The organism is Acidianus infernus (assembly GCF_009729545.1).
Taxonomy (GTDB): domain Archaea; phylum Thermoproteota; class Thermoprotei_A; order Sulfolobales; family Sulfolobaceae; genus Acidianus; species Acidianus infernus.
The window spans coordinates 57,672-114,331 of record NZ_WFIY01000004.1 but is presented as its reverse complement, the minus strand read 5'-3'; the positions used below and the strand labels follow the sequence as shown (position 1 = coordinate 114,331).

The window sequence follows — 56,660 nt, the reverse complement described above, 5'->3', positions numbered from 1 at the left end:
GGCGTATGATGTGATAAAGAAGCCAATATTTGTTAGATTAGTAGGAACTAATGAGGAAGAAGGTTGGAAAATCCTTAAGGAACATGGAATTAATTTTTATGAAAATCCAATAGATGCAGTGAGGGATGCACTACGCTGATAAATAAGAACACTAAGGTTCTTGTTCAAGGAATTACTGGAAAAGAAGGATCATTCCATACGAAATTAATGCTTGAATATGGTACTAAGATAGTTGCTGGTGTTACTCCAGGTAAAGGAGGCTCTCAAGTTTACGGTGTCCCTGTTTATGATACAGTAAAAGAGGCTATGCAAGAGCATGAAATAGACGCTAGCATAATTTTTGTTCCTGCAAAATTCGCTGTAGATGCCATTTATGAAGCAATAGACGGTGGTATTCCGTTAATAGTAGTAATTACTGAGCATATTCCAGTTTTAGATATGGCAAAGGTTGTGCATTATGCCGAGAAGAAGGGAGTCAAGATAATAGGTCCTAATTGTCCTGGAATAATAGTTCCTGGGGAGTCATTACTTGGCATAATGCCTTCACGAGCTTTTAAAAAAGGTAAGATTGGAATAGTTTCTCGTTCTGGTACGCTTACTTATGAAGTTGCCGAAATTTTGAAAGATTTTGGTCAGTCCACTGTGATTGGAATAGGAGGAGATCCTATAATAGGAACTAAAATGCAGGATATAGTGAAAATGTTTGATGAGGATAAAGATACTGAGGAGATTGTGATAATAGGTGAAATAGGAGGTACAATGGAGGAAGAAGTAGCTAAAATGAAGAAAGAAGGAAAGATATCTAAAAATATAGTAGCTTATATTGCTGGTTTAACTGCACCTAAGGAAAAAAGGATGGGGCATGCAGGCGCTGTAGTATACATGGGATTAGGCACTTATGAGAGCAAGGTAAATGCATTTAAGGAAGCAGGTATTAAAGTGGCTAAAACTCCATTTGAAATAAAAGATTTAATTTTTTCCTAATTTTTATTGCCCTCTGGGTTTTATTGTTATAGTTCCGTTGTCCTCATCTACTTCCAGCAAGTATTTTGTACCGAATTTCTCTACCATGGACTTTGGTATGTATAGATTTAGTGGTAGTGTATAGTATTCATATTCGTAGACTTTGCCCCTAACTAGTTTTTTGCCAACTAATCTTTTTGCTTCAACTTCTCTCTCTTTCATAAGATAGAATCTTTTCTTACTCTTTTTAAAACTTTTGCATATCATCTTTTTAAATCTTTCATTAAATTTAAATTTCTTTAAATCAGTTTAAATTTTTGACGTAGCTCATAAAAAACTATTTCGTTAATAAAGTTTAATAGATCGACCTTAAAAAGTGATGGTTGTATATCTGTTTCTGTTATTCTTATTTTTAAATAGTATAGCTCATTAAAAAAGTTAAATAAAGCAATATATACGCAATCATTATATTCGCAATCTGGACCATGATCTAATCTAATTTTTTCATTATTTACACTGCTTACTATCTTTTGCGTTCCCCAATCCATTATAGTGCATACACTAATTCCGCCTAGATAATCTTGGTTAATTATTATTCCAATTTTATCATATCTAGTATTTCTTTTAATCATATCCACCTTATACATTCTTGTAGAATTTAGAATTTCTATGAGATCAAAATAACTAATATTCATTAAAAGATCCTTATCTTCTATGTATATATAAAGCTCGTCGGAAATAAATGGAGAAATATGTATTCTACCAATATCTATAGCGCTCTCTACATCATTAAAGAATCCTTTATTGTCCCTTTTGGCAAATTTGATCATTACTAATTATATTGTCTTAACCGATAATTAAATATACTATTCCTACTTTCTTTCATTATGCCAGTTCATATCTTGGCAAATAAAGGGGATGTCGCAGAAAGAGTTTTAATAGTTGGAGATCCAGGAAGAGCGAAATTACTTTCTTCGCTTCTACAAAATCCTAAATTAGTTAACGAGAATAGAAGTTTTTTAGTATACACTGGTAAGTATAACGGAGTAGATATAAGCATAGCTACTCACGGAATAGGAGGGCCGTCTGCAGCTATAGTACTTGAAGAGTTGATAATGCTAGGCGGAAGAACCTTTATTAGATATGGAACTACTGGAGCATTAGTTCCAGATATTAATTTAGGTGAATATATTATAGTTGCAGGGGCATCGTATAATCACGGTGGAGTTATTTATCAGTATTTAAGAGAAGATAGCTGCATTGCAGCTACGCCCGATTTTTACATTCTTAATAGCCTCGTCCAGAATTTTCAGAAAGAAGGTTTAAAATTTCATATAGGGAACGTATTTAGTAGTGATGCTTTTTACGCTGAGGATGAGGAATTCGTGAAGAGATGGTCTTCTAGGGGCAATATAGCTGTGGAAATGGAGTGTGCAACAATTTTTGCTATAGGAAGAATGAAAGGAGTAAGAACTGGAGCAGTTCTAGTGGTTAGCGATAATTTAGCGAAGGGAGGAGTATGGATAAGTAAAGAAGAACTAGAAAATAGTGTCATGAAAGGTGCAAAAGCAATTTTAGATACTTTGAGTAAGTTATAAAAATGAAGCTAATAAGGGATCCAATACACGGATATATAGAAATCTCTGATAAGTTGAATAAAATTATTTCTGACCCATATTTTCAGAGGCTGAGGTATATTAAACAAACTGCAATGGCTTACATGGTTTATCCTAGTATGTTACATTCGAGATTTGAACATAGCTTGGGTGTAATGCATTTAGCTAGGGAATTTGCTAGATACGTAATTTCTAACAGCGGATTAAAAGATGAAGAAGGACTTATACAGATGATAGCTTTAACGGGATTACTTCATGACATAGGTCATGTAGCCTTTTCTCACACTTTTGAGAATTTTCTATTATTAGCTAATCAAGTTTACGGATTAAAAGTCAAAGAAGAAGGTAAGAAAACACACGTAAATTATGGCATATACTTAATAGAGAACGTATTAGGAAGCATAATCGATAAAGAATTCGCTGAATTTTATCCAGATCCTGTAAAATTCATTATAGACGTATTAAAGGAGAATCCTAGAACTTATGAAGAAAAATTGGCTTTATCGCTAATTTCAAATTATGTTGATGCTGATAGGAGTGATTATTTATTAAGAGATTCGTATTATGCTGGAGTAAGTTACGGTAGGTTTGATATAGAAAGACTAAAGAGATTTCTAGTTTTTATAGATGGAAAACTTGCAATTTATAGCAAAGCCACTCCAATAGTCGAGCAATTTTTACTTTCTAGAATGTACATGTTCGAGAATGTATATTTTCATAGCGTTACTGGAGTATATAACGCTATATTATCTCACGCAATGGTGGAAATGCTTGAAAAGAATATTATTAGCCTTCCTACAGAGCCTAAGGACTTCTTACAACTTTTGGATATAGAAATTTACTCTAATTTAGATAAAGTAAAGGAAGAATTTAAGAACGCAATAATGTTTAGACAAGGATATAGAAGGATAAAATACGACATAACTGGTAAATGCTTAGAGAAATTTAACGAAATTAAAGACGAGATTTATGAAGATATGAAGAAGAGCCAAGGGCTTTTTCTATATCACGAGTTTAACGATGTACCATATGAAGAGAAAGAAGAAGCTGTTTATATCTTTGATGGGGAGAGAGTTGAAAAATTAACATCTGTTTCGCCAATAATTAGGTCATTGAGCGAAATAAAGAAGGCGATAATTGCGTATAGCAGCAAGGCTGAAAAAATTGCTGAAAAATATGAAAATGTGATTCAAGAATGTAAAACCTTGGGTCCTTGACCTGGTGAAGTTATTATATATTTTAAGTTAAGACTTTGGAGGAAGTTTATTACTTCTTTCATGTGTTTCTTTGTAGTAAAAATATGGGGGTTAGGTCCGGCATCGAATGTGTAACCTGCGTGTCCAAAATCTTGCACCCATCTCATTATCTTAAACGACATATCGTTAAGATAGAAAAAGGAAGGCCAAGAATCTAAAATTACTGCATGCATACTATTACTATGTCTCATAGTTAACTCGAAAAATTTCTCTTCATCTTTTTTCCTTATGCTTTCTATAACATCATTAAATGTTTCTTTTATAAAATCTAATCTACATTTCATTAAATAAGAGGATCTAGTAGTAACTTCCATGCCCTCCCTAGATGATACTTCTTTCTTTTCATCACTAACTATTGCTATAATATCAACAAGGTCTTCCCAGTAGTTATGGGGGAAAATTTGATAACAAAAAGAATCTTCACCATCTTCTCTTTCTCCTTTTTCCCATACGACAAATCCTCCTTCCGTGCTTCTACATGCACTTCCGGAACCTATTCTAGCTATTTTGGAAAGTTCTTTTTGAGTTAAGCCTAAACCTAAGGCTTCATTACTAGCGTAAACTAATGCTGCAATACCTGCCGCCGACGACGCTAAACCAGAAGATGGAGGAAAATTTGTTGTTGAAATAACTTTAGCGAACAAGTTCTTGCCATAAATTTTCCTGAAAATATTAAGAACCCTTCCTGCGTAATTTAAAGTCTCTTTTTCGCTCAGTTTTTTTCCGTTAATTATTACTTCATCTTTAGAGAATTCTTCACTAAATATAACCTTTGTTCTTGCGTACAAATTATCGAGGCTTATCGAAATTGAAGAGTTCAATGGAAGATTGAGTTCAGTATTCCTTTTTCCCCAGTATTTAACTATTGCAATATTTGAAGGTGCTATAGCTTCTCCTTCAAGTTTCATTTAGACCCTCATCTTCTTTGATTTCAATTAATTTTAATCCTTTTTCCTTCCATTTTTTCCTCACTTCATCCAAATTTTCCCCAAGTGCAAATATTACATCCCCTCCACCTGCCCCTGGCAATAAAGATATGTAAGCACCGTTATCTTCAGCAATTTTTATTAGTTCCTTATCCTCTTTGCTCTGCAATTTAACGCCAATAACATCTTCTGCTAGAACATTTAGTAAATCTCTAGCTAATTTCGCATGCTGAGAGGCTTCATCTACTTTGCCTAGCTTAAGTAGTCTTATTGCTGTATCGTTCTCGATGTTAATTTCTCGTAAAAATTCGATAAACTTTTCGTCATCTTTCTTTTCAATAAACATTTTAACTAAATTTACGGTCTCTGAGCTTCTTCCACTGAATCCTAAAAGCATGTCATATTTATTTCCTAGTCTTAACCTTTCTATTTTCCAATCACGCTTATTAAGGTCAGTAAACCTCCTATAAATTATGCTTCCATATACTGCGGCAGCTATATCAAATCCGCTTCCTATTCCCTTTTGTCTAATGAAATTTGCCTCCTGAGCCAATAAATGAATTTCATCAATATCTATCCTTCCTTTAATTTGTTTATATAAGCACGCTGTAAGTGCTACTGTGGCTGCAGATGAACTTCCTAAACCTGTTTTTTTACCGTTTATCTGAAAATCTTCATCATTAAATAGTCTTATTTTAAGCTTCGGAACATCTCCAAGGTGATTCCTTATTACATTCACTACACTTTCTATAAGCTCATTTCCCTTATCATAAAACGTTCCGTAAGTAGTCTCAAATATTAGTTTATCAGAAGGTGTTGCCTCACATCTGACTCTCTTATTTATTGCAATTACGTGAGATAACCCTCCAAATACTACTGCATAACTTCCTATCCAAAGTACTTTTCCTGGAGCAGATATCATCGGATTTATTATTCTGCTGTAGTAGAAATATGTGATGGACTTTCTAGATAAGAAAAAAAGGTTAGTATTAATTGCGATAGCACAAAAGGGAACATCAGGATTAACTTATGATGAGTTATTATCAACTTTCCTAATTTTCATGACAAGGAATACACTACAAAGTATAATTGAGGATCTCTACTTTTCAGGCTACATTAACATATTGAGGGACGATAAGGAAGTTAGACTAATAGCTAGCAGGAAAGTAAGAAGTAGTTTGGTTGCTTTGGATTTCCAGAGATACAAATTATTAAAATTTCTTGAGGAAGTTAAGAAAAAATCAGAGGAAATTTCAAAACTGCAGGACAAGAATTCTCAGCTTGAAGAAATTAAAAAAATAGGTAAGGAAGGATTAGAGCTAATCTCCTCAGGGCTTTTGACATTATATAAAGAGTTTCCAGAGTTTACAATTCCAGAATATATTGAAATAGTGGAAGTAATAAATAATGAGGTCTTAGCTAAGTTGTCTCCCTTAATAACTCAACAAATGACAGAAGAAGATTTAAAACAATTTTTGAATTTAACATCAAAGTATTTAGGAGAAAAGGAAGCTGAGGTTCTAAGTGAAGCTCTAAAGAGAATTTAAAGGAAACGTTTATATAGAATAAGCGTTACCCTATAACATATGAAGAGTAAGAGAGACCAACTTGAAATTATAATGGATGTAATGGAAGTAATTAATGATGGTTACGGTAGTAAGTCGTCTATAATGAAGTATGCTAATTTGAGTAATACACTCTTAGAGAAATACATTAACATATTGACAAGTAAAGGTCTCATAAAATACGAGGATGGTCATTATAAAATGACTGAAAAAGGTATAGCGTTACTAGAAAAATTAAGGAAAATTAGAAAGCTACATTTAGAACTGTCTGAGCTTATTAACTCTGTTTCAGAAGAATTATATTGATGTTAGAATCTTATACACTAATAGTAAATTTACTATATGTTAGTTTACTTTTAGAGACTTCTTTGCTTTTCTATTTTGTATCAAGAAAACTGGAAAATCTTCCTTATTTATGGAAGGATGTTAGATCATTATATTTATTAAGAATTTTTAGCGAGGTATTAGATTTACTCTCTTCTACGGATTTGTTAGATGATGGAATAATTGGAGCAAATTTTAATATAAAATCAGAAGCCTTACAGAAATTTCTAGAGAAGGAAGTTAAAGGCGTAGGGTCCAAAATAAAAATAATCAATACTTATATTTCGTCTATGGAAAAGATTGATGCATACATAAGCGGAATTTCAAGCAATATAAAAGAAATATTTTACTTAATTTTAGCTTCTATAATTTCCTTTGCATTATACTTTATACCCGGTTTTTCTCTTGACGGTTTATTTTTGGGTTTTTCTCTTGGCTTAAATATAATTTCGATGTATTACACAATTTATTCTTATTTGGTTTATAGAGATATAATGAAAAAAATTATGGAAATAAGAAATAGTAAATCATGAAGCCGCCGATAATATTTTCTTTGCGCACTGTTTTAGATCTTCACTTATTTTTCCCCAAATATTATTTATAACAGAGTAAACAAATTTTGGTCTACCTATCTTTTTCTCTTCTATTTTTATTCTATTTACTAAACCTACGTCCATTAACCTCTTTAAACTAGTTTCTGCAGTTGTTTTACTAAAGCCCATTATTTGAGCTAATTCGATTGATGTTATTGGCTTATTTAATTCAATAAGCTTAAATAAACATTCTACATCAGTTTCAGACAATCTATAGCAGCATTTTATGCTCTCCTTTTTATTCTTCAAGTCCTCTTCCATAATTAATTTTTTGGATAAACATATTAAAAACTTTATCTATTTTTCTTTCACTTATTTTGCATAAGCTTATTATACTCTTTATACATGCATCTATCTTGTATTACAATAATTCCTTCTTTTTCTGCCAATTTAGCAGCGTCATCATTTCTTATTCCTTCTTGAAGCCATAATACTTTTACATCTCCTTTTTCTCTTTTTCTCTTTATTACTTCCTCGACTATTTTTGGAACTTCTGATGATGGTCTAAATACTTCTACTACGTCAATTCTATCCGGTATTTCCAAGATTGAAGAGTAACTCTTCTTTCCTAGAATCTCTTTTGCTGTAGGATTTACTGGTATTACATTATAGCCATGCTCCATTAAAAATTTAGGCACATAATGAGATGGCTTTGAAGGATCTTTAGAAAAACCTATGGTAGCAATATTTTTATAATTTTCAAGAATAAATTTTATTAAATTTTCTTCACTTTCCATACTTTTACTATACAAACAAGGGTTAAAATTCGTTTTTAATTTCATTTCGCAATATTCCTATTCCAGGTACTTCTACTTCCACAACATCTCCTGGCTTTAAATATTCTTTATTTCCAAATTCTGCAACTCCTGCTGGAGTACCAGTAGTTATTATATCCCCTGGCTCTAAGGTAATTCCATTACTTAAATAAGAAATTAGTTCCTCTATAGAAAATATCATATCTTCCGTAGACCCTTTTTGTACAATCTTTCCGTTAACCCTTGTTATTATTTCTAATGGAAAAGTTATTTCGTCCTTACTTACAACCCAAGGACCTAGAGGTAAGCTAGTATCTAAAGATTTTCCCATAACCCAATTTAATCCATAAGGGTGAATTTCTGGAAATTGATAATCCCTAAAGCTTACGTCATTAATAATCGTGAATCCAAATACATAATCCATTGCTTCTTCCTTTTTTATATATTTACCTCTTTTACCTATTATAATCCCAATTTCTCCCTCATAATCAACTTTTCTAACCCCTTTAGGTATGATTATTGAATCTCCGTGAGCTATTATAGAATTATTCCCTTTCATAAAGAAGTAAGGCTGTTTAGGTGGATCAATTGAAGACTCCTTGGAATGAGATCTAAAATTAACTGCAGGCAAAAATACTTTACCTGGGAATATCGCAGGCAAAAATTTAGATAACTCAACTTTTCTATAACTTTTAACATTTTTAAATAGATCAAAGGCTTTTACTACATTTTTTGAATCTTCAAGAACGCACTCAATTCCCTCAAAATCTGGAACATAAAATTCGTTATTTATTACAAAAACTGTTGTCTTTTTTCCATTCACTAAACCTTGTGTAAATCTCATAGAACCTCAAATGTAGAAAATCCTAAAAAGATTATGGTTAATAGAGATATTGCCACATTTATTGGTTTGTCAAATTTTCTAGGAATCATGTTTAATGAACTTAATGCAAATATTGAGAATGTAGACGAAAGGATAAATATCCCCACTATAGCTGTAGAATAAATTATATTATCCAAAGATATAGCAAGAACTACTGTAATTATCTTAGAAGGCGTGACTGCTAATGAACCTTGAAGAAGTCCCATTTCTTTTGGTTCTATCTCAAATTCTTTCCCTAATATCGCAGAAGCAAGTAGAATTAAGGCTACACTTATTCCTATTAAATTGCCTATAATATTTAGATAAACAGAATTAATGGAAGTTATAATTAGTATTACAGTCAAAGGTATGGCTAATATTGCAAATCCTAAAGAATGAAATATGGAGAACTTTAGAACTTTAACAGAATTTTTCAAAATTCTTGCAGTAGCTATATGGTCTGGATCTAGTCCATGAGTTAATCCTAAGAGGGCCACTATTAATGCGTCTTGAAGGAACATCATAAGTAATATAAAGTATACATATAAAAATTACTAATTGACACTATAAAAATTAATAATTGACACCATGAGAATTACTACCAAGAAAAAAAGATTTTAACTTTCTCTAAACGCTTTTCCAGTAGCTTCTAATAATGCCTTCATCATACCTAAGGCATAGGAGGCATCCTTATCAGATGCCATTCTTAATAATCCCATAGTGCCTACGGGCTTAACGTTTGGCAATTCGCTTACCCATATATTAAGTGCTTTACTCATTTTCTCCATTATTAAGACAAGGTTATCTACTAATTTAGGATCACTGAAGACGTCAATTAATTTTACCATCTTATCTAATACTCCGTTCTTTTGTAATTCTGCTAATTTGCCCATCATATTAACCATGGAATCGATGTCTATTTGAGTAAGCGTCTTTACAGTCCTCTCGTCAGTTAACTTCTTTAATATAGGCAATGATGCTTCTATTGCAGTAAGTAAACTTTCTACGTCTAGTTGTTGCACTAATTTTATTGCTCTCTCGCTAGTGAGTTTTTGCATCATTGGAGTTAGAGCTTCAAGGGCCGCCAATGTAGAATCTACGTCAAATTTCTGTATTAATGAAATAGCCCTAGGAGAAGTCAGTTTTTGCATCATTGGTGTTAATGCCTCTATAGCAGACAGAGTTGCGTCAACGTCAATCTTTTGCAATAATGCTAGAGCTCTATCGCTTGTTAGTTTTTCTATTATTGGCCATATTGCTTGTATTTTTGGTAGTTGTTCCATTCCGAAGGATATGAGTGTATTAATTAAGTCTGCCTTCTGTACCGCGTCAAGAAGGGCGACTCCTTGCTCCATCATATTTATAAGTTCATCTATTTGACCTTTCTTTTGCATCTCTGCCATAGTCTTTGCAATCTTATTTAATGTAGGAGTTAATTCTACTGTAGCTTCTAATAATGTATCAACATCAAGGCTTTCCAGTACTTTAAGTGCCTTATCGCTGGTCAATTTTTGAAGTATAGGAGTAAGCTTTCCTGTGGAATCAAGTAGTGCATCATAATTTATGCTTTCCAGTACTTTAAGTGCCTTATCGCTGGTCAAGGCTTTCATTATTGGTGTTAATTTTTCTATAGCTGTTAACGTAGCGTCTATATCTATCTGCTTTAACAACGAGATTGCCTTGTCGCTTGTAAGCTTTTGCATCATTGGTGTTAATGCCTCTATAGCGTTTAATGTGGCGTCTAGATTTATTTGTTGTAGCAAGCTTAATGTCTTATCGCTTGTTAGTTTTTCTATTATTGGCCATATTGCTTGTATTTTTGGTAGTTGTTCCATTCCGAAGGATATGAGTGTATTAATTAAGTCTGCCTTCTGTACCGCGTCAAGAAGTGAAAGAGTTTGGTCTGTTAAGTTTAATAGAAAGTCTAATTGACCCTTTTTATTCATTTCATTAAGTTTATCTGTAAGTTTTTCTATTGTTGGTAATGAGTCTGCTAATTTGCTTAATTTTTCAAGGTTCTCAGGTTTTAATAATGTTTCTAAAGGATCTTGTCCTTCAGACATATTTATCTATAATCTATTTACGCAATTAGTTTAATAATTTTATGAGTAATGAAATGAAGGTTTTAGCTTACATAATATTTTTCAGGATTTCTCGTTACTATTTAACATGTTTTTATATACTTTCGTAGCATTTTTTATTATATTTAAGAATCTAAATTATCTTTCCTTTTTACTTTTATTCATTGAGTCATGAACTGAAAGCTTTCAGATTTTCTTGCTAAAAATCTTTATATAATAAGTAATCATTAAACCATTGATGGGTTCTCCTTCAGATCATTTAGCCAATGAGAGAACTTTTCTGGCATGGGTTAGAACAGGAATAGCATTAATAGGCTTCGGTTTTGTAATAGCAAAATTCGCTTTATTCATATCTATCCTCAAAGGTGCTAAAACCTTATCCTCTAGCTCTGTAACTTATGGTGAAGTAATGATTATTCTGGGTGGAATTGTAATATTCTACGGTTTATATTCTTATCTAGAAAATGAAAAAGATATATCTAGAAATCAATATAGACCGAGGGTCTTACCTAATATGATATTTGTAGGGATAATTTTGGCTATTACAGTAATCCTAGCACTCTTCATAATATGAGGTCAAGATAAATGATAATAAAATACAAGGCTATGAGAAGTACAGACTCATACTTAGTCACCTTACCATCAAGAAGTACGGCTATACCTACTACATTGGCTATAACTGCAGATATGAGTTCCGGTAAAGAATTATAAAAGCTATAAGACGAGAAGAATCCAATTAATCCCAGTAATAAAGTAGAATTCTCTATTTTACTTCCTACAAAACTAACTATTGCCAAAGACCCTCCATTCAAATTTCTCATTGCCAATCTAATGCCAGATAATTTTTCCTCAAGTTCTGCTGCTATTGGAGTTATTAATAGCGAAGTCCAGGCTATAGGCAAATTAAATTCTTTAGATATTGCAACAACGCATTTAACAAACAGATCCGAAAAAGCTAATATCAAAATTGCTCCTATTGCTAGCTCTATAACACTCTTAGATAAGTTGGTAATTTTATCGTTTTCTTTTTCATCTTTACTCTTTTTAATTCTATAAAAAATATAAAGAATGTATATTGATGATAATATTATTGCTGTAAAAATATTAAATCTGCCATAAAAAACTATTATAGCTAGAATAATAGTATTCAGGATTAAGAAATTATTTTCAACATTATAATCATAATTCATTGTCAGGGATCTATTCCAGGAAAATGAATAAATTAAACCAACCAAACCTATGCCCAAAGTAAATAATATTACATTGCCACCAATTGCGGAGCCAATGGCAACTTCATATTCTCTATTAAGTAACGCGTATACAGTAATTACTGTTTCCGGTAATGCTGTTAAAAAACCTAAAATTACTCCTCCAGCAATTCCTTGCCCGAACTTTCTTTCCACATTTTCTGTACCCCTGGCAAGAAGCTCTGCAGCAATAATCAGGATTGTTAAAACTCCTATGAATCTGATCAGATCCACCATTTACTTTCATTTTGGTTTTTACAACATAACTAGTTATTAACCTCTTTCATTTACTTAAATTAGATGGACGAGCTAGACAAGAAAATATTACTTTATCTATTTCGTGACGGCAGAATATCTATTCGTAGCTTAGCGTCTCTGTTAAATCTAACTCCCCCTACAGTTCTTTATAGAATAAAAAACTTGGAAAAAGAGGAAATATTAGAGGGTTTTCAACTTTTAGTTAATCCTAACTTTTACGGTAAATATTATTCTTTTATTTCATTCAAAAATTTAATGGATATGGATGATAAATGGGTATTTCTAAAATTTAAATGTGTTGAATGGCTAAATGTATACGGAATAGTTGGTGAGAGTACAGCTGAAATTGAAGATAGAATATCCTTTATGAGGAAGACTCTTGGAGAGCCAGTAATGCAGTATACTCCCCCTCAACAACCTTTGCCACCTAAGGAACTCGACATAAAAATAGTTAAAGCATTGCAAGAAGATCCTAGAGCGTCAACTGCAGATATTTCCAAGGAATTAGGAATAGATAGTAAAATAGTAATAAAAAGACTAAAAATTATGAAAAATAGAGGATATATATCTGTGATACCTAAAATAAATATACCAAAAAGCGGAATGTCAGTATTTTCTATGTTCTCTAAAAGGATTCCAGAAATAAGGGACATTCTTTCTCATTGCAGAGTCTTGGAGATAGTAGATAAGTATAACGTAGGTATAGAAGTTTGTCTAACTGAAAACATTGAAAATGTGAGGAATTATGTAAGAGCGGTTAGAGAAAAAGATAAGGAAGCTGACGTGATGATTATATATGATATAATTACAAAGGGTATCGTGGAATAGTGTCAGCAAGAATAAAATATATAATTTCCTATAATTCGTATGGAAAAGATTTCTCCTTATAGCGGAGATCTTTATGAAGGTCCGATTTGGCACCCAACAGAAAACGTACTTTACTGGGTTAATATCTTAGCAGGGACAATTCATAGGCTAGATTTAAAGAAATCAACTTATCTTGAAATAAAACTTAAAGATTACGTAAGTTCAATTTCACCTAGAGTAACAGGAGGATTAATTGCAACTTCTGATCAAGGCTTTTATGCGGTAAACCTTGATGGTGATGTTAAAGAAATTTATAAAGTAAAAGACTGGGATCTAAGAAATAGGTTTAATGACGGAAAATGCGATGCTGTTGGGAGATATTGGGTAGGTACGATGAATTTGGAAGAAAAATATCCTACAGCAGGCTTTTATGTTTTAGATACTAATCTTTCGTTTAGGAAGGTCCTAGATAACGTGACAATTTCAAATGGTCTAGCCTGGAGCTCTGATAATAAAACTCTATATTATATTGATACGCCTACTAAGAAAATTTTTGAGTTTGATTTTGATTTAGAGAAAGGTAGAATAAGCAATAAGAGAACTCTTATAGATTTATCGTCAGTTCAAGGAAGTCCTGACGGAATGACTATAGATTCTAAGGATAATTTGTGGGTAGCTTTATTTGGAGGAGGTAAAGTTATAAAAATTGATACAAAAACTAAAGAAATTATTGATGAAATTCCAGTTCCTACCCCTAATGTTACTTCCGTAACTTTTGGCGGTGAAAATCTTTCAACACTTTACATTACGACTGCTAAAATTCATTTAGCATCTCCAGACGAAAATGCAGGTTATGTTTACGCCGAAAAGGTGTCTGCAACTGGTACTAAAATTAATTTTTGCGGAATTTAGTATCTAACATATGATATTAGTAACAACCTTTGGCTTTGACGAGAAATTTCAGATAAGGGCAGTGCTCAATTACGGTAAAAGTATAGAAAAAGTGATAATAGTAACGTCTATTACAGACAGCGATAAAGTTAAAAAAGCGCTCTCGTCTTTTACAACATTTCTCGATAATTTGTCAATAAGTTACGAAATAGTCAAAGTAGATCCTATAAATTTTATAAATTCTGTCGCGTTAATAGCATATTATTTACCAACAGATAAGAAAATTATTGCAAATCTAAGTGGAGGTATGAGAGCCATAATAATGGAGACGCTTACAGCTTTGGCATTAAAAGGAGTAGACGCTGATGTAGAAATAGAAACAGAAGATTTTCAAGGTAAAATCTCTTTTAAAGTATCTGATCTTACCAGGGGGGATATAAATACTGATCATCTTCTTATACTAAGGGAAATATGGAGGGGAAACAGAAGTATTTATAGGTTAGCAAAAGCTACTGGAATGTCAACTTCAGCTGTAAGTAGAAAGCTTTCAAAACTATTAAAATACGGATATATTAGGAGGGAAGACACTAGTTATATTTTAAATAATAAAGGGATGATAATGGCACTAATGATGGAAATGAGTGACGAAAACGTCTAGCTTACTGATTTAAGCTTTTCAATTATCTTCCTTATTCTATCCTTTTCCTCAGAATTTAGCGAATCCCAATTATCTAAGATATAGTCTACTAATGATTCAAGCTCCGTTATCGCGTTATCTATTCTTCTCTCTTTAGGAAATCCACCTAGTAATTCTTTACCTTTATTAGTTAAACCGTAGTATTTTTTAGTTCCTTCTGTTTTCACAACCTCTATTAATCCTTCAGCTTCTAATTCTCTTATCATAGGGTAAACAGATCCTGGAGAAGGTCTCCACATTCCCATACTACTTTCCTCCACTTTTTCCATAATTTCTGCTCCAGTTAATGGCCCATTGGTATAAAGTAAGTAAAGTATTATGTGTCTAAGTCCTCTACCTCTATGGAAATGCACGTAATAAGTTCTTAATTCAAACTTAATATTGTTTTGCATTTTACTTTCGGCGAACTTATCGTTGTTAAATAATTTTTTATAATACACGTCATATTCTGGTTAATGTTTATTATACTAGGTTAAATTTACTTTTAATGTTAACTCATATACGAGAAAAATATGTATATTGTTAAACAATTATATATCAATGATAAGATATTAAATCCTTCTATACATAGAGATTATCCTTAGTCATCGTTCCCTTACCTAAAATTGATAAATTATCTATATAGAGAATCTGAAAAAGTATTCATTATTATTACGAGGAATAATAAATATATTTAGTTAGATCTGTTATAAGTTTAAAATAAGTATACGAGCTATCGTCTATAATTTACATTAATGTTTAGACCAATTAATGTTAATAATTTTTATAAGCTTCTCACTTACTAAACTTTTCTTAGATCACAAATGGCAAAGAAAGGAAAGAAGGCACAAGGACAGCAGCAACAAGGCGGAGAAAAGAAACAATAAATTAGTAGGGGGTATATACTCGGTAATATTTTAAGTCAATATCTTTTTTAAACTTATCTTTTTTGATGAGTTGTATAATGCTGGAAATTTCTTAGATCCTTTAACTTATCTAATTAGGATAAATTCTTCTAAATTTACTGACTGATTAAAGGTAACTTAAATGTTATTTATGAAATAAACTACAAAGAGTTTTTTGCTAGGCGGTAGAGCTAATTTTATATGAAAAACGCCGAAGTTAGAATTATGGATATTGCAGTATTATTAGCTTCACTAGGAATAAGCATTTTAGAATTGTCAGAAGCAGGTGCTGTAGCTGTAATATTTAATGGAATATACAAAAACGGAAAGCCGTATATTTACGGGCTGGCAGGAGTACTTACAGTTTTAATTCCAGTTTTTACCTTAGGTCGGTACATAGTACTTCTTCCCCTGGAGTACGTGCTTATAGTAGCTGGAGTAATCCTATTCTATTTTGGATATAAATTAATAAGAAGTGCTAGAAGATATTTCAAAGGAATAAAAATAGTGCACAAAGAAGAAGGCGAAGAAACTTTAACTACAGTTTACGTAGTAGGCTTTACAGAGGCACTCGAAGCAGGTCTTGTAATACTAGCATTAATCCCCCAATCTTATATTTCCGCATTGACTGGAACTTTATTAGCTTCAATCCTAGTTGTGGCACTATTATTCGTACTAAAAGCACAGATAATGAAGATTAGAGTACCTCAATTAAAGTACGTACTTTCAGCACTATTATTTAGCCTAGGAACTTTATTCTTTGGAGAAGCTTTCTTTGACATTGACGAACTATATCTAGGATTATTCTTTGTAATATACCTAGGACTAAACTATGTGGTAATAAAAATGTGAGAAGAACATGCATATTAGTGAAGACAAATTGATTGATTGAATAAAAGAATAAAATAAAAGTTAATATCTTTTTAATTATTTATTTACTTCTATCTATCTACTTCTTTCTTCAACTTTCTGCTTTTCCTTTTCTACTGGCTTACCTAGTACAGAGTACGGGAATTGGCTATATATTATTCCAGCTATAAGCAGAAGGATTACAGCTATTATTCCCACAGCCGCTACTTGTGATGCTGTTAACGGTGTAGTTGTTGCATTGCCTGTCACTATAATTGCTACAACGAATTCTAAGATTAAACCTATTATGAATATTACCTTAAAGATTTTGTCCATTTCTTCTAATTCTTTCTCATTTACTGCCATTTTTATCACCTCTTCTTGTAAACGTAATGTGCAGTTATTAGCATAGAAGCGAATACTGCAGCAGTGAATTCCAATCCGCTTAATGCCATTTCTAGGTCACCACTTAATATGTGCCCAGACGCACAACCATCAGCCATTCTTGCACCAAATAGCATTAAGTATGCACCACCAAATGATCCTAAGAACCTCTTTGCAGGGTTAGTTCCAAACCTTTCAGCCCAGCTAGGTGGTATTATATCTCTAAATGCAGTAAATCTCCTAGTTAAGAATACTGCACTGAAGAACGCGCCCATTAATGTTCCAATGTCGCTATAAGGCTCCCAACCAATTCCTTTGAATACTATCTGCGAATACTTGAAAGTTGGCATAAACAAGTGTCCAGCAATCCAAGAGTCAGTAGTAGATTCGCCGAATATTTGGTGTAAGAACATCTCTGCAACCACTGTTAACGCTACAATTCCTGCAACTGAAACCATGAACCACCTAGTTACGTTGTCTTCAACAGCGTAATACTCATTTAACTTCTTTGCTAAGCTATTTTCACTATAAGGTAATCCACCTTCAGTTAAGAATCTTGCAGTCTCCTGATGCATTTGAATTTCTTGTGGTGTTAGTCTTCTTTCTATATTTGCTCTTAAGCAGCTTCTAACTCCTCCTTTATACCTTGGTAAATAATAAGCTAGTAAGAACATTCCTATTGCGTAGATTATTGAGATTCCGAATAAGTCTAAAGGCGTTAATCCATCCCAAGGTATTAAGTACTCTTTTCCTGAAGGATGGGTAGCTCCTATTATCAGGCTACCAAAGTTTCCTACAGTGGTTAACCATTGTCCTGCTGGGGTTTGATATAAAGCAGTCCAAGTGGCTGCACCTAATATTGCACCAAATACTGCATATATTGCGTCTCTCCTTCCTTCTCCCAAAGCCATCCATATTGAGCCAGGGAAGTATCCTGAAAGTGCTAGTCCCGCTCCAAAGAATAAACCTCCTATAAGTACTCCTATTACATAAAACGGCTTAGGACCCCAATGAAAACCAACGCCTGCAGCGTATAAACCGAAGAGTACTGGTGTCCCAATAGCAAATCCTAATGCAATACAAGTGACGAATAATCTATCTTCCCACTTTGCCAGTCTAATTAAAGTCTCAGGATTTGATATTCCCCATATTTCAGCAGCTGCACCAATTATGAAACCTATAATCAGTCCAACCCACATTGGGGCTGTATATGTTATCATTTTACTTTATCACCAAAAGTAACTTTCTTTTCCCAAGATTAAATAAACATCTTATAAAAAATATGGGAAATTGACTTTAACAGAGTTAATACATTACTGAATATAAATTCTTTAAACTTTTTAAAATATATCCGTTTAAAACTTATTACTTGAATATAGTCAGCCATTATATAATGATAAACTATAGTTCTACAGAAGCACGTAAAGTGTTAAAAAGATTTAAACTATTCCTTAAATTTTACCTAAAGCATGATACCCTATGTATAGGTGTTGTGATAAAGAATTTCAAGATGAAAAGTCATTTAAAAAGCATATAAAGAGTGCCAAGCATCATCATTTAACGTCTTCTGATTCTTTCAAGATATCTTTACCTAAGGATTACATATCGTCAATTATAGACAATAAAGAGAGCGCAATAAGGCTACTTGGATTCTTACCTTATGAGGATAAGGTCATAATTCCCTTACGTTTATCTAGAAATGTGATAGGAAGAGTTTTAAAAAGGTCTTTAATAGCAAAGGTTGAAGGTCCCTATTATGATTCAGGATTAATAAATTACAAAATCGACGCAGGTGATATAAAATAAGTTTTAGGCAAGCGAGATTGGGAGAAAGCTTAAGGCTAACTATTATTGTAACTTTTGAGGCTGAGCTAAACTTCTTAGGCTCTATCTTACCTGGTGCAGTAATAAAGAGCTTATCGAACATCATAATGCCGGATGATGTAATAGAGAACGTAAGAAAAGCTCTGTTGATAGAAGAAGAAAAAAGAAATATTATACCTTAAGTTCGGCCAACTTTTGAGTATTATCCTCCATTAACCATTCTATTCCTTTCTTATAGTCATCAAACTCTTTTCCTTCAAATCCATAACTTGAAGCTAATTTCCACGGAGAAGTTATAGGTGAGAGAATTTCCGCATTAGTATTTCCCCAACTTTTAAGAGAATTATATCCTTGATTGTTAATTACAAGAACTTTCATTATCCCTCCATATTTTGTTGCAGACCACAAAGCTTGAAAACTATAATTAAAGCTTCCATCTCCAACTATTGCCAAGGCTTTACCTCCGGTAGAGGAGTAACCGAAAGACGCAGGAATTGCCCAACCAATAAATCCTGCTCTATTTGCAAAGAATAACCTTCTTTTATAACCAATTATTGATCTTATTATTTCCCTATAAGACGGCGCCTCATCAAATACAGCGTAATTTTCTAAATGAGGATATAATAATTTCATTATTTCCTCCACTTTCTGATTCCTTGCAGGAGAAACTTTTACTGGACTAAATACGTGAGGCTTTGCATATTTGATTGCAATCTTTAGAAAGTCCTTAGGGTTACAAACTAAAGTCTTCCAAGTTCTTCTTGACGCCTCAATCCAATCGTAAGTCACTTCAATAACCTCTTTTCCTTTCAGTACTTCGTCGTCAGGAAATAGCACATTATTTACGCTACCTCCTATGATTAGCACAGCAGGAAAATCTTCAAGTACCTTATTTATCTCACTAGACCTTCTAGGTAAATCTCCTGCAAAAAGCTTATGTGGAGTCTCAAAAGGACTTCTAGAAGCGAAAGGTTCAGCAAAAACCGGGGAGTTAATTTTCTCAGCAAATTCCCTCATTTCATCATGAGCGTTGAATACATCTATTTCATAACCTGCTACTATTGCTATTTTATCAAAGGAGTTAATTTCATTCATTATTTCCTTTACTTCGTCTTCCCTACAACAAAGCTCCACCTTGTGCATAAAACTTCTAATAGTTATGTTAACTTCCTTGTCTTCTAAATCTTCAGGAATGGAAAGGAAAGTAGGACCATAAGGAGGAGTTAAGGAAGTTTTTATTGCCCTTATAAGGAATTTTACACCTTCATCAGCATTTCTTGCTTCAAAAGACGCCTTAACTACCGGCTTAGATATTGTTGTTAAATCTCCGTAAAGTCTAGGCTCGTCTGAAAGGTGGGAGGAAGTCTGTTGGCCTCCAATTATTACCATAGGTATTCTATCCATGTAAGCAGTATAAAGGAATCCTAGGGCATTAGATAAGCCTGGAGCTGCGTGAAGATTTACTACAGCTAACTTCTCACTGCCCAAATGATATCCTTCAGCCATCCCTACCGCAATTCCGTCCTGCAGTGCTAAATAGTATTTAAAACCTGGAGGTATTTTCTTTATAAAAGATAATTCAGTTGTTCCGGGGTTCCCGTATATTCTATCAGTAAATTCCCTGAGTATTTCAAAAATCTTGTCTCCAAGCATATAAAATAAGCTTGTAATGAAGTATAAAAACTATTTGATATGTTTTAACATTAATTGTTTTATCAAATATTACAATCTAATTTTTTAAACATTTTACTCTTCCTGGAGCTAAACTGAAAGAAGTAATAACTTTACTATATTTATTTAAAAAACATTCACGGTGTAGAAACTCTCTTTGGAATTAAAGGCATTAGTATGGCAGAAAATATTGCCAATCCCAGCATTATGTAAAACGATGAAAGTATTGTGTATCTTAATCCCAGAAGTACTGTTATTAATGCGTTTCCGCCGGCACCTCCTACTGTAACTCCTATACCCCAGATATATGAATTTGCTACCGTATAGAAATTTTTAGGAAATGTTTGACTTACGTAACCTAACAATACTGGGAAAGAGCTAAACGCAGAAAACGTGAATATCGTGTAAAAAGAAAGGGATAATATCAGGTTTTCAGCAAATGCTAAAAATCCTATAAAGGTGACTATTGTCAATAAGCTACTAACTATGAATGCATATCTTCCGCCTTTTCTTTCAGTAAGCCAACCAAAAGCAGGTTGACCTAAAACAGAGCCTAAAAATCCTATAGTTAAGAATATTCCAGCCAACTCTTTAGAATGATATACGTCGTATACAAACTCTCCAACGAAAGTAGTTGTACCAGTGATGAACATACTCCTTATAAATACTATTGAACCTAATATAATTAAGAACTTATAAAACGCCTTTTCTAACTTCTCTTTACTCTTCCTAACGTCTATGGATTCTCTTTTATAGAACTTAAGACCTACAAATATTATCATAGCTGAAAGTACCATGTATGCAGAGACTGTAAGCAAACCGGTTATTTCCCCAAGGCCTAGTATAAGAAAAGTTACAATTGAAGGCATTAAAGACCTTCCTAAACTTCCTAAGGATCCATTAATTCCTAACGCTCTGCCAGCTTCCTTGCCAAAAGTCCTAGAAAGTATTGCACCGCCAATTGGGTGATAAAAAGCCTGACCTATTCCTAAAAGTGTCGAACCTAATGCTATTAACGCTATGGACGGAAACATGAAGGAAATTCCAAAAATTCCTATTGCCAAACCTTCCAAAAATATTCCTAAACTCATTAAGGCAGAATCAACGTTATGCTTATCCGCAAAGTCGCCTATTAAAGGAGATAGAAGACCAGAAAGTAAAGTATAAATTATCGACATTGATCCTAAGATTATTAGGCTTATCCTATCAACCGTAGAGTAGTACACTATAAGAAGGGGGAATATTAGGAAAGTTCCATCGTTATTAAAATGGGCTAAGGAAGTAATTATTAATATCCTTAATTTCCTTCTAACGTCCATGTTAGGTATATTTGATACCCAACAATTTAAAGCTAATTTAGAAAAATCTTATCCTGCATCACTTGAGGTAAAAATAATTATTAGCAAATGATATAGAAAAACTGATGCTGAGCACGCTCTATACTGAACCGTGATGCAGTCCACCGGCACTGAGAGTTTACTAGTGTATCGATCATTTTCTTGATAAGTATACTCTACTATATTGGGAGATGAAAACTCCTATAAGAGCCAACGATGAGCCAAATATTTGGAAAACATTGGGTATTTGGTCTAAAATTATGAAAGAAAATAGATAAGCAGACACTGGAACTAAAATGACTATACTAGATGCGGTCGTTGCACCTAATTCTTTAACACTTGAAAACCAGAATATGAAGCCTAAAGCTTGGGCTATTATTGCAACTAAAATTCCCACACCTATTCCAAGGACAGAAGGCTTAAAATAAAAATCAAAAGGCAGGATCGGTATTACAAATAATGAAGAAAAGAGGGACATGAAAGCGTTAAGCTTTACTATATCCCTATTTTTTAGGTTAGAGTAATATAAAGTTCCAACTGCCCAAAGTATTGCTGCAACTATTGCTATCAGCGACCCTGGGCTAAAATTAACGCTATCTACTGAAATGAATATACCAGTAAATGAAACTATTATTCCAACTAATTGAGGGAATGAGATTTCCTCACCTCTTAGCCTTGAGAGTAATGCTACGAATATAGGTTGCATATAAATTAGTACAGAGGCTAATGCAGGGTTTGTGGAATAGTTTATTGCTAGGTTTAAGAGTATGACAAAAATTCCCATGTTAAGTATTGCATTAATAGCCTCCTTTTTACCGTAAATTATTCCTTTTCCGTAAGCTGTTAAAATTAAACCACCTATGATAAATCTAATAAAAGTAAGTACAAAAGGAGACATAAAATAGAGGGCAATTTTTGATAAAGGGAAAGAAATTCCCCAAACTATTATTACTCCTAGTATGGTTAAATAACCCCTTACCACGTGTGAAAATGCCTTAAAAAATATTTAAAATTAAGGCAAGTAAGAGAATAAGCTTATAAAAAATTTTTAAAGTATAAAAAATATATTCAACCATGATAAAGAAAATATTATCAGGATTTATAGGAGGGCTTTTAGAAATAATCTTCTTTATAAACAATCTCAGCGTATTTTCAACGATATCTTATCACGTTCTCAGAATTGATTCCGTTATTGTAGGAATCCTACTACACCTAATTGCTGCAATCATTATAGCATTAGTTGGAATATCAATAATAGAAGTAACTAAAGTAAGATATGAAAATAGAAACTTCTTATCAACATTGATTATGGGTATTTTATTTGGTTCCGCAGTACTAAGTCTCTTTAGCCTTCCAGTTCACTTATTGGTTTTCCCAATAAAGATAACATTAACGTACGTGTTAGCTCATATTTTCTATGGTATAATAACTTACCTTGTATATTCGTTCTTCAAATGAGCGTTATTACTTCCTTTAACGGCAACTTCTCTAAATGTGTAATTCTTAGTCCATAGTGAAACTATTAACGTAAGGATCATCATTGCAAGTCCGAATAAAGCAATATAATTGAAAGCAGTAGAGGAAGGCATAAAACCTAAAACCAACGGTTGATTATCGTAAACCATTATGACAGGAGCTTGATAAGTCTGCATAAATGACGTAGCGACTACTGGACCTGCGGCTCCGCCTATGGTTCTTAGCAGTGCATTCATTCCCATCCCCGTAGTTCTGTACTGGTCTGGTAATGATAATGCTACCATGTTTACTAAAGGTATTATAACTGCTACTAATCCTATTGATGATACAAATCCATCAATGAGAACTTCTGTTGGATTGGATCTATAATATATTAACATAATATAAGCTAATGATGATAGCAGACTACCTAGAATTAAGATAGGTTTTGGGCCTATTTTTGGCAAAGCTCTACCAAACATGGGACCGAAAATCACCATTCCGAAGGCCACTGGAGACATTAATAATCCAGACTGAATTATTGATAATCCAAGTCCGTAAGGTGAAGGTAACTGAGAGTAATAAACTAGAAAGATGAAGACTGTGAACATTCCTACTCCAGAAATTATTCCTACTAAGTTAGCTACTGCAAAGTTTCTTATTTTAAATAAATCTAACCTTAACAAAGGTTCTTTTATCTTTCTTTCAGCAGCTATAAAAATTCCATATGTTAATAGCCCGGAAATGAGCAAGGATAAGTTACATACTGAAGTCCATCCTAATGTAGGTCCTTCAGTAATGTAAACTAAAACTAGGACTGTAGCTAAGCCTATTAACGTTGAACCTAAGTAGTCAACTTTTTCCTTATATCTTATTCCAGTGTGTGGAAGGTACTTTATAGAAATAATGAAAAGGATTAAAGATAATATTGCCGCTGTATGAAAAGCGTAAGGCCAACCTAGATCTTCGACTACATAAGATCCAATTAGTAATCCAAGAGCCGGGCCTATTCCTATCATAGCACTTAATATTGCTTGCGCAAAAGCGACTTTTTCCTTAGGATATAAGTCTGTTATGTAAGCTATTGCTATTGGAAACATTGAGAATCCAACACCTTGAATAGCCCTAGCACCTAATAAAACCCATATATTTGGAGAAAAACCTGCCATAGCTACCGCAATTATATAAAAACCTATTGCAGTAACGTACATCTTCTTTTTGCCGTAAGTATCTGCAAGTTTGCCCATTAACGGTGAAGTTGCTGCTGCAACTATCATATAGGCTGAAGTTACCCATCCGGCTAATGTAGCAGAAATTGAAAAGTCCCGCTCTATCGTTGGCAAAGCGGGAACAACCATTGTTTCAACGTAGTTTACAATCAGCAACATTAAAGAAAGTATAAGTAGAGTTCTAGATTTAATGTCCATGAGGGAAATTGAGAACTTCATAAATATAAGATTTTCGATATATCTATATTATGTTGGTTTGCTACCAAAATTTTTGGATAAAAACTTTTTAGCTTAGCTAGTTAGATGAGATTATGGCTTGGTTCAACAAGGATGAGGTGAAGAAATTCATAAGGAAAGACAATTCCGTGCTAGTAGTCTGGGACGTGCAAGAAGCTCTAGTAAATTCCATATTTAATAAGGAAGAATTTCTGCAAAAATTGAAAGAACTTATTTCTGTAGCCAGACAATATAACGTTCCTATTGTTTACACAAAGATAACGCCATTGCCAGAAAGATTCCAACCACCTTACATGAGGAGATCATTTAACCCTGGAGACATTGTAAAAGAGGTATATCCACTAGAAGGCGACGTTGTTTTAAACAAGAATACCACAAGCATATTCGTGGGTACTAATTTCGAGCTGATGTTGAGGAATGCGGGAATACAAACAATAGTATTCACTGGAATTGCAACTGATATAGGTGTAGAGACATCAGCAAGACACGCCCAAGCTCTAGGTTATTTACCAGTAATAGCTAGAGAAGCAGTGTCGTCTTCTGATAAAGATGCACACGAAAGGTCTCTGATAAACATGAGTAAATTAATGCTAGTCCTTGATAATAAAGAAATAATTGAAAGGTGGTCAAGCTAATAAGGGGAAGTAATTCCTATTAAATAACTCCCTTTTTATTACAATCTTCTACCTGTTCTTTAGTCAGTGTGATTGCGCAAATTACTGGAACGATCAATCTCGAGCTTGTAAGCTTCTGTTCCAAAATGTACTTATTCCAGCTCTAGCTTTCCCAACGATATTTTATGCAATAATTCAAATCTGCATTAAGCCTGGATTTAATAACGTATTCAATGTGTTCAATAGCTTCCTGTTATAAAGAACCAATCAAATTTTCTAATGTGCGTAAAATTTGCTGACCCTGTTTATATAGTTTTATCCCTTTTCTTGTTTTCTTCCTTAAGTTCAGAAATAGTTGCTTCAAACCTTTCGTCAAGTTCTGAGATCATTTTTCGAATTTTTAGTCCCTTTTCCTCTTTCATCTCCTCAATTGCTTTATCGAGATTCATAATTTGATTGGACTTCTTGTCATTTTCCTAAAATTTCTGTTGGTCTACAAGATCTTGAACTTTTTTAGCCAGCCCATCTATCTTATCGGCTATAAGATCAGCTACTTTTATCGCAAAATCTTCGTTAAACGCTCTAGCAATGACCTCTTCTGCTCATTAATTATAGCCTTAAGAGCTTTCCTTCCTCAACCTCAACGCCTCTTATTCCGTAGTATGCTAGGGTAGAAGAGAATACAGCGTTCTCGTTCTTATAAAACTTATAATACTCGCTTCTATCTTTCCTCGTGTAATAATTCACGTAATAAAGTTCTGCGGAGCCGTCAGATCTAGATATTCTTAATATAAAAACATTGAGGGCTGACTTCGTATAATCTTTCATTAAAAGGTCTATCCCTTTATCTAAGCCATTCTTTATTAGAAATTTTAAAGCAAGTTCACTATCTATTGTGGTTTGACCTTGAAAATTCAAAACTTGAGCTAATTTTTCTTTATCAACAGAACCATTGTGAGCAAAGAAGTAAAAATAGTTCTCGTCGTCTCCGTAAAAAGGATGAGCAAATCTAGCAGATACAGTAGATTTATCCGTTGCTTGTCTAGCGTGAAATATTGCGTAAAACTTACCCTCTATGGAAGGTAAAACTAAAGACTCGTTAAATATTGGATTTTTTGATTTATAAAAATAGATTCTTTCTCCATCATAAATAACGTAACCCCAGCCATCGCCGTGAACGGGATTTAAACCATACTTAGACGCAATAATATCGTTTTTGGCAGACTCCTTCAACGCCTCATAAAGTTTAGTTAACTCTTCCTTAGAATCACCTACATAAGCAAACATCCTGCACATATAAATAAAAAAGATTTTACGGATAAAAGTTCTGTAGCTTTATTCTTCCGTTTTCGTCATATACATAGACCGAACCTTCTTCCTCATCCAGGGTTCTCTTATGCGAACCATCGCAGAAAGGTTTATTTCTAGACAATCCGCACGCGCATATATAAAAAACTTGTCCATTATCTGCCTTTATCATATAAGGTCTATTACGGTCGTGTTTTACTAACCTAGCCATTGCAAAGTAAGTGTAGAAAGTAAAGTATATATACAGTACGTGAATATAGATAAAGTTGGTTACTTTGAAGAAACTTGATACAATCTGCCCTATCGTTGAAACAATTAGAATAATTGGTAGTGAGCCCAAATTGTTGGTTTTAAGGTATTTATTAGATGGAGGGAAAGGATTTAACGAATTACAAAGATTAACCAGATTAAGTTCAAAGACTCTATCTTCTACATTAAAAGATTTAGAAAATAACGATCTCATAAAGAGGATCGTGATAAGTGATAGACCCTTTAGAGTAAGATATGAACTTACAGAAAAAGGTAAAGAATTGAAAGGAGTATTTGAAGAAATACAAAAATGGGGAAATAAATACCTTAAATGACCAATATAAATTAAATTTAAAAGAAAACTTAGTAACACCATACTATGAAGAACAATCGCTTATATCGGAGTTAGGAGGCTAACGCCTAGAAGGTAGGATGTATTTTTGGCCAATAATATATGTGCTATTGTTAATCTCCTTCTCAACACGATCAATGATCCTCTTATTTTATTATCGTTACCACCTTTAGGCATTGCGGGATACTTTCTGGGATATAGACTATTAGAAAATAATGAGATAAAGTTCTTCTTCAAGAACGGTACTCTTTATTATAAATGGCCTTACAGCATAACGTTAACGTGGACTTTGCTTTATATTATAAGAGTATCTTTGGAATTTTTTGCATTAAATAGTCTTACCATAACAATAATTGACCTTCTCCTCGCATTTAACACCGGGATATTAATCTCAGCAAGTATAGTTACCTTGAGAGAAGCTAAGAAATTTCTCTATTAGCAAGAGTAAAGTTTATTTACTTAACTTTACTTAAGTTAAGTTATGAGTCAGATCCCTCCAAAAGGTTTTTCATTTTCACAAAAATTGGTAAAGGAAATAAAAATGAATGATGGATGGAAATATTCGTTATTAGAAATAAAGGTCAAAGAGCCTCATTATTTACATATCATGGATAATGGCGAGTTCTCAACTGGAGTTACTGTTGATGACAAAGGTAATGTAATAAGAATATACGCTACTAGGATAAAAGTTCTGAATGAGACAGACGATACTAAAGAAGAGGAAATTGAACAAACCGTAGTAGAATTAAAAAGTAAGAAAATTATTCATACTAGGTCAAAGGTTAGCTTAAATAAAAAAGAACAAGGATTTGTTGGAATAAAATCAATGGAGATAGTAAACCAGGAGGAATATGAGCTTTGAAGAGCGATAAAATCCTGGAATATTGCAGAACTCCCAAGTCTTTTACCGAATTGAAGGAGCTAACGGGCTTAAGCGATGCAGGACTTTACAAGGCACTAAATAAATTCCTTGAAGAAGGATTGATAAGAAAAACAGAAGAAGGAAAGTACGTTACCACCGACAAAGGAGAAAAAGCCTATAATACTCAATTAAAGAGCTTAATGGAAGAAGGCATTTGGATAGAATACTATGGTATAGGCGAAGATAAAATCAGAGAGATTCTAAAGATCTTAAAAAGCGTTAAAGGTGAGTTTTACCTTAAAGCTTCCAAGTCAGCAGATGAGAGCTTATTAGAGCAGCTTATAATTCTCCAAGAGTTGAATAGGAACGAGTAAACTAAATATAGTAAATATGGCATTATCAGAAGACGTGAAGGAGAGGCTAGTAAAACTGGTGGAGAATTACAAGCTAAGACTGGGAAGAGAGTTACACTAAATGTCAATCTGCATTATAGTTTTCCTTTATCCATTCGCTAACATAATCCTTTTGTAATAAGATGAGATCTCAAAAATATAGATTATCAAAATCGATTTTGTAATTAAACTATCATATAATATTTAACGTTAAGAACCTTGTACTGGTACTGTAGATATTTATATTAAAATAATGAACATGAATAAACTCTTAGATGCTCAAGTTATTTAATGTAGTTGAAATTTTACACTTTCTTTCTAAAAGAACATGCTCTACAGTAGTAAATCCTTATATAGGAACTACTAAGGAAGGTTAGTGTTTCTAATAAGCTCTTAGTTAAGTAAAAATACACACTCCTAGGATGGCAAATTTTCAGCTAAATCAACAAGAACTATTAGAGGCTAAAGTAGTGCTTCTTAAAAATGGACATAAGGCATCGACTTATATGCACTTTTAGACATTAATTCCTTTTTCCAACTACTAATATTCCTAGTACGGCTTCATTATTCTTTAGGTCAAGCGCTCTATTAAAAATGTAATCGTTAAAACCACCTACGGCACATATTCCCAATTTAAGGGCTGTAGCTACTAAATAAAAGTTCTCCATAACTATTCCTATATCAATAAATACAAACCTTGCACCTCTATTACCATATTTTGCTAAAGTTTTCCAATATCTTGCCGTTAAGATGATAAGTAAAGGAATTACATTAATATCTGGAATAGAACTAACAATATCAGACTTAAGAATTTCTAGCTCAATTTCAGTGTTAAGTTTCTCTAGAGAATGGGACAAGGGATTGTAATGATATATACCAACTTCCAAATCGGAAATGAAAGGTACTAAATAAACTTCAGTTTCCGCCAGACCTCCGGCTGATGGAAACATTCTATATATTACCTCGCCCTCTTTTTTCCTGACACCTACCGAATAATAGAGCAAATCAGAAATAACATTAATATCGACCTTTTCTTCTGTAAACCTCCTCACTGAAGATCTAGTAGTAATTACCTTATGAAAACTTTCTACTATCTCTCTAGGCTTAGGTAAGGGTATAATTTTAACATTATTGTATTCTTTCGGATAATTATCTGGGATTACTGTAAAAGTAAAATTTTGAGTCTTCAGATAGAACTCCTCAAATATATTCATTATAATTGCCTCAAGGAAATGGTACTGGCTCATCAGTGAATAATTCAACTTCCTCCTTAAGTCCCATTATCTTCCTAATATTATAATACCTCTCATGGCCTAGGAACGGCAAATATGGAATATGTGCAGGTGTTAAATCTGGAATTATTACCCTAATTAGCTTTCCTTTACCCACGTATTTCTCTATATTGAAATCCTTATAAATTATATCGTAGCCATGATTTAGTAATTCTTCGACAAGATCCTTGTATGTCAACGACTCTTCTCTTTCTAATTCCTCATAACTAACGGTATTTAAATTATTTAAATAATCCATTAAAAATTCCTTTTTCACATATGTATAGTAGAGTGGAACTAATCCGAAATCAACTAAAAGATCTTTATTGAGCTTTTTAGCAAGCTTAATTTCCTCATCACTTACCTTACTGAAAGATGAAATAGATTGATAAACTTCATAAATTGCTCTTCTTAATGCATCTTCAACAGTTATATCTGCAGCAGCACCGCCAACATAAAATCCGTTAACAAATCCTAGACAACCTATTACGAAAAGCCCCTTAAATTCATTAATAAACCTTAGGCAAACAACGTCCTTGTTTTCCAATACTTTAAATTTCCTTTTCAATTTTTCTGGAATTCGTATTTTTAATGGGCTTATACGTGAAATCCACGAGATATTTATTGCATCTCTCTCTAGGTACTCTAACAAACCGTGTAAGAAGGCTTTTTCGAAGTCTTCATGATAAGAAAGACCGCCAGTAGTTGCATAAGCTATTAAATCCTCGCCTGGTCTGATTAGATCTGTTAGATAAACGATTTGTGAGGGTACGTAAATTGTCTTATTATCCTTATAGGAAATTGCTTTAGTAAACGTTACAAATGCGTCATCGGAATAGTCCTTAAAAAAGAAGAACTTTCTAAGCTGCTCCTTTGAAAAGAACTTGTATCTGGTAGAAAGAACGTTAAATTGTTCTTTCAATTCTCCTACCCTTCCAAAAATTGATGTATTATCATCGAAAAAGATCGAGTAGCCGTAAAACCTTTCCAAAAACTCTCCAATAGCACCCATAAGGCTTTCCTCCTCGGTCTCTCCTTTACCTCCAGCAGGTACAACGTTTTCTAAGTATCTTAGAAGTGGTGTAAATTCAATAGGTAATTTTATGTTATACCTAGCCTTAACATATTGAGTTGATATATGGGATTCAAGCAAATCGTAATTTACGTAATTTATTAGTTTGGTGATTACCACATTATCATATTTTTCTATAGTGTAACCTAAGATAGGTCCTAAAAATTCGTTGATCAAATCTTGCATTTAGGACACCCTGGGATCTTTAACGGTGTATTTACTATTAATTCTCCATCCATCATATCTACATATATTAGCTTCCCATCATAGCGGTTACCGTTTAAGAGCATTTTAGCGAGTCCTAATAATAAAAATTCCGTGAACTCACTTAGGGTAGGAGATTTCTCTCTTACAATTTCACCATCAACTTTCACATCTAGGATTAGCCTAGAGTTCTTTAACCATAGGTATATCTCGTAAATACAAGGATTGTTCTTCGTCATGACATATATAAAAAATCTGTAAGGATCCATGACATATGCTATAAGGACTTTTTCAAACTTTGATAAGTCGATAGTGAGAAGAAAGTCTATATTACTTGAGATTATTAATGCAGTCTCGCCTTTAGGCAGTTCTTTATCCGATTCAAAGAAGTTAATCGCTTCCTGATTTAAAAGTCTTATACCATTAACTACTGCATTAATCTTCTTCTCCTTTTCTGGAATCAACATTCTAATTTCCTTTAATTCCTTCACGTCTAATGATAATAGATTGTTAAACTCATCCTCACTCAACTCTATTAAACCAGAAGCCTCTGCATACGCAATGTACTTATTGCCATTTCTATATATAGAGAAAAAAGGTGATACCTTCAGACTAGCTTGCATTTCATATCACCTTATTTTCTAGCAAACCAGCAACCAATCCAACAGCCAATCCAGCTAAAAACCACTTTATTATCTTTAGTTATCTTTATTACCTTCTTATAGGTATAGTCAATCTGCATGCAGTATTTTTGATTTTTGAATATAAAAACACATAGTAGAGTTAAATCTTTTTAACTACATTTAGTGTTGATAATACTGGTTTCTTAATACAAAAACGTGAAGAGTCTTTTTACATACTTCCTCAAACAACTAACATTAAGTGAACCTGCAGCTTATAACATGCTCTTAGGCTTTATTATCGCCCTAATTATTTGGAGAATAATTAAGCCCAACATTGCCTTAAATGTTTCCGAAATTTTAATACTCAGTATCTTGTCAGTTGGAGTAAGCTTTATATTACTTTACAACTCCTCTGCTTTACCCTTTCTAATGAGATTCGGAAACTTAAGAATAGGAATATACTTAGCATTACTTTACCTTTCGGGAGAGATAGCCGCATTATTATACACTACATTACTTATTATTTTATACTATCTCTTCTCTAATAGTATTGCTATTATTGACATGATTCCTTTTATTCTTACAGCACTTCTAGTCTTCCTATTTCTAGAATCCATTTCTATGTTTTTATCGCTTCTATTAACTAATGGGAGATTAGATTGTTATATAATCGTTATAATTTATCCAATAGTCGTTGTGCCAGCATTCATTATCTCCTTCTTAAAGAGTTCGTTTAACCCTCTTTGGATATTCGGAATGTTAATCGAAAAAACTACAATATCATCTAGCGTAATTATTCTCTCAGTAACTATATCGATTTTAGTATACTTAAACTTACGGATTATAAATAATTTGGTAAAAATTAGGGAAGTTATTCCTTAACTAATTTTTTATTCCACAAGAGCACCAACATCCATACCAACAAGCAAACATTATTGGATTAGTTCTGACTAAATCTATTGATTTCTTATTAGTACTAGTACTCTCATTTATTATAGCCTCCGTTATACACTTAAATTCAAACCGAAAATAAACCCTTTGCTAAGGTTATAAAGTTTTAACTTAATCCACTATTTTTATTATCTCTCACAAAATTTTACTCATGGAATTAGAAAAATCTATGATAAAGAGATTCGCCTTCTCTCCAACAGCAATATCTTACCTACTCGCAATGTTGATGCTAGACTCTGTAGAACTCTATTTTGCCCTAGATAGCGTTAAAAGTATAGGTTTGGGAATAATATGGTACAGTGTTGCAATAATACTACTATTAGCTAGCCTCTCAACGGGCTTCAGTATAACTCTAGTCTATCATTCTTCAGCATTAGCTTACTACTTGAGGTTCAGTAAACTTAAAATGTATAATTACGTTATGAGCTTGTTCTTGGGAGCAATAGTCTCCACCATTATATACTCTTTAGTCTTCACAATTTTTGTTGCACCGCTAGTAACTAAAGTCACACTAAATCAGATCTACCAGGTTATCAAATTGAGTAACATTGCACAATTCATAATCTCAGTATTGATTTCTAGTTTTTTCATACTTTCTCTAACGTTTACAATAACATTAACACTACTGATCAAGGTAGGTGCTAATGCGTCAAAATACGCTAACTACATTTTCTTCGGGCTACTGGTAATTTCAGAACTCTCTCCTTCAGCACCATCTCCACTGAATCCATTCTACGAGGCTGAAAATATTATCTCATACTCCCTAATCCACTACAGTATAAGCGTTTACACTATTGAAGTAGCTTTACTAGCCCTTCTGTTACTATTCTTAGGTAATTTAGCTCTAAGGAAGATTAGGGCACTGAGATTAGAGGAGGTTGTATGGTAATGTTAGAGATAAAACACTTGTCAGTCTCATTTGATGACTTTACTGTTCTAAAAGACATTAACCTAGAGTTGGACAAGGAAGTGTATATAATTTTGGGTCCCAACGGTTCAGGTAAGACTACTTTATTAAGAGCTATTTCGGGCATAATTCCATATAAGGGTTCAATAAAGATAAACGGTATGGAGGTTAGGAGCGCAAAGAGCTTGCTAGAGTACTCTACTAACCTTCAAGAGGTATATACTATAGGAAACTCAGTATTAGAAACAGCGAAAATAATCTCAGAAATAAAGGAAGGAGATTTGAAAGAATTCTTCAAAATCCTGGACTACTTAAACCTGGATAGGAGAGTAATCCATAAGCCGATTTATAAATTATCAACCGGACAAAAAGCTTTAGTATCCTTAGCCTTAGCTCTCTTCACAAGACCACAAATAGTGACTATCGACGAACCCATAGAAAACGTTGACATTAATAGGTTGGATAAGGTAATATCTTTACTACGCGAAAGGGTTAATGAGGGTATAATTGTAACTCACCAGAAGGAACTAATTAAGCGTTTGGAGAAGAATGTAAGAGTTTACAATATGGTCAACGGTGAACTGGTTGAAGATAATAAAATGCAATAGGAAGGCTAGAGGAGGAGAAGTGTATATAGCATGTTGGGCTGGATGCTGGTTCAGCTGTTGGACTACACGTCAAGTTAAAAAATCTTAACTGTGTCCTAAGTTTAAAATCGTCGTAAAGTAAAATTAAGTAATGGCGAGAAGGCTTATGAATAGGGAAATAGATATTCAAAAATCCCTAGAGATAAGTCAGACGTTATATTATAGAGTTATGTTGAACATATCAGAAACTGTATTAGACTTTATAGGGGTTGGAAGCATAATCACTTTTTTACTAGTAAGCCTTCTCCAGAACCCTCTTACCTTAAACATTAGTCTAATAGTCTTTTCCACGACGTATGTTGTTATATCTTTGAAAATGAGTAGATATATATACCCTTTTGTTAAGACCTTTGCTAGCAAACCTTCGCTAATAGCTAAAAATTTTCCCTTTCTTATTAAGTTAACCTACATACTTTCGCTTATATTGCTTAATGTTATATTTCTACTATCATTTTACGTTCACTCCTTATCTATCTTACCGGCTTTTCTAATTGGGGGGTACATATCTTTTATTGGAAGTCAGTTAATTAGTGTTATAAGGTTTCTAAAAGAGAGAACTATAGAATACTTCCTAGTCCTCTCCTACATAATTTCTGGAATATCAATAGCAATTTCACCCTTCAGTACTATTACTATCTTAATTCCATCACTTTTAGCACTTTTATACAGATTAGTGAGGAGAGCTTAAATGGAGCTAGAGAAATTAATAAAACTACTGAAGGATAATAAGGCATTGAACGTTAGCGTTAGGTTAGGAATCTTATTAGGACTTTATTATACAAGGTATGCATGGTTTAAGGAATTGTTAGAAGCAACTAGGTTAAATAAAGCTGAACTCTATCAGCATTTAAAAGTCTTACATAGGGAGGGGTATATAGATATAAAATACGTTCCTACTGTTAAGGGTAAGAGGGTAAAAGTTTTAATAACTAAAAAAGGCGAAGAAGTTGTAAAACAATACCTCGAATTATTGGGAGGATAATACGCTTACATACATTGGTCATAGTCAAATTTCGTTATAAACTAAATTTATAGAGCAGTTTACATTATATCTTTCGTCTTGTAAAATTATCTCATTTCCTAATATTTAGATATAAGTAATTAAGTAAATTTCAGCAGTAGATAAGTTAATAAAGGTAACCTTGTAGAGACTAAAGCAATATAAGTTATAGTCGTTAATTTAGGTCTATCTTTCACTTTTAGTCTTAATGAATTATCTTTTAATCTTAAAAAGTGTTAAAGGCGAGTTCTATCTCAAAGCTTCCAAATCATTGGACTTAGATCAGCTTATAATTCTCCAAGAGAGGCGAGTAAACTAAACTAGAGGTAAATGGTAGTAGATCAGAAGACGTGAAGGAGAGGCTGAGAATTACAAGAATGCTGGGAAGAGAGTTACACCTTAGATAATCATGAAGGGATTTGTAATTCGTGAAGGTTGATGAGGTAGTTTATGCAAGAAATAATTTTCTAGATATTTTATTTCTCTTAAATTTATAAACGTATATATATACTATATAGTTTATGTAGAGTAAGTTTATAAATTAAATTTCTTGATTAATTAATAGTGACATGAGTAAGAGAGGTAAAATTATCATAATCTCCTTAGCGTTAATTGCAATCGTATTGACAACTGTTGTACTAGCAAATTACGACACTCTTTACATACTCTACATTAAGTTCACAGATCCTAACGATATCAACATAGTCTTCTTCGCATATACTGGTAATAAACTAACGTTATTACAAAACGTTTCTGTAACTATATTTGCATTTTATCCTACAGCAAACGGTACTGTAATAAAGAAGATAGAGACGGCAATTAATGTAGGTTACGTTAGAATACCTTTAAATAACTTGACAGAAATAGCTGAGCATTGGATAAAACACTATGGTTATAAGATATGTCCATCATTGCTTGGATTTGCATCATATACCGTAAACAAGGCGGATGAGACGATAGTTTATGTACAACCCTTTACAGTAACAATCTCACCATATAATATAACACATGGGATAGGAAAAACAGTGGTGAAACTCTTCATTAATCCAAAGAAATTTATAGTAAAAAAGAAATTTACGCCAAATGAAACAGGTTTAACTAATACAACAGTCCCCAGTAAAGAAGGACGCCCATCTTTAATTATCTGTTTAAATAAGGTTTGGTTCTATCCGTCGAATAAAAGCCTTGGACCAATACCGCTATCAATAGCTTATATAACAGATACTAACTACAACGATTATATAGGGGAAATATTACTCAAGGAAGGCTATTCAGAAGCGTCTGGAATACAGTTCAAGTTTGGAGTCACTATATTAGGGTATCCAGTTACCGTTACAGGCTTCTCAATAACTACGTCTGCCAACAATTTAGTACTATGCAAAGCTGGATATTTCGGCGAGGAAGGGCATTCTAATTTCGTTGAAATTTATACCATTGGCCAGATAGCTATTGCAAGCTACTGCGTATATTACTATTACTGTCCGTCACTGCCTCCAGTATTTTTAGGTTATTGTAACGAGACGTTTTTAACTGGGTTAGAGGTAGTTGGTCGCGGTTCAAGTTATTTACCAGCGTTATATAATACTACAGTTTCTAATCTTCCTCCCACTTGTTACTTCTCCAATAACCTAACATTCATAGGTAGCGTAACTCCTGGTAATATTCATTTACATATGTGTGTCTCAATTGCTACTTCTAATGGTTTTGCTACCTATTCAGTTCCTATAGGTTTGATTATTAAGCTTGCCACCATTTTAGGTTTAACGATACCTTCATGGATATCAAGCCTTTTACTGGTAATCTCGCCTTATATAGGTATTGTAACATTTACAAATTCTGTCACCTACTTTGCGTCATCAATCTCAATAGTTGATTTGTCCTCAAACACTTATTACATATACCTAATGAACGATAGCGTACCCTATTGTATTGGTGGAACGAAATACTACATCCCATATTACTACTATTATATAAACTACACATCTTAACGCAATACTCTTAAAGAGATTTTATTTTTTACGTGTTTCTTTTTGATTTCGTTTGCGGATAAGTGTTTACTCACCACAAGCTAAGAAATCCTTAAAACACTATTATCCTCTCCATTATCAGAATAAACCAAGACATTAAAAAGCAAAAATATTATGTCCTTTAGGATCTTCCTTAAAGTCCGTAACTTGCCCTTGTAAGGCACAGATTTTTGATTGCTTATCTATTGATAATTAATGTCGAAAAGATAATATATAAAGAGGTAAATTTCAAGGTTTAAATTTATTCTGGAATGTTAACAGGATGCACGTCTTCTTCTCTCTAGAGTATTCGAAATGACGAGTTAAATCTGGTAATAGACGAGAATAAATGGATTATACTCCATTTTCCTCTATTTAAGCAATTATACTCCTTTAAGTCTAGATTAACGAGATGATATTCAATTAATCTTCGCCTCTTCTTTATTTATACTTCATCCATTGGAAGAAAAGCTTATGAGCATTTTCACGATAAAGAGGTAAAGCATAATGTTGAACGTCAAGTTTACTCGTTTTCTTTTCTTCCCCTCATTTTGTCGAGTTAACCGGAAGTTAACTAAACCCTGTATTATGAAGTCTATACAAAGAGAACGGGAAAAGTCTAAAATTCAGAAGAAATTGAGGTTTCTCCTATCTCCTCACGAATTGAAAGTAATACGAGCCTAAAGTATTCCACGGTAGAAACTCTTCTTGAATATAGCCTCAGAGGATCAAAGCTTGTTAGGAATAAAAATAGTAGGAAGAATAAAATCAACGACTTTATCGTTTGTGACAATGAGTAGCAGAGAGTGAAACTTAATGATAAGCGTTAGATTAGTAGTAGTAAGCGTTTCGGTGATAAAGGTGTTAGATAAAGAGGAATATGAAAGGTGGATCATCTCAGCCAAGCAAACGTTAGAAAGCGCTAGATCAGACCTTAATTCGGGATTTTATAATTGGGCTTGCTTTAAGTTACAGCAAGCAGCAGAGTTTGCAGTTTACGGTATAGGATAACCTAGAGCAGGTCATTCAATTTCGTATTTACTTTCCTTGTTAGAGGCTCCACAAGAGATAGTAAATAAAGCAAAGTACCTCGATAAGCTTTACAGAGATTGAGGTTAAGGGGATGGATAGCCCAAGATTTTAATGACGCTCCTCCCCAGCTCAAGTATGAGCAACCAGCATGAAATTCCCTCACTCTTCCAATGCTCTGAGCCGCCCGAATCGATGAACCCCTTGGGAGGGAACCCTTCCAGGAGGAAGTCAGATCCCAACAAGATACCCAGACGTATGGCCATCAGGATATCCGGGGTTCTATTATACGAAAAGTGAGGCTGAAGAGGCAATTAAATATGCAGAAGATATTATAAAATTCATAGAAGAAGAAAGGAGAATAAAGGAAAGAGGAAGAGTAATAACCGAAGCTAGAAGCTTTGCAAATTCTCTCAAAGGTCACTTCTCGCGTTTTTAATTGGTTCTTACGCTAGGGGCGACTTTAACGTTTGGAGCGACGTCGATATTTTAATAATTGGTGATTTCAAGGAGGAAAATCCTCTAAAAAGGTTAGAAAAAATAGACTTTCCTCCAGGTTTTGAGGTAATTCCTTTAACTGAGGAGGAATTTAAGAAGGCTTTAGAAAAGAACAACCCAATTATATGGGACGCCAAAAAATAGGCTTAGTTTTAAGGGATGATTTGAGATGTTCAGAAAGAGAGAATGATGGGTAAGATTAAAGGTACTATTAAAGTAAGTATTACCCCGTTTATCATTGCCCCTAATCCGTATTCATAACCTAAAACGTCCACGTAAAATCCCAAAGTAGTGTCCATAGAAGTAGCTCCTCCAACTGCAACTGCCCCCAAAGGAGTAGATCTAATTTTAAGGAAAATAGGCAAAAGAGAGAAAGTGAATTGTTCTCTTAAGAAGTTAACTAGGAACGCTGTTACGCCATAGAAGGGTCCATAATACTTTGCAACTATAGGTCCAGTATAAGAATACCATCCTGAACCCAAAGAGATTGCTAAAGCTAAATTGAAAGGTTTTATGGAGAGAAATAAAAATAGTATTACTGACGAAATTATTCCCCCAAGTATGGCTATAACTACAGAAAATATGGCAAACCTACTTATTCTCGTCATTAATTCCTTCTTTAACTCTTTACCAATGCTTATGCCTATTACGACTGCAAGGACGTATAATTCCCAATCTATTATTTCGCCAAATATGTTATTACTTATCTCGAGGGAGTGAAACCTCATTATAAGCCCAACAGAAAAGCCTATTATTAATGGCAACAAATATTTAAGTTGAGTTTTTACGTCAACTCTCTTTATCTTTCCCTCCTCTGTCCTTTCATTTATAAATGACCCTAGGAAGTAAGTAATTGTGACTATTACCAAAGAAGATATGAGGGAAACTAAAATTATACTTCCAACGTATTCTGCAGAAATTTGATTACCTCCCCAGAAGGAAATTGTGAAAATTAGGATTAGTACTATTCCATCTGAGAAAATCTGAGGAATATTAATTTTGCGTCCAAGGAGAAGAGAAACTACGTAAAGTAAGATAAAAGTAAGAGTGAAGAGCATGCAAAAACTACCTCAATTACCTTTTAAAAAGTTTATCTAGTACGGTTGATATTGTGCATTTACTGGAATTAAAATTGTTCTTCCGGAATTATCTTGTACAATGAGGCTTACAATATAGTTAGAGTAGGGAATTAAGCCTTGTACGTTGCCAAAGTTAACTGTAATTGAGTTATTACCTATGCTCAATTTATTCGGAGTAATGAAAGTGCTAGTTATTGCTGTCCCTTCAATTCTTGCGCTTATTATAGTTCCTTCAACATTAGAATATACATTTAGATAAGCATATCCATTGCCTTTTATTACTCCCAGCATTTGACTAAAGGTTTGGACAAAAGGAATTCCTTTAGAGAGAATATTATTTATAGAAGTGTAAATCAGGATAAAGGCTATAAAATCAAGAAGTCCCCCTATGCTAATCAATAAATCTATTATTCCACCTATTATTATTAATATGCCTGCAGTTTCAATTGTGGAATTATTAAGTCCTTTACCTAAATTGTAAAATCCTAAGCCTAGCATAATTCCGCCTATGAGTTCTAAGATTGCCGCTATCACCATGAAAAATATACCTACTACTAATATTACTGTGACAACTCCAACTATGAGAATTCCTAAGGAAATAAGAATTAATGTTGCACCAGTACTTCCTATACTTACATCAAGTCCAGTATTCTTAAGTAAATTAAATCCAGACCTAAGTTTTATTATGCCTATAATGCTCAGGATTGCTCCTATGATTACCACAATAACTGCTGCAAGTATTCCTATTAGCGAGGAACTAAGTTGCAAATTGCTAATAGTTGTCGTAGGCGATGATATAATATAGGCGAAAAGGAACAGAAGAAGGATTATTGCACCAATAAATGATATTATATTTGCTAAGATCTCGTATAAAGACCCTTCTTTAATCTCTTTTAAACCGTCGGCGTAAGGATTAATCATACTAATTCTAGTTTTTGCTTCAGCTATATTAATATATTTTGCAAATAATTACTCTAGTTTCTATTGTTTTCTATTATCTTAAACTAGAATTAGATTGAAAGTAAGTTTAGTACTACTTCCTTATAAAGTATCTAGTTTTTAAAAGTATTTTAACTATAAAGCTAGTATTCTAACTGTGGATTACGGAGCCCTAGGGATTTCCTTACTTCTATCTTTAGTTCTTGCGTTCATTTTAACAAAGCTTAAACTCTCTCCCATTATAGCTTACCTCATTGGAGGAATTATCGCTTCAACTTATTTGGGTGTAAATTTCAATTCTCCAGATTTCTCTCTTATCACCTCATTGGCGTTGAACCTCTTAGCATTTGAAATAGGTACAGGCTTTGATTTAACTAAAGCGAGAGAATTATTTACTAGAGCTATTTTCGTTGCTCTAGCAGAGCTAACGCTTATTCTTACTATTTCTTATTATACTGGGATTTATATCCTCCATTTAGGTTCAGTAGGCTCAATATTCCTAGTCCTAGCGTCAATAGATAGTAGTACCTCAATTATTTATAAGCTTACAGAAGGCAAAACGATAAGAGATAAGGATTTACTAATAGCAGTAGCCTCAATAGAAGATATCGAAGTATTCTTAATTTATTCTGTAATTGTTGCATTAGGTGGTAATTTCTCCTTTATAAAAATAACTACTGTAATTATTGAAGTCGTATTAGCGTCAATGATACTTTACGTAGTTGCCAGGTTTCTCTTCCAGAGAGTTTTATTTTCCCCAAGTAAAGTAGAAGACGAAAGCATAATTATTCTCTTACCCATAGCACTAGTTTTTATCTTCTCTTATATTTCGTCTATCACCGGAGTTCCAACAACTCTAACAATGATATTAGCAGGAATAGCTTTTTCCTCCGTTAGCGGTAGCGAAAAGGTGATAAAAACCATTGCACCAGTAAGAGAATTCGCATTAATTTTCTTCTTTCTAGCAGTGGGAGGACTCTTGAAAATTAATGAAGATTTGATAGGATTCTTAGCTATCTCTCTCCTTATAATCAGTATAAAGTATTTCTCCTTCAGCACAGCCTATTGGTTAACCGGAACTAACTTTGTTCAATCTTATACAAACGGAATTTACATGATTCCATTGAGCGAATTCGGAATTATAGTTACACTCGACGCATTAGAGGAAGGTGTTAACGTTTATACTATCTATCTTATTTCCATTACAGTAGTTATAGCCTCTAGCATAATTGCTGCAGTGCTGGCACAGAGAGTCCAAAAAATATCAACATTTATTAGTGAAATATATTCTAGATTAAGAATTTTACCTCAGTTAGATTCAGCCATAATTTGGCTTAACAGAACAGTTATAGGGCAAATAACTCCATTTAGCAAATCTGAAATAAGTAGGGTTTCTCTTAGATTAATAGTTATTATGCTTCTGCCTTTTGTAATATTTCCTCTCTTTCATAGGTTTTCTAGTTTTATTCCTTCAAACTTAGGCTTTCTATTCTATATGATCTTTATAGTAGAGTCCGTCATTGCTTCGTTATTTCTTTATAATTTTTCATTATCATCTATGAGGATATATTATATCATAGTGGGCGAAATATTAATAAGAATACAGAAAGTTAAAAGCAGGTCTTTTAAGGAATTTTGGAGGGGAATTTTAGATTTTGCAGGAATTGGAAGCGTATTTTTCCTTATTTTATCCTCATTATTTTATCTATTTTTAGAAATGTCGCCACTACTAGCTTACGATCCGCCAATTATAAGCCTTCCAATACAACTCGTCTCGTTAGTTATTATTATCATCTATATTAGCAGGAGAGATTTTAAGAAAATATCAAAATTTTCAATATATTCTAGGAGAAAGCCCAGTTATAAAAAAGTTATTAAGATGACAAGTATTGCAATACAAAAGTACAAAAAAGAGAGTGATAATAATAAAGAAAAAGAGAAAATATTAGGCATAATCAATATAAGAGTAAAGTAATTGGCTGAAAAATTGAACTTTTTATCAAAATATCATGGTAATAATTCCCTAGTCTGTTTCCCTGGAACTTTTAGAAAAAAATATAGCCCAAAATTTAGAGTTTCCTATTATCGTAGTAGATTTACTGGTATATCAATCAGTAAACTCTATAGGAGAACGTAAAGTTAAATTTACATTTAACTACAAGTGAAGTTTAACAGTGTTAATTTCACTTTGTAATTAATTGAATGTTACTGTCTCTATATTTTATAGTGATGTATTTAGATTATAAAAACCTTTTAAAAATATATAGTTAAAGTTTAAATATACTGCTAGAAAATTGAGCATATGGAGTACATAAGACTCGAAGGAATTATAGGGCTAATCATTGTAGTAGGAATATTATTGGCAATAGTCGCTATAGGTCCTCATTTTTCTTCAACTATACAAACTGGACCCAGTAAGTTCAAAGTAATAAGTGCAGAGCTATTATGCGTATGCAAGAATTATATTATTAAGGCTACGATAGAGGCTTCCGGTATTCCTGAAGGTAGTCACGATAACTTATATGAGGTCATACTTAATGGCACAACATATTATGCCTTTTATAAAGAAAGCAACGATGGTCAGGTTGTTTGGTACCATAACGGAACTCATACTTACGAAATATATTTATCAACTTCGAATACTACCTATTCTCCGCCAGCAAACCTGCAAAAAGGCGCCTACAAGGCTACTTTTATTTCTCAACAAGGTAAATGTACTATTACTATAAGCTTTGGAGTTGCACCTAAACCGCAGTTGAAAATTATTCAAGCTGAAATACTTAATGTTAGTGGACTTTACGTTTTAAAGACCGAAGTTAACGCGAGTATACCGGTTGGATACATCTACTTTTATGAGGCAATACTAAACGGTACTACTTATTACATATTTTATCATCCTAAGGGCTATACATTATGTCCAGTTTATTATATCCATAAGTCTGGAGTTTATAACGTTTCTCTATACATTTATCCAAAGAACTTCACCGCGCCAACCAACGTAACTCCTATTGAAATAAAGCCTGGAATTTATAAAGTAATATTTGTAACTAGCGTAGGCAATTTCAGTGTAATAGCAAAAACTGTAACCACAACTTCTACTCCTCAATTCTCTGTAGAAAATACTGCAAAAGAGAGTGTAGTAAATGGATTAACTCAACTTAACTTCACTATAACTGCCACTACTCCTCTAGGAGGTCATATTTGCGTTTATGAGATTTGCATTAACGGTCATAATTATACTGTTTACTATGAGCCTAAAGTCTCTACTTCAGCAATAGGAGTATACGTTGAACAAGGTACAAAAACTTACTGCTTTTACATAAATGGAACAGTATCTGCAGGGACTTACGCGATAAAGTTCTATTACTGTTATGAAGGAGTTTACTACGTGTATTCTGAGGAAATAACTATAATAAGTTAAAAACCACTTTTTATTCTCCTAGATATATTTTTAATTGTATAAAAGTCACAATAATTGATATTATAAACGCAGACAAAACTTGGTCAACAGTATGGGCTTTAATTTTAACTCTTGCAATACCTATAATTATTGAAAACAAGTAAAAGAAAATGAACTTTATTCCTAGAATCATTGTTAATGCCGTAGAAATTGCCGTGATTGTGGCTACGTGAATGCTTATTTTATACTTGAGCGAGATGGATAATATTACTAATGTATTGACAATGTAAGCTATGCTGAGGTAAAAGAAGATAGGTGAGGAATTGAAATAATATAGGAATGCACTACCTAGTATATAACCTACTAGCACTATAATAATTACTTTTGCCCTTTCTTCTCTTCTGCTTACAAACAAATCGGAAATCTTTCCTAGTTTCCACATAACTAGTGTTATCAAGAAAGGTAGAATTGAAAAGAAGAAAATTATATCTGCAAAAGCTAGTAAACTTCTACATCTTGCCAGAAATATAATAAGGAAGCCTAGGAATGATGAAATAGACGGATGAAATATGATGGAAATTAATCTTTCCATCATATTAGTCCGCTGGTTAATATAATAAAACCTACTGTGTAAAGTAAGCCTACCGCCACATTCTTCATTATCCTTTTAGGGAATTTTACTGAGACTATTCTGAAAGTGATTAAACTCCATATAAATCCTAGAATACCACCTATTAAAGCCCAAGTATAATCTCCAGTCATTATCCAAGAACTTACAGTAAATATATCAACTTCTATTCCTTCAGCAGTTATTCCTAGACTTGCAGTTAAAAAGGCTCCTCTAGCTTCTGGATAATCTCTGAAAAAGAACAGCGTAGCCATTCCTATTAATAGAAAACCTAAGGACATCCTTATTATGTACTCACTAGTATCCGTAATTAACACTGGGAGAAAAATGTAAGTTAAGTAAATTAGAGAGAGGACTAGGAGCACTCCAGTTAAGGTTCCTAAATTCCCCATTTTTCTATTATTTGAAGACGCAATATAGGAAAAAAGAGACATTTCAAAGCCTTCAAAACTGCAAGGTATGAAAGAAGCTAAAAAGGCAACCTCGTCCATTTTTACCTCCTTAATGCGTTCTTATACCTCTTTAACGCTAATACTGAGGATATTAGAAAGCCTATAAGAGAGGAGTAAACGAAATAGTCGGTGACGAAACTGTACATACTGTTTGTGGAATAAACGTAACCGGAAATTCCAAGACCCACTAGCAGGGAAAGCAAAGCGTAGAGCGTAAGATTTCTCTTCTTAAACGATGCGAAGAGTAATGTAAAGCCTATTAAATCCAATGGTAGGAGGATTTGAATTGCTGGTTCTGGATAAACTGACGCATAGCTAGGCAAAGGATGAACTACAGCAATGTAACCGTAATGCACAGGATATTGTAAAGGTATAGGATAAGTCCAGTTATTTGGGCAAAGTATTATTGGAGGTCTAGCTCTCGAGAAATTGAATGCACATAATAATCCTTGAACGTCACTATTTTCTACGCATTTTGTTAACCAAGGTAAATGCCAATTATAATCAATAAATCCTAACAAGGTATACCCACTTAGCGTGTAATTATCTATCCATGCCTCTTTTGCATATGGCGAAATAATCAAAAGAGGAATTCTTTGACCAAGTCCATAATAATTTATTGCGGGAGGAACTACCTGGTCAAAATATCCTCCGCCTTCATCAAATGTTATGAAAATGACGGTAGAGTTCCACTCTGGGCTTCTCATTACCTCATTGATTATCTGAGAAATTTTTACAGCTCCGGCAGTTACATTATAAGGAGGATGCATGTCGTATTCATCGTCGTATCCGTTGATTAGCATAACCCAACTAACTGCAGGTAATGAATTATTTTGCAAATATTCTTGAAATGCGTTAAGTCCGTGGAAGTGATTCATGTAATTTTGTATTCCTATAAATGCTCCCATTGGCCAAGGAATACAACCAGAATAATCGTAAACGAAATAGCCCCAGCTTATGTTATTTTCACAGAGTTGATACATTATTGTTTCGTTAAATGGAATAACATTACAAGCGTCGTCACTATAAAAGCTTGGAGGAAATCCAGTCATGTAGGCAACTCTGTTAGGCTCTGTTAAACCAAGGACTGGAGAATAATAGTTATCAGCAAGAACGTATTCCTCAGCGTAATCCCACAATATTCCAACTTGCTGGTAAGAGAAATAAGCCATCGACTGTGGCCCAGAATAATAAACGAAGCCGTCGTAAGTGCCAAACCAGTAGTCTCCATGATATAAGCACCACCCTTCTCCTGGGTCTACTGTGTCCCAAGCGTTGGCATAATACGGATGACTACTACCTAAGAATGGTAACCATGGAACATTTGGAACGGAAATCCAGCAGAGTTCTCCGTTCTTACTACTTTCTAATTGTGTATAATTCTTATAAAGACCACAGGGCCACATTACTGAAAGAGTTATGTTATTAACTATTGGTGGCCAGCCAAAAGGATAAGTTCCAAACATATTATCAAAGGAGTGATTTTCCTCGATTATTATGATAACGTGTTTAATCGGAGTTAGAGTTGTTGAAGCATGAAAAGTGGGTAAAAGAAAGAAGATTGTTAAGAAAAAGGTTATGATGAGGGTTCTTTTCATTTTAGTATCCCACGTAGGGAATGCTCCTTCCGAAGCCGTAAATGTTTGCTAGAACTGCTAGGATTATAAGCCCTATCATGACTGCAAACATTGCGTAGTCGTATTTAGTAAAAGGCAAGTTTACTAACATTGTTCTACTTTCATAAGCCCTAAAACCTCTAGTATCTACTGAAATTGCAAGGTTCTTTGCTCCTCTAAGTAAGTAAACCATTGAGGGTATAATTGCCATTAATCCTGCGTAAAAGAAATAGAGAGGATATAACACTCTGGGTTTTCCGTATCCTAATCCTCTAATGAACTGCATTTTTACTGAAGTATCTAGGATTTCAAAAATTCTTGGTACAGTTTTTACGCCAACTAATATAGAGAAAGTTATAGCAAGGGGAACTTTCACTTTAGAGAACATTCTAAAGATGTCAGATGTCGTAGTAGTTAGTATAAGGAGTAATGAAGAGACTAAAACTGAAGTTATTCTGAACGATATTTGCGCTCCGTAAATTAGTGCTTGTAAAGTTAATTGAGGCTCATAGCCCATTATATTTACGAAATACGAAGGCCATACCCAGACTACAGTATAGCTTGATGTAGGGCAAGGGAATACCATTTGCAGTACTGAATTAGGCGTATAGGGTGCAATGCTCCACGTTGAGCCTATTATTGTAATAAAGACTAGGAGAGTAATGTAAGCAAACTTCTTTTTGCCGTCATTTAATGTCAAGTATAGGAACATTGTCACGAGAGTTAAGATAGCACCAATCCACCATATAGTTACCGCTGCTACTGACATTACTACTATTCCAAAAAATACCTTAGTTAATGGATTAAGCTTGTAAAGGAAAGTTTTCCCGCTTTCGTACCTTGTTATTTCCATTAATCCTTTTAATCCTAGTACCGTTAGGAGTAAACCTATAGGTAAAGCTACTCCGTAGAAGAATAGGAATAGACTAATAATATTCTGAGTAAAAGGATCTTCATAAAGAGAACTCCAGGGTACCAAGCTTGGTCACCACGTATTCAGTTGGAGGATAAATTCCTAGATCTTCCCTTAGAAAAGCCTCCTCTGGAGTTCCATTAAATACAATTTTACCTTCTTTCATTACCAACACTCTATCACAGAACTTATCAACAAACCTTGAATCGTGAGTTACTATGAGGAATGTGTAACCTTTTTCTCTTAAATTCTGGACTTCTCTTCCTAAGATCTCTCTGTGGTACCAATCTTGTCCACTAGTAGGTTCATCCATCAATAATATCTTAGCTCCAGAGGCAAGGATTGATGCCATTGCGACTCTCCTCCTTTGCCCCATTGATAATAAAAGAGGGTCATCGTGCCTTACTCTTTGTAAGGAAAACATTTGCAGGATATTGTTCAACTTCTCTTCAGAGAAGGTTTTCCTATTCTTCATCGCAAATGCTACTTCATCCTCAACTTTCCTCTTTACAAACATTATATCAAAGTTTTGAGGCAAATAGCCTATGTAACTTCCTCTTTCTGCAAGTCCCTTTTTACTTAAGTCCTTTCCTTCTACAACAAGTTTAACCTCAGCCTTTAATTTTCTATCTAGCATCCCCATTATTGCCTTAAGTAAAGTAGATTTTCCTGCACCGTTATTTCCCATTAATGCTACTATCTCTCCTTGTTTTATTGAAATTTCGGTATCTACAAGTGTCTTACCTTGTTTAGTCCAAACTTTAACTTTGGCATAAAGTACTTCTTTCTCACCTTTTCTCCTGGGAGGAGGAACGTATTTATATCCCTTCAGTAATTCTTTACTAAGGCTTTTTGCTCCTACTTTCTTTAAATAAAGATAATAATCTGGAATTTCCACTCCAGCAGAGGCTAATAAATCAGAACTTTCAATTAATTCCTCCTTTGGCACATCTAGAACTATTCTCCCCTTGTCTATTAGGACTACCCTATCAACGTAAGGTAGAACTCTCTCAAGCTTATGTTCAACTATTATTAAACTCCTCCTTTCTTGCCTAAAGTTTTTTATTAAAGAGAAGATCTCTGCAGTACCTTTTGGATCTATATTAGAGGTAGGCTCATCAAGTATTAATGCCCTAGGTCTCATTGCTAATATTGATGCTAAGGCTACTCTCTGCATTTCTCCCCCAGAAAGAGTGTTAGTGTCTCGATGTAACAAGTGAGAAATTCCAGTAAGCTTTGACGCTTCATATACTCTTTCTATTATTTCCTCTTTAGGTAGCATGAAATTTTCCGGACCAAAGGCTATCTCGTCTATTACGGTATAATTAAAAATTTGAGTTTCAGGGTCTTGAAGGAGTGTTCCTACAAGCTTAGCAGTCTCATAAATGGGCTGTTTTCTAGGATCTTTACCGTAAACTGAAATTTCTCCAGTTTCTTGAGCATTTATCATATTTGGAATAACTCCGTTTATAGCATTTACTAGCGTCGATTTTCCTGAGCCAGATTTCCCAACAATTAGTACCGACTCTCCATCTTCTATTTCAAATTCATCTATTACTAGAGAAGGCTTACCTCTACCTAGGTAAGTAACTTGAAAATCTTTAATTTCAACGAACTTCACGATCCCACCGCTCTAGCTACTATTATTGCTATAATAGCTCCAATTATCCCAGCTAATGCATCTCCTGGCATATAAGCGTAAATATGATAGTAGATGTAGCCCCAATTAACTATTTTAGCCTCAATAAATGGTCTGAAGAAGCCGTCGTAAAAAACTGGATCTGGAAAAGCCCAAAGTATTCCAATTATTGCGCCTTCTATTGCTCCAACTATAAAAGTTAATTTAGTAATTAAAGTAGACCTAGTTGGAGTATCTTTCTCCTCTTCCTCAGCTGACTGCATTGTGTCCTTTGAGATATTCTGTGTAGGCGGTTTTGTTGTAGCAAAGTTTGGCAATCCGAATATTCTTCCACCGGTTGCAGCTATCATTAAATCTACAAATAGCCCGTAGGTAAATGTTTCGTAAATAAAGTACATTGGTTCTCCTCCAAAACCGTAGTGAAATATGTCGCTCAAAACGTCAAAAATAAACAACGTGAGCATTCCTACTCCAACTTTTCTTACTAGTGCAGCAACAATGAATACTATTATAATCCTTCCCCAGAATCCAACACTTACGAAAGGATTTGACGGAATAAATCTGTCTAAAAAACCTGCAATATAGAATTCCCAAGCTACAGCAAATGCTGAGCCTATTCCTATGTATATTAAATCTAAGGTGTTAAATGCTTTTAACCCTCCGCTCCTTTTACCTAAAAGAAACGCAATGGCTAACGCGACTAGGAAATATAATAGAACGAGTTCCCAAGGTATTTCTCCTGGCTCATTTACTGCTCCTGCTATACCATTAAATCCCATAATTCCTCATGTCTACTTTGAATAATGATTAAAAAGGATTTCTTTTATAGTTAGGGTAAAAAATATAGATCTATATAGTTCCAAAAATACATCTTTTTAATGTAATACCACTACAGCGTACGATTATCTGAAAACTTTTAAAGCTGGTACTAAAGTTCACTTTAATAATCTTATAGCCCTATATATTCCAAGTTTTTCTGCCAATTCTGCTACTCTTCCTTTAACAAATTTACCTAGTAAATCTCCAAAATAATCGTTACCTATTCTAACTATAATCGCATATTGACGGTATGAGAACTTTCTTTCAAATCCTATTGCATTAAGCATTGCAGTTCTTCCAGCCTGTACTGCAACTTGTGCAGACATGGGTATGAATTCCTTAGTTGTAGAACAATCACCTGCACCGTAAACATCTTCTTGATCTACAGATTGTAAATATTCATTAACAACCATCCTATCATTTATAGTAGTTAGCCCTACCTCTTTAAGAATCGAAGGTCCTTTGAACCCTATTGAAGATACTATTAAATCTCCTCTTATTTTTTGATCTTCCGCATAGACAGTGTTTTCTTCTATCCTCTCAACCTTAGTGTTCAACAGCACATTAACTCCCATCTCTCTTAATTTCTTTTCAGCGTAGGCAGAAGATTCTTGAGACATGAAATTTAATAGCCTACTTTGTCCCTCAATTAGGTAAACTTCCTTTCCCATTTCTCTTGCTAAGGATGCCAATTCTACTCCTAAGTTTCCTCCTCCTATTATAACTACAGTTTTAGCTCTTAGCAATCCTTCCCTAATTCTTAAAGCGTCCTCTATGTTTTCGAACTTTACTGCACCTTCAATAAGTTTCTGCGAATAACCTAAGGATATAATTAATTTATCATACGCTATTTCTCCTGCAGTAGTTATTACTACTTTTTTTCTAAAATCAATTGACTTAACAGTAGCTTTGAGAACTTTAGGATATGGAATTTTTGCAATGCTAGGATCGCCAGTTTTTACCACATCAATGAGCTTGTGAGTTAGTATGAAGTAATCTTTATTATCTATCATTATAGAATCGTGAGTTTTTAATGCAGATAATCCTGCAAATCCTCCACCTAAAATAACAATCCTCATATGTTTATATTACATTTGAAGTTTTTAAGTTGATATTCTCAAATATATATCTCTCGTTAAAGTTTGAAAAACTAGAAAGGAATAAATACCTTCATCCTATTTTACTTTATGCAAGAATTTACGGCTAATTTGCATTCTAGAGCAAAAAATTCCTAGAGGCTGCGGTTTATAACATGAAAGGAGGATATTATGACATCTCGGCAATATTAGGGCAGTGTATTTAGTTCTAGTTGCTAAGCTTCCTGGAGTAGAAATTCCATGGTATCTTGATTTTGCTGGATTATTTAGGCTTTTGAAAAAGAAGCTGAAAATAGATGTCGAGAGTGAATTTTCGGAATTACTTGACGCAATTAGAATTCATGACTGTTATTCTACTCCTATTGAGATTAACGAAGTTGAAATTAAAGAGTTAAATGAGAAAGTTAAAGATCTCTTCGTAAAACTTAATGTAACTTAAGGAACTTTATGGCGTTTATATTATTAATTTCCTTATCCATTAAATAGCAAGTTATTCTACCTTCCTTTGTAGTGTCAATAACTGGTGCAACAAGAAATACCTCAACATTATATTTATCAGCAACGTTTAATGTATCTAAAATTACTGATGGCGTAGTTGGTGTAAATATTATCGCATAACCTTCGTACTTCTTCATTTTTAGTAAATTAATTTCTGGTTCTTTTTCATCTATTTTCCTTCCGCCGTAGATCTCCACTACAGACTTTACTAAGTCTCTTCCTGCTATTATGACCGTCTTTTCCTTAGTGGTTTCTAGTTCGTCTTTTATTTCCTTTACTTGTACTCTAGGTATTTTAGTTGGCATAGTGTAAGGATTTTTAACAATGAAATAATCCTTAGAATAAAGTAGTGATGTGGCAAAAGCATAAGCAGGACTATCAACGTAAGTATAAATTTGATCAAAATCCTTAATGATGGAGAAATCAAAGGCTCTATACTCTTCTCCAGACTTTATAATAACCTTTTTATCAAATTTTAGGGCAGGAAAATCTTTACCATAAGTTATCAAAACTTTCATAATTAATCATCTTTTTTAAATCCTTAAAAATTTTAGAAGAATTCCGTTAGGTCGTAAATTTCCTTAATGGTTTGATTTATTGTATCTATAACGAAAAGTTCGTTAACTCCTATCCCCTCATTAAGGATTAAGTTACCATATTTTTCACCTTTTATTGAATGTATAAACGAAGAGAATAGGATTTCTCCTTCTTGTAAAGGTCTCTCCAAGTGGATGTTAGTTATTGGGTTTCTTATATGCTCTTCTTCCTTAAATACAACTGAAGGCAAAGGATTCTCGGAGAAAGCAACTCCTACAAGTTCTCCCTTATGAATCATTCTTGTTTCTTTAAGAGCAAATTCCACGCTTTTAACCTTATTAGGGAAGAACCTTTTCTTCCTCTGAGTGTAAAGATATTGCTGAGAATTTTTCGGCATGGAAAGCGAAGTGTAAGCTCTCATTGTTGCTATGCTTCTGTTTACGTTTCTTATTACTCCGAATACGTTTTTATCATACGTTTTTATTTCTTTTTGTATTGTCCATTTTATTGCATTTTCTAGGAATTTTACTATTTCTTCTTCCTTGTAAAGGGCTGATGTTATTATTTTATCTACCACGTTTATCTTATACTCTTGAAAGGTTGTTAGTATCATGTTTAGTTTGTCTACTGCTTTTTCTTTTAGTATGTCTTCTTTGTTTATTACCACGAATGTTGGTAGTTTAAAAGCTGAGATCATTTTTGCGTGGTTTTCTGCATCTTTTTGTGTTGTTTTGTCGTCTGCGAAGTATATTACCGCGTCTGAGATTCTTAGTCCGTTTATCTGTTTGTCAAATAGGTCAAACTGCCCTCCTATGTCTTGTAGGGAGAAAGTGACGTAGCCTTTTGCGAAGCCGTCTTTGTATGGTGAGTCTATTATTACTCTTTCGTATTTTTCTCCTGTGAATTTTAGGTAAGATATTGTTCTGAATGGTAGGAATTTTCCTTGGTAGTATGCCATTATTTTTTGTGCCGTATAAATTGTTCTTTCTTCTATTTTTTCTTGTGGTGAAACATAGAGGAGGAATTGGTAGTAATCTTCTGGTTTTCCGTTTATTTCTGCGTCGAATTTTGCGTTTTTTACTGCTTCTTCTTGGTGTTCTAGGAAGTAATTGTTCTTTAGTAGGAATTTTGCGAATGAGGTTGTTTTACCAGTGTCTCCGTTGCCAAGTAATGAAATTAAATACATAACGAATACTCCAATGTTTGCCTTTTATTACTTACTATCTTTTTAACGCGATTACAGAATACATTTATATTATTATATTCCATTCATTTTTTTATGAAGAAGATTATCATCAACATTGAGGGAAGCGTCAACTCTGGTAAATCAACTCTCTTAGGATATTTACTTTGGAAATATTCAACCAACAAGGACTACATAGCTCAAAAGACCAGATTATTCCAAATATATAATAAACAGTATAAAGTCCCAGTGCAAGAATATTTGGCAAACCTTATACAAATAACCAGCGACGAAACAATTAGACAAATGACTTCCAAATCTCACGCAGTTAATATAACAATAGGAGACCTCCAATTAATAGCAATAGATATAGGAGGTCATAATAGGTACACTTATCAGGCTCACCTTTCAACAGTTGAGAGCGATACAACGCTTTTCGCAATTCCGGTTGATGAAATAAAGGAGAAGGCTTATCTTAAGAATACGATGCTTACTCACTTAATTACTACTTACCTAGTTAGAAAAGCCTTTGGCAGAACGCCAGAATTCCATGTCATAATAACTAAGATAGACATGGAAAAGGATTATGATAAATACGTTAGTCAAGTTAAGAGCGACCTTGATAGGATAGGCAAAATCCTAGGAATGACTGACGCAAGGTTTTACTACTACACTTCTTCCATAATAGTTAAAGGAATAAATGATATTCAAGCTGAAGGTCAATACGAGGAACTATTAAAGAACCTTGAAAGCACTGTTCAAACTAGAATAAACTCATCAAAGACAGTCTTTCACGCCAGAGACGTAATGAACCCTACTGAGAATATTAAAGTATTAGCCGGTAGAGTAATGTCGGGAAAGATACAGAAGAACGACGTGTTAAATACTCCTTACGGTGAGCAAAAAGTAATACAGATTGAGGAATTCGGACAAAAGATTTACGCTGCAGACCCAACGTCTTATATCGCAATAAGGTTTGAAAGGGATAACTTTCCCTTAAACTTCAAGGGTGGAGAAGTTTTAGGCAATTTTGAATACTTTAGCAATGGCGAAATAACTCTCCTAGACCTTAGGGATACCATGAAGAGAATACAGGAGGAGTTTGAATTAAAGGATGAGCAGTATTATAATCCTCCATCTAAAATACAGAAAGGAACTAAGTTTTACACTACAATTAACGGTTATAGGACTGCACTAAAGGTTGAAGACGTAATTTCCGAGGAAAGCAAGAAATTAAGACTGAAGGTAAAAATAGAGGATAGAGTTGATAAGATATCTGTCTTCGGAGAAATAAGGAACACTGGAATAACTTATGAGGAGAATAACAAAATCTGGGGAGCATTCATTTTATGAGAGAAGAGGCGAAAAGCAGTTTCAACAAGCCTTAGAAGATCTTGACACTTTTTCTACAGGCCACAGCTCAAAAATCTGCAGAAAAAGCGTTAGAAGCTTTACTCATTAATTTTGGTAAGACAAATAAGAACTCATGATTTAGACGAAATTTTGGATGAAATTCAAAGAGAATCTGGGATAAGAGGAGACGAAATTAGACAAGATGTTAACAATTCACTATTGCGAGGTATTCGGACTAACTTCTCCGAAATCTAGAAATTTGAATACTCTCTTGATTTGTCAGTTTTTATCATATAGATCTGTATTATTTTTAAATTAATTAGCCAGCTCCAGCTGATGATATGGATATTTTAAGTTCCCTTGTTCTTAAGACTGACTTCCTCCTGGAAGTGTTCCCTCCCAAGGTGTTCATAGTTCCCACCATCGATTCGAGTGGCTCAGAGCATTGGAAGAGTGAGGGACTTTCATTCACCTAGTCCCTTATTGCTGTTTGCTCATACTTGAGCTGTGGAGGAGCGTCATTAACGTCTTGGGCCATCCATCCCCTTTCCGCCCCCTTAACCCCCATCTCTGTAAGGTCCAATAAACATGGTGATAATAATTATGCGCTAAAGAAAAGATCGATATTACGTTTACAAGTTAGAGAATGTGATGTGAAAGAGCATTATGTCGATCCTTTAGCTGACGTAGTTTAAACTTATGAGAAAGTGTAGGATACCCCCTACTGGAGGTATCCCGCAAATGTAAGCCCCCGGCAGGACTCGAACCTGCGACAACCGGCTCTGCAGGCCGGTGGTCTACCTTGCTGGCCTACGGGGGCATTTCCAAGTAATTAATAAATGATGTTATCCTTAAAAAATTTTCAGCGGTTCTTAGCTCAGTATCTCTTACACAACCTAAAGAAGCAAGTTAAGTAACCTATCAATAGTGACGTTGAGATTAAAGCTACTTCGAATGCCCCTAACATTATATGGCTAAACAAGTTGTTATTTGTCAAAAGGAAAGTTATTCCGGAGCTTCCTGCTAGTACTATAGATGAAAAGCTTACCATTGACGCTATTTTAGGAAATTCTAGACCAGTACTAAAAGAAAGTTTTAGCAGTACTATCGCTAACAAAAATGAAATTAGTGCTAATGAAATGTGAAGATAAAGTAAACTTTCAGCTAGAATTCCAAAATTGATAAACGACTTTGCAAAACCTAGACTAAAAGTTGATATGAGGGCAATTAAATCAACGAAAGAGTACTTGAAAAGAGTATTTATGGTATTCATAATTAAAAGTAGATTTCTAAAAATATAAATCTTACAAGTTATTGAATATGTATACTTCTACATAGAAATTTTCGGTCTGAACTTTTCTTTTTCTTTTTATAAGTTAGTATACCTCTTTTTAATAAAAAGATTAATGTCGTTACACTGGTCAAGTTACTCATATATAACTTTGTTACCCATCCCTTCCTATGGCTCTCATAACCGCAAAACCGGGAGACCTGGGAGAAAAGGCAATAATCGTAGGTAATCTCCAAAGAATGAGAACTGTAAGTAGCTTACTAGAAGATTCAAAGTTAGTAAGCGAGTTTGCAGGATACTATACTTACGTAGGCAAATACAAGGGAGAAAAAGTAAGCGTAGTATTTCACGGCATAGGAATACCGTCATTAACACTAGTAACCCACGACCTCTACAATTTAGGAGTTAAGGAAATTATAAGATTTGGTTCTGCTACAGGGTTAAAAGACGTAAAGCCAGGAGAAGTAGTAGTTCCAATAGGTTACTCTTATAACTTAGGAGGAACTTTCTACCAGTACTT

Annotated in this window: 69 protein-coding genes and 1 tRNA gene (2 of these 70 cut by a window edge); 34 read left to right on the top strand and 36 right to left on the bottom strand. The window is 33.7% G+C overall.

The features are described 5' to 3' along the window. Together D1867_RS00740 and sucD are read left to right on the top strand one after the other, a co-directional pair. Positions 1-139 carry the final stretch of a succinate--CoA ligase subunit beta gene (locus D1867_RS00740; RefSeq protein WP_155862387.1) on the top strand. Its footprint begins 869 nt before the window's first position, so the window shows 139 of its 1,008 coding nt (coding positions 870-1,008); its start codon lies beyond the left edge, outside the window; it ends in the stop codon at positions 137-139. Next, a complete protein-coding gene (gene sucD / locus D1867_RS00735) occupies positions 139-984 on the top strand; it encodes a succinate--CoA ligase subunit alpha (RefSeq protein ID WP_338078070.1) in 846 nt (281 codons plus the stop codon). The genes D1867_RS00740 and sucD overlap by 1 nt, the downstream gene beginning before the upstream one ends. Positions 985-987: 3 nt before the next feature. Here sucD and D1867_RS00730 read toward each other — a convergent pair whose 3' ends face one another. Both D1867_RS00730 and D1867_RS00725 read right to left on the bottom strand, forming a co-directional pair. Beyond that, positions 988-1,185 (bottom strand): hypothetical protein, encoded by a 198-nt coding sequence (locus D1867_RS00730; protein WP_155862385.1) that lies wholly within the window; start codon positions 1,183-1,185, stop codon positions 988-990. A 77-nt stretch (positions 1,186-1,262) separates the two neighbouring features. Next, a complete protein-coding gene (locus D1867_RS00725; RefSeq protein WP_155862384.1) occupies positions 1,263-1,793 on the bottom strand; it encodes a hypothetical protein in 531 nt (176 codons plus the stop codon). A gap of 54 nt (positions 1,794-1,847) precedes the next feature. On the opposite strand from D1867_RS00725, the gene D1867_RS00720 reads away from it, so the two are divergent. Beyond that, a complete protein-coding gene (locus D1867_RS00720; protein ID WP_338078069.1) occupies positions 1,848-2,561 on the top strand; it encodes a purine-nucleoside phosphorylase in 714 nt (237 codons plus the stop codon). A 2-nt stretch (positions 2,562-2,563) separates the two neighbouring features. Next, positions 2,564-3,796, top strand: coding sequence for an HD domain-containing protein (locus D1867_RS00715; protein ID WP_155862382.1), 1,233 nt, complete (start codon positions 2,564-2,566; stop codon positions 3,794-3,796). Here D1867_RS00715 and mvaD read toward each other — a convergent pair. After that, positions 3,769-4,743 (bottom strand): diphosphomevalonate decarboxylase, encoded by a 975-nt coding sequence (mvaD, locus tag D1867_RS00710; protein WP_155862381.1) that lies wholly within the window; start codon positions 4,741-4,743, stop codon positions 3,769-3,771. The genes D1867_RS00715 and mvaD overlap by 28 nt on opposite strands. Next, positions 4,733-5,683 (bottom strand): phosphomevalonate kinase, encoded by a 951-nt coding sequence (locus D1867_RS00705; protein ID WP_155862380.1) that lies wholly within the window; start codon positions 5,681-5,683, stop codon positions 4,733-4,735. Before D1867_RS00705 ends, mvaD begins: the two co-directional genes overlap by 11 nt. A 34-nt stretch (positions 5,684-5,717) precedes the next feature. Between D1867_RS00705 and D1867_RS00700 the strand changes: the two genes are divergently transcribed. From D1867_RS00700 to D1867_RS00690, 3 genes are read left to right on the top strand one after another with little or no spacing between them, the layout of a single operon-like run. Continuing rightward, a complete protein-coding gene (locus D1867_RS00700) occupies positions 5,718-6,308 on the top strand; it encodes a hypothetical protein (RefSeq protein ID WP_013776290.1) in 591 nt (196 codons plus the stop codon). Between the two features lie 39 nt (positions 6,309-6,347). Further along, on the top strand, positions 6,348-6,632 hold the full coding sequence (locus D1867_RS00695) for an Sso10a family chromatin protein (RefSeq protein WP_155862379.1): 285 nt from the start codon (positions 6,348-6,350) through the stop codon (positions 6,630-6,632). Beyond that, positions 6,629-7,183, top strand: coding sequence for a hypothetical protein (locus tag D1867_RS00690; protein ID WP_155862378.1), 555 nt, complete (start codon positions 6,629-6,631; stop codon positions 7,181-7,183). The genes D1867_RS00695 and D1867_RS00690 overlap by 4 nt, the downstream gene beginning before the upstream one ends. Here the strand turns inward: D1867_RS00690 and lrs14 are convergent. The 5 genes from lrs14 to D1867_RS00665 all read right to left on the bottom strand — a co-directional run bounded on the left by lrs14 (position 7,178) and on the right by D1867_RS00665 (position 10,923). Next, the gene (gene lrs14, locus D1867_RS00685) at positions 7,178-7,504 is read right to left on the bottom strand and encodes an Lrs14 family HTH-type transcriptional regulator (protein ID WP_152941216.1); all 327 of its coding nucleotides are present in this window, start codon (positions 7,502-7,504) and stop codon (positions 7,178-7,180) included. The genes D1867_RS00690 and lrs14 overlap by 6 nt on opposite strands. Before the next feature lie 47 nt (positions 7,505-7,551). After that, positions 7,552-7,980: a CoA-binding protein gene (locus D1867_RS00680; protein WP_152941218.1), complete on the bottom strand. Its 429-nt coding sequence runs from the start codon at positions 7,978-7,980 to the stop codon at positions 7,552-7,554. A 22-nt stretch (positions 7,981-8,002) separates the two neighbouring features. After that, positions 8,003-8,842 (bottom strand): fumarylacetoacetate hydrolase family protein, encoded by an 840-nt coding sequence (locus D1867_RS00675; protein ID WP_155862377.1) that lies wholly within the window; start codon positions 8,840-8,842, stop codon positions 8,003-8,005. Beyond that, on the bottom strand, positions 8,839-9,384 hold the full coding sequence (locus D1867_RS00670) for a hypothetical protein (RefSeq protein WP_155862376.1): 546 nt from the start codon (positions 9,382-9,384) through the stop codon (positions 8,839-8,841). Before D1867_RS00670 ends, D1867_RS00675 begins: the two co-directional genes overlap by 4 nt. 93 nt (positions 9,385-9,477) lie before the next feature. Continuing rightward, a complete protein-coding gene (locus tag D1867_RS00665) occupies positions 9,478-10,923 on the bottom strand; it encodes a DUF1641 domain-containing protein (protein WP_155862375.1) in 1,446 nt (481 codons plus the stop codon). A gap of 256 nt (positions 10,924-11,179) precedes the next feature. Here D1867_RS00665 and D1867_RS00660 point away from each other — a divergent pair, with 256 nt between their 5' ends. Next, on the top strand, positions 11,180-11,515 hold the full coding sequence (locus tag D1867_RS00660) for a YidH family protein (protein ID WP_205737127.1): 336 nt from the start codon (positions 11,180-11,182) through the stop codon (positions 11,513-11,515). Here D1867_RS00660 and D1867_RS00655 read toward each other — a convergent pair. After that, positions 11,505-12,425 (bottom strand): sodium:calcium antiporter, encoded by a 921-nt coding sequence (locus D1867_RS00655; protein WP_155862373.1) that lies wholly within the window; start codon positions 12,423-12,425, stop codon positions 11,505-11,507. The two genes, D1867_RS00660 and D1867_RS00655, sit on opposite strands and share 11 nt — an antisense overlap. 63 nt (positions 12,426-12,488) lie before the next feature. Between D1867_RS00655 and D1867_RS00650 the strand changes: the two genes are divergently transcribed. Genes D1867_RS00650 through csa3 form a run of 3 tightly spaced genes read left to right on the top strand, consistent with a single transcriptional unit; the run spans position 12,489 to position 14,802 of the window. After that, positions 12,489-13,274, top strand: coding sequence for an Lrp/AsnC family transcriptional regulator (locus tag D1867_RS00650; RefSeq protein WP_155862372.1), 786 nt, complete (start codon positions 12,489-12,491; stop codon positions 13,272-13,274). Positions 13,275-13,313: 39 nt separating this feature from the next. Further along, positions 13,314-14,165: an SMP-30/gluconolactonase/LRE family protein gene (locus tag D1867_RS00645; protein ID WP_155862371.1), complete on the top strand. Its 852-nt coding sequence runs from the start codon at positions 13,314-13,316 to the stop codon at positions 14,163-14,165. Between the two features lie 10 nt (positions 14,166-14,175). Continuing rightward, a complete protein-coding gene (gene csa3, locus D1867_RS00640; RefSeq protein WP_155862370.1) occupies positions 14,176-14,802 on the top strand; it encodes a CRISPR-associated CARF protein Csa3 in 627 nt (208 codons plus the stop codon). Here the strand turns inward: csa3 and D1867_RS00635 are convergent. Continuing rightward, positions 14,799-15,233 (bottom strand): PadR family transcriptional regulator, encoded by a 435-nt coding sequence (locus D1867_RS00635; protein ID WP_155862369.1) that lies wholly within the window; start codon positions 15,231-15,233, stop codon positions 14,799-14,801. The two genes, csa3 and D1867_RS00635, sit on opposite strands and share 4 nt — an antisense overlap. 717 nt (positions 15,234-15,950) lie before the next feature. On the opposite strand from D1867_RS00635, the gene D1867_RS00630 reads away from it, so the two are divergent. Further along, positions 15,951-16,577 (top strand): hypothetical protein, encoded by a 627-nt coding sequence (locus D1867_RS00630; protein WP_155864356.1) that lies wholly within the window; start codon positions 15,951-15,953, stop codon positions 16,575-16,577. A 93-nt stretch (positions 16,578-16,670) separates the two neighbouring features. On the opposite strand, the gene D1867_RS00625 is transcribed toward D1867_RS00630, so the two are convergent. Together D1867_RS00625 and D1867_RS00620 are read right to left on the bottom strand one after the other, a co-directional pair. Continuing rightward, positions 16,671-16,940, bottom strand: coding sequence for a hypothetical protein (locus D1867_RS00625; protein ID WP_240872146.1), 270 nt, complete (start codon positions 16,938-16,940; stop codon positions 16,671-16,673). 5 nt (positions 16,941-16,945) lie between these two features. Beyond that, entirely contained in the window at positions 16,946-18,178 is a 1,233-nt protein-coding gene (locus D1867_RS00620; protein ID WP_155862368.1) for a YeeE/YedE thiosulfate transporter family protein, read from the bottom strand. A 259-nt stretch (positions 18,179-18,437) separates the two neighbouring features. Here D1867_RS00620 and D1867_RS00615 point away from each other — a divergent pair, with 259 nt between their 5' ends. Further along, positions 18,438-18,764 (top strand): C2H2-type zinc finger protein, encoded by a 327-nt coding sequence (locus D1867_RS00615; protein ID WP_155862367.1) that lies wholly within the window; start codon positions 18,438-18,440, stop codon positions 18,762-18,764. Between the two features lie 17 nt (positions 18,765-18,781). Then, positions 18,782-18,964, top strand: coding sequence for a hypothetical protein (locus D1867_RS00610; RefSeq protein ID WP_155862366.1), 183 nt, complete (start codon positions 18,782-18,784; stop codon positions 18,962-18,964). On the opposite strand, the gene D1867_RS00605 is transcribed toward D1867_RS00610, so the two are convergent. The 3 genes from D1867_RS00605 to D1867_RS12665 form a co-directional block, all read right to left on the bottom strand. After that, the gene (locus D1867_RS00605; protein WP_155862365.1) at positions 18,954-20,435 is read right to left on the bottom strand and encodes a thiamine pyrophosphate-binding protein; all 1,482 of its coding nucleotides are present in this window, start codon (positions 20,433-20,435) and stop codon (positions 18,954-18,956) included. The genes D1867_RS00610 and D1867_RS00605 overlap by 11 nt on opposite strands. Positions 20,436-20,590: 155 nt before the next feature. Continuing rightward, a complete protein-coding gene (locus D1867_RS00600; protein ID WP_155862364.1) occupies positions 20,591-21,772 on the bottom strand; it encodes an MFS transporter in 1,182 nt (393 codons plus the stop codon). Positions 21,773-21,944: 172 nt separating this feature from the next. Beyond that, entirely contained in the window at positions 21,945-22,772 is an 828-nt protein-coding gene (locus D1867_RS12665) for a DMT family transporter (RefSeq protein WP_338077906.1), read from the bottom strand. Positions 22,773-22,864: 92 nt separating this feature from the next. Between D1867_RS12665 and D1867_RS00590 the strand changes: the two genes are divergently transcribed. Next, positions 22,865-23,248 carry a hypothetical protein gene (locus D1867_RS00590; RefSeq protein WP_155862363.1) on the top strand — a complete coding sequence of 128 codons (384 nt, stop codon included), beginning with the start codon at positions 22,865-22,867 and terminating at the stop codon, positions 23,246-23,248. Here D1867_RS00590 and D1867_RS00585 read toward each other — a convergent pair. Continuing rightward, positions 23,221-24,672: an MFS transporter gene (locus D1867_RS00585; RefSeq protein ID WP_155862362.1), complete on the bottom strand. Its 1,452-nt coding sequence runs from the start codon at positions 24,670-24,672 to the stop codon at positions 23,221-23,223. The genes D1867_RS00590 and D1867_RS00585 overlap by 28 nt on opposite strands. Before the next feature lie 113 nt (positions 24,673-24,785). Between D1867_RS00585 and D1867_RS00580 the strand changes: the two genes are divergently transcribed. After that, positions 24,786-25,346, top strand: coding sequence for a cysteine hydrolase family protein (locus D1867_RS00580; protein ID WP_155862361.1), 561 nt, complete (start codon positions 24,786-24,788; stop codon positions 25,344-25,346). Between the two features lie 284 nt (positions 25,347-25,630). Here the strand turns inward: D1867_RS00580 and D1867_RS00575 are convergent, their stop codons facing one another. The 3 genes from D1867_RS00575 to D1867_RS00565 all read right to left on the bottom strand — a co-directional run bounded on the left by D1867_RS00575 (position 25,631) and on the right by D1867_RS00565 (position 26,844). Further along, the gene (locus D1867_RS00575; RefSeq protein WP_155862360.1) at positions 25,631-25,774 is read right to left on the bottom strand and encodes a hypothetical protein; all 144 of its coding nucleotides are present in this window, start codon (positions 25,772-25,774) and stop codon (positions 25,631-25,633) included. Between the two features lie 160 nt (positions 25,775-25,934). Further along, positions 25,935-26,621, bottom strand: a complete 687-nt coding sequence (locus D1867_RS00570) for a class II glutamine amidotransferase (protein WP_155862359.1) — start codon at positions 26,619-26,621, stop codon at positions 25,935-25,937. Positions 26,622-26,637: 16 nt separating this feature from the next. Then, a complete protein-coding gene (locus D1867_RS00565) occupies positions 26,638-26,844 on the bottom strand; it encodes a CDGSH iron-sulfur domain-containing protein (protein WP_155862358.1) in 207 nt (68 codons plus the stop codon). A 49-nt stretch (positions 26,845-26,893) separates the two neighbouring features. On the opposite strand from D1867_RS00565, the gene D1867_RS00560 reads away from it, so the two are divergent. The 4 genes from D1867_RS00560 to D1867_RS00545 all read left to right on the top strand — a co-directional run bounded on the left by D1867_RS00560 (position 26,894) and on the right by D1867_RS00545 (position 28,470). Further along, a complete protein-coding gene (locus D1867_RS00560; protein ID WP_338078068.1) occupies positions 26,894-27,217 on the top strand; it encodes a winged helix-turn-helix transcriptional regulator in 324 nt (107 codons plus the stop codon). A 105-nt stretch (positions 27,218-27,322) separates the two neighbouring features. Continuing rightward, complete coding sequence (locus tag D1867_RS00555; RefSeq protein WP_155862356.1) at positions 27,323-27,673, top strand: hypothetical protein; 351 nt, start codon at positions 27,323-27,325, stop codon at positions 27,671-27,673. 42 nt (positions 27,674-27,715) lie between these two features. Beyond that, positions 27,716-28,096, top strand: coding sequence for a hypothetical protein (locus D1867_RS00550; protein ID WP_155862355.1), 381 nt, complete (start codon positions 27,716-27,718; stop codon positions 28,094-28,096). Continuing rightward, a complete protein-coding gene (locus D1867_RS00545) occupies positions 28,093-28,470 on the top strand; it encodes a winged helix-turn-helix domain-containing protein (protein ID WP_155862354.1) in 378 nt (125 codons plus the stop codon). Before D1867_RS00550 ends, D1867_RS00545 begins: the two co-directional genes overlap by 4 nt. Before the next feature lie 539 nt (positions 28,471-29,009). Here the strand turns inward: D1867_RS00545 and D1867_RS00540 are convergent. The 3 genes from D1867_RS00540 to D1867_RS00530 are packed head-to-tail and all read right to left on the bottom strand — an operon-like array spanning position 29,010 to position 31,658. Next, positions 29,010-29,702, bottom strand: coding sequence for a SagB family peptide dehydrogenase (locus D1867_RS00540; RefSeq protein ID WP_155862353.1), 693 nt, complete (start codon positions 29,700-29,702; stop codon positions 29,010-29,012). 10 nt (positions 29,703-29,712) lie between these two features. Continuing rightward, a complete protein-coding gene (locus tag D1867_RS00535) occupies positions 29,713-31,017 on the bottom strand; it encodes a YcaO-like family protein (RefSeq protein ID WP_155862352.1) in 1,305 nt (434 codons plus the stop codon). After that, positions 31,005-31,658 carry a hypothetical protein gene (locus D1867_RS00530; RefSeq protein WP_155862351.1) on the bottom strand — a complete coding sequence of 218 codons (654 nt, stop codon included), beginning with the start codon at positions 31,656-31,658 and terminating at the stop codon, positions 31,005-31,007. The genes D1867_RS00535 and D1867_RS00530 overlap by 13 nt, the downstream gene beginning before the upstream one ends. A gap of 216 nt (positions 31,659-31,874) precedes the next feature. On the opposite strand from D1867_RS00530, the gene D1867_RS00525 reads away from it, so the two are divergent. The 9 genes from D1867_RS00525 to D1867_RS00485 all read left to right on the top strand — a co-directional run bounded on the left by D1867_RS00525 (position 31,875) and on the right by D1867_RS00485 (position 38,840). After that, a complete protein-coding gene (locus tag D1867_RS00525) occupies positions 31,875-32,540 on the top strand; it encodes a hypothetical protein (RefSeq protein WP_155862350.1) in 666 nt (221 codons plus the stop codon). 220 nt (positions 32,541-32,760) lie between these two features. After that, on the top strand, positions 32,761-33,498 hold the full coding sequence (locus D1867_RS00520) for a hypothetical protein (RefSeq protein WP_155862349.1): 738 nt from the start codon (positions 32,761-32,763) through the stop codon (positions 33,496-33,498). Beyond that, on the top strand, positions 33,498-34,124 hold the full coding sequence (locus tag D1867_RS00515; RefSeq protein WP_155862348.1) for an ATP-binding cassette domain-containing protein: 627 nt from the start codon (positions 33,498-33,500) through the stop codon (positions 34,122-34,124). Before D1867_RS00520 ends, D1867_RS00515 begins: the two co-directional genes overlap by 1 nt. Positions 34,125-34,254: 130 nt before the next feature. Beyond that, on the top strand, positions 34,255-34,851 hold the full coding sequence (locus D1867_RS00510; RefSeq protein ID WP_155862347.1) for a hypothetical protein: 597 nt from the start codon (positions 34,255-34,257) through the stop codon (positions 34,849-34,851). Then, positions 34,852-35,145 carry a transcriptional regulator gene (locus tag D1867_RS00505; protein ID WP_155862346.1) on the top strand — a complete coding sequence of 98 codons (294 nt, stop codon included), beginning with the start codon at positions 34,852-34,854 and terminating at the stop codon, positions 35,143-35,145. It abuts the gene before it with no gap. Positions 35,146-35,732: 587 nt separating this feature from the next. Beyond that, positions 35,733-37,151 carry a hypothetical protein gene (locus tag D1867_RS00500; protein ID WP_155862345.1) on the top strand — a complete coding sequence of 473 codons (1,419 nt, stop codon included), beginning with the start codon at positions 35,733-35,735 and terminating at the stop codon, positions 37,149-37,151. A gap of 834 nt (positions 37,152-37,985) precedes the next feature. Beyond that, on the top strand, positions 37,986-38,180 hold the full coding sequence (locus tag D1867_RS00495; RefSeq protein WP_240872145.1) for a HEPN domain-containing protein: 195 nt from the start codon (positions 37,986-37,988) through the stop codon (positions 38,178-38,180). Positions 38,181-38,433: 253 nt separating this feature from the next. Further along, positions 38,434-38,637 carry a HEPN domain-containing protein gene (locus tag D1867_RS00490; RefSeq protein WP_338078067.1) on the top strand — a complete coding sequence of 68 codons (204 nt, stop codon included), beginning with the start codon at positions 38,434-38,436 and terminating at the stop codon, positions 38,635-38,637. Then, the gene (locus tag D1867_RS00485; RefSeq protein ID WP_338078066.1) at positions 38,637-38,840 is read left to right on the top strand and encodes a nucleotidyltransferase domain-containing protein; all 204 of its coding nucleotides are present in this window, start codon (positions 38,637-38,639) and stop codon (positions 38,838-38,840) included. Before D1867_RS00490 ends, D1867_RS00485 begins: the two co-directional genes overlap by 1 nt. Positions 38,841-38,869: 29 nt before the next feature. Here the strand turns inward: D1867_RS00485 and D1867_RS00480 are convergent, their stop codons facing one another. Next, complete coding sequence (locus D1867_RS00480) at positions 38,870-39,754, bottom strand: LysO family transporter (RefSeq protein WP_155862344.1); 885 nt, start codon at positions 39,752-39,754, stop codon at positions 38,870-38,872. 36 nt (positions 39,755-39,790) lie between these two features. Next, entirely contained in the window at positions 39,791-40,696 is a 906-nt protein-coding gene (locus D1867_RS00475) for a DUF973 family protein (protein ID WP_155862343.1), read from the bottom strand. A gap of 175 nt (positions 40,697-40,871) precedes the next feature. Here D1867_RS00475 and D1867_RS00470 point away from each other — a divergent pair, with 175 nt between their 5' ends. After that, complete coding sequence (locus tag D1867_RS00470; protein WP_338077899.1) at positions 40,872-42,689, top strand: cation:proton antiporter; 1,818 nt, start codon at positions 40,872-40,874, stop codon at positions 42,687-42,689. A 327-nt stretch (positions 42,690-43,016) separates the two neighbouring features. Then, positions 43,017-44,135, top strand: coding sequence for a hypothetical protein (locus D1867_RS00465; RefSeq protein WP_155862342.1), 1,119 nt, complete (start codon positions 43,017-43,019; stop codon positions 44,133-44,135). A 10-nt stretch (positions 44,136-44,145) separates the two neighbouring features. On the opposite strand, the gene D1867_RS00460 is transcribed toward D1867_RS00465, so the two are convergent. The 7 genes from D1867_RS00460 to D1867_RS00430 form a co-directional block, all read right to left on the bottom strand. After that, positions 44,146-44,706 (bottom strand): hypothetical protein, encoded by a 561-nt coding sequence (locus D1867_RS00460; protein ID WP_155862341.1) that lies wholly within the window; start codon positions 44,704-44,706, stop codon positions 44,146-44,148. Beyond that, on the bottom strand, positions 44,706-45,233 hold the full coding sequence (locus D1867_RS00455) for a hypothetical protein (protein WP_155862340.1): 528 nt from the start codon (positions 45,231-45,233) through the stop codon (positions 44,706-44,708). The genes D1867_RS00460 and D1867_RS00455 overlap by 1 nt, the downstream gene beginning before the upstream one ends. Before the next feature lie 2 nt (positions 45,234-45,235). Further along, on the bottom strand, positions 45,236-46,792 hold the full coding sequence (locus tag D1867_RS00450) for a phospholipase C (protein WP_155862339.1): 1,557 nt from the start codon (positions 46,790-46,792) through the stop codon (positions 45,236-45,238). A gap of 1 nt (position 46,793) precedes the next feature. Continuing rightward, on the bottom strand, positions 46,794-47,789 hold the full coding sequence (locus tag D1867_RS00445; protein WP_155862338.1) for an energy-coupling factor transporter transmembrane component T family protein: 996 nt from the start codon (positions 47,787-47,789) through the stop codon (positions 46,794-46,796). Next, positions 47,764-49,344, bottom strand: coding sequence for an ABC transporter ATP-binding protein (locus D1867_RS00440; protein WP_338077898.1), 1,581 nt, complete (start codon positions 49,342-49,344; stop codon positions 47,764-47,766). Before D1867_RS00440 ends, D1867_RS00445 begins: the two co-directional genes overlap by 26 nt. Next, entirely contained in the window at positions 49,341-50,141 is an 801-nt protein-coding gene (locus D1867_RS00435; RefSeq protein WP_155862337.1) for a hypothetical protein, read from the bottom strand. The genes D1867_RS00440 and D1867_RS00435 overlap by 4 nt, the downstream gene beginning before the upstream one ends. A gap of 156 nt (positions 50,142-50,297) precedes the next feature. After that, the gene (locus D1867_RS00430) at positions 50,298-51,260 is read right to left on the bottom strand and encodes an NAD(P)/FAD-dependent oxidoreductase (protein ID WP_155862336.1); all 963 of its coding nucleotides are present in this window, start codon (positions 51,258-51,260) and stop codon (positions 50,298-50,300) included. Between the two features lie 214 nt (positions 51,261-51,474). Between D1867_RS00430 and D1867_RS00425 the strand changes: the two genes are divergently transcribed. Then, positions 51,475-51,717, top strand: coding sequence for a hypothetical protein (locus tag D1867_RS00425; RefSeq protein WP_155862335.1), 243 nt, complete (start codon positions 51,475-51,477; stop codon positions 51,715-51,717). On the opposite strand, the gene D1867_RS00420 is transcribed toward D1867_RS00425, so the two are convergent. Both D1867_RS00420 and D1867_RS00415 read right to left on the bottom strand, forming a co-directional pair. Continuing rightward, positions 51,704-52,294 carry a hypothetical protein gene (locus D1867_RS00420; protein WP_155862334.1) on the bottom strand — a complete coding sequence of 197 codons (591 nt, stop codon included), beginning with the start codon at positions 52,292-52,294 and terminating at the stop codon, positions 51,704-51,706. The genes D1867_RS00425 and D1867_RS00420 overlap by 14 nt on opposite strands. Before the next feature lie 32 nt (positions 52,295-52,326). Continuing rightward, positions 52,327-53,499: a GTP-binding protein gene (locus tag D1867_RS00415; RefSeq protein WP_155862333.1), complete on the bottom strand. Its 1,173-nt coding sequence runs from the start codon at positions 53,497-53,499 to the stop codon at positions 52,327-52,329. A gap of 93 nt (positions 53,500-53,592) precedes the next feature. On the opposite strand from D1867_RS00415, the gene D1867_RS00410 reads away from it, so the two are divergent. Then, positions 53,593-54,849 (top strand): GTP-binding protein, encoded by a 1,257-nt coding sequence (locus tag D1867_RS00410; protein ID WP_155862332.1) that lies wholly within the window; start codon positions 53,593-53,595, stop codon positions 54,847-54,849. Positions 54,850-55,595: 746 nt separating this feature from the next. On the opposite strand, the gene D1867_RS00405 is transcribed toward D1867_RS00410, so the two are convergent. Further along, positions 55,596-55,669: transfer RNA gene (locus tag D1867_RS00405), tRNA-Cys, on the bottom strand. Positions 55,670-55,726: 57 nt separating this feature from the next. Next, on the bottom strand, positions 55,727-56,122 hold the full coding sequence (locus D1867_RS00400; RefSeq protein ID WP_155862331.1) for a hypothetical protein: 396 nt from the start codon (positions 56,120-56,122) through the stop codon (positions 55,727-55,729). 188 nt (positions 56,123-56,310) lie between these two features. On the opposite strand from D1867_RS00400, the gene D1867_RS00395 reads away from it, so the two are divergent. Then, positions 56,311-56,660, top strand: the 5' portion of a protein-coding gene (locus D1867_RS00395; RefSeq protein ID WP_155862330.1) for a phosphorylase family protein. Its footprint extends 343 nt past the window's final position; only the first 350 of its 693 coding nucleotides appear in the window; the start codon lies at positions 56,311-56,313; the stop codon falls past the right edge of the window.

Coding starts and splice junctions, on each gene's coding strand:
- D1867_RS00675 (WP_155862377.1), bottom strand. CDS start 8,842: ATGAGATTTACACAAGGTTTAGTGAATGGAAAAAAGACAACAGTTTTT.
- D1867_RS00450 (WP_155862339.1), bottom strand. CDS start 46,792: ATGAAAAGAACCCTCATCATAACCTTTTTCTTAACAATCTTCTTTCTT.
- D1867_RS00480 (WP_155862344.1), bottom strand. CDS start 39,754: ATGCTCTTCACTCTTACTTTTATCTTACTTTACGTAGTTTCTCTTCTC.
- D1867_RS00670 (WP_155862376.1), bottom strand. CDS start 9,384: ATGATGTTCCTTCAAGACGCATTAATAGTGGCCCTCTTAGGATTAACT.
- D1867_RS00580 (WP_155862361.1), top strand. CDS start 24,786: ATGGCTTGGTTCAACAAGGATGAGGTGAAGAAATTCATAAGGAAAGAC.
- D1867_RS00705 (WP_155862380.1), bottom strand. CDS start 5,683: ATGATATCTGCTCCAGGAAAAGTACTTTGGATAGGAAGTTATGCAGTA.
- D1867_RS00500 (WP_155862345.1), top strand. CDS start 35,733: ATGAGTAAGAGAGGTAAAATTATCATAATCTCCTTAGCGTTAATTGCA.
- D1867_RS00535 (WP_155862352.1), bottom strand. CDS start 31,017: ATGCAAGATTTGATCAACGAATTTTTAGGACCTATCTTAGGTTACACT.
- D1867_RS00495 (WP_240872145.1), top strand. CDS start 37,986: ATGATAAGCGTTAGATTAGTAGTAGTAAGCGTTTCGGTGATAAAGGTG.
- D1867_RS00680 (WP_152941218.1), bottom strand. CDS start 7,980: ATGGAAAGTGAAGAAAATTTAATAAAATTTATTCTTGAAAATTATAAA.
- D1867_RS00435 (WP_155862337.1), bottom strand. CDS start 50,141: ATGGGATTTAATGGTATAGCAGGAGCAGTAAATGAGCCAGGAGAAATA.
- D1867_RS00530 (WP_155862351.1), bottom strand. CDS start 31,658: ATGCAAGCTAGTCTGAAGGTATCACCTTTTTTCTCTATATATAGAAAT.
- D1867_RS00635 (WP_155862369.1), bottom strand. CDS start 15,233: ATGCAAAACAATATTAAGTTTGAATTAAGAACTTATTACGTGCATTTC.
- D1867_RS00520 (WP_155862349.1), top strand. CDS start 32,761: ATGGAATTAGAAAAATCTATGATAAAGAGATTCGCCTTCTCTCCAACA.
- D1867_RS00665 (WP_155862375.1), bottom strand. CDS start 10,923: ATGTCTGAAGGACAAGATCCTTTAGAAACATTATTAAAACCTGAGAAC.
- D1867_RS00645 (WP_155862371.1), top strand. CDS start 13,314: ATGGAAAAGATTTCTCCTTATAGCGGAGATCTTTATGAAGGTCCGATT.
- D1867_RS00505 (WP_155862346.1), top strand. CDS start 34,852: ATGGAGCTAGAGAAATTAATAAAACTACTGAAGGATAATAAGGCATTG.
- D1867_RS00625 (WP_240872146.1), bottom strand. CDS start 16,940: ATGGCAGTAAATGAGAAAGAATTAGAAGAAATGGACAAAATCTTTAAG.
- D1867_RS00715 (WP_155862382.1), top strand. CDS start 2,564: ATGAAGCTAATAAGGGATCCAATACACGGATATATAGAAATCTCTGAT.
- D1867_RS00730 (WP_155862385.1), bottom strand. CDS start 1,185: ATGAAAGAGAGAGAAGTTGAAGCAAAAAGATTAGTTGGCAAAAAACTA.
- csa3 (WP_155862370.1), top strand. CDS start 14,176: ATGATATTAGTAACAACCTTTGGCTTTGACGAGAAATTTCAGATAAGG.
- D1867_RS00410 (WP_155862332.1), top strand. CDS start 53,593: ATGAAGAAGATTATCATCAACATTGAGGGAAGCGTCAACTCTGGTAAA.
- D1867_RS00605 (WP_155862365.1), bottom strand. CDS start 20,435: ATGCTTGGAGACAAGATTTTTGAAATACTCAGGGAATTTACTGATAGA.
- D1867_RS00615 (WP_155862367.1), top strand. CDS start 18,438: ATGTATAGGTGTTGTGATAAAGAATTTCAAGATGAAAAGTCATTTAAA.
- D1867_RS00475 (WP_155862343.1), bottom strand. CDS start 40,696: ATGATTAATCCTTACGCCGACGGTTTAAAAGAGATTAAAGAAGGGTCT.
- D1867_RS00590 (WP_155862363.1), top strand. CDS start 22,865: ATGATAAAGAAAATATTATCAGGATTTATAGGAGGGCTTTTAGAAATA.
- D1867_RS00515 (WP_155862348.1), top strand. CDS start 33,498: ATGTTAGAGATAAAACACTTGTCAGTCTCATTTGATGACTTTACTGTT.
- D1867_RS00570 (WP_155862359.1), bottom strand. CDS start 26,621: ATGTGCAGGATGTTTGCTTATGTAGGTGATTCTAAGGAAGAGTTAACT.
- D1867_RS00700 (WP_013776290.1), top strand. CDS start 5,718: ATGGACTTTCTAGATAAGAAAAAAAGGTTAGTATTAATTGCGATAGCA.
- D1867_RS00430 (WP_155862336.1), bottom strand. CDS start 51,260: ATGAGGATTGTTATTTTAGGTGGAGGATTTGCAGGATTATCTGCATTA.
- D1867_RS00660 (WP_205737127.1), top strand. CDS start 11,180: ATGGGTTCTCCTTCAGATCATTTAGCCAATGAGAGAACTTTTCTGGCA.
- D1867_RS00630 (WP_155864356.1), top strand. CDS start 15,951: ATGGATATTGCAGTATTATTAGCTTCACTAGGAATAAGCATTTTAGAA.
- D1867_RS00415 (WP_155862333.1), bottom strand. CDS start 53,499: ATGTATTTAATTTCATTACTTGGCAACGGAGACACTGGTAAAACAACC.
- D1867_RS00420 (WP_155862334.1), bottom strand. CDS start 52,294: ATGAAAGTTTTGATAACTTATGGTAAAGATTTTCCTGCCCTAAAATTT.
- D1867_RS00650 (WP_155862372.1), top strand. CDS start 12,489: ATGGACGAGCTAGACAAGAAAATATTACTTTATCTATTTCGTGACGGC.
- D1867_RS00575 (WP_155862360.1), bottom strand. CDS start 25,774: ATGAATCTCGATAAAGCAATTGAGGAGATGAAAGAGGAAAAGGGACTA.
- D1867_RS00460 (WP_155862341.1), bottom strand. CDS start 44,706: ATGGAAAGATTAATTTCCATCATATTTCATCCGTCTATTTCATCATTC.
- D1867_RS00620 (WP_155862368.1), bottom strand. CDS start 18,178: ATGATAACATATACAGCCCCAATGTGGGTTGGACTGATTATAGGTTTC.
- D1867_RS00565 (WP_155862358.1), bottom strand. CDS start 26,844: ATGGCTAGGTTAGTAAAACACGACCGTAATAGACCTTATATGATAAAG.
- D1867_RS00585 (WP_155862362.1), bottom strand. CDS start 24,672: ATGGACATTAAATCTAGAACTCTACTTATACTTTCTTTAATGTTGCTG.
- D1867_RS00510 (WP_155862347.1), top strand. CDS start 34,255: ATGGCGAGAAGGCTTATGAATAGGGAAATAGATATTCAAAAATCCCTA.
- D1867_RS00400 (WP_155862331.1), bottom strand. CDS start 56,122: ATGAATACCATAAATACTCTTTTCAAGTACTCTTTCGTTGATTTAATT.
- D1867_RS00540 (WP_155862353.1), bottom strand. CDS start 29,702: ATGAATATATTTGAGGAGTTCTATCTGAAGACTCAAAATTTTACTTTT.
- D1867_RS00695 (WP_155862379.1), top strand. CDS start 6,348: ATGAAGAGTAAGAGAGACCAACTTGAAATTATAATGGATGTAATGGAA.
- D1867_RS00455 (WP_155862340.1), bottom strand. CDS start 45,233: ATGGACGAGGTTGCCTTTTTAGCTTCTTTCATACCTTGCAGTTTTGAA.
- lrs14 (WP_152941216.1), bottom strand. CDS start 7,504: ATGGAAGAGGACTTGAAGAATAAAAAGGAGAGCATAAAATGCTGCTAT.
- D1867_RS00655 (WP_155862373.1), bottom strand. CDS start 12,425: ATGGTGGATCTGATCAGATTCATAGGAGTTTTAACAATCCTGATTATT.
- mvaD (WP_155862381.1), bottom strand. CDS start 4,743: ATGAAACTTGAAGGAGAAGCTATAGCACCTTCAAATATTGCAATAGTT.
- D1867_RS00600 (WP_155862364.1), bottom strand. CDS start 21,772: ATGGACGTTAGAAGGAAATTAAGGATATTAATAATTACTTCCTTAGCC.
- D1867_RS00465 (WP_155862342.1), top strand. CDS start 43,017: ATGGAGTACATAAGACTCGAAGGAATTATAGGGCTAATCATTGTAGTA.
- D1867_RS00550 (WP_155862355.1), top strand. CDS start 27,716: ATGAGTCAGATCCCTCCAAAAGGTTTTTCATTTTCACAAAAATTGGTA.
- D1867_RS00725 (WP_155862384.1), bottom strand. CDS start 1,793: ATGATCAAATTTGCCAAAAGGGACAATAAAGGATTCTTTAATGATGTA.